Genomic DNA, 54,034 nt, shown 5'->3' with positions numbered 1-54,034 from the left:
AGACCCCCAATAATTGGTTGTCCAACTATTGGGGGGCAGTTCAGACCGCGACGGCTTTTGTTTTTCAGCAGCGTAGAGCCCCTGACTTAACGAGAAGCAACCGCTCTTTGATGCGGTGTTGCCACTTCCATTGCAGAGAGCTCAATAAGCACTTCATCTGCCCATGTTAACCATGCTTCTTTACGTAAAATATTGCGGCGCAATGTTAAACGTTCCAAACGACTTTCAGACGTTAGCAAGGATGAGTCTGAATACTTGCTGCGTTCCAAATCACGATATTGGCTGAGCTGCATACGTGATTCATCAATCAATGCATGCATGTGTTCAATCATGGGGGTTGGTTCGAAGATGCTACAGGTGAGGAGTTTAGCGGAGACTTCGTCACGATCAGTAGGGTGTTTTGCAGGAAGCAAAAACCACTCATAAAGACTTTGTCTGCCAATCTCAGTGATGGTGTAAACTTTTCTATCGGGTTTTCCATCTTGTGGTTCAAGCCGACAACTTACTGCGCCCATATCGGCGAGCTTATTGAGTTCACGGTAAACCTGCTGGTGGCTGGCTTTCCAGAAATGGCCGATGGCGTGAGAAAACTCTTTGGTTATATCGTAACCAGTTGCGTCACGATGGTTTAACACCGTGAGAATTACATGCGGTAATGACATCTCTTCTATCCAAAATCATAAAAGGCGATCCTTAGCCCTGGGATGTCGCTCTATGGCGAATTTTTATTTCCGCAACACGGGTGGATCGGTTCGTTATTAATGATATTCACTATCACCAAGCCAACGTATTTACCCCTAAAGTTACGAGGTGAAAAAGGCGAATAGATCACAACATTAAAAACGGTTAATTTTACGTCGGTGTTGGTTCATGCTTTGAGACCTAGAAAGGATTCGCGCAATCACCGAAACATATTAATAACATTATCAATCCGACGACAATCGAAAATGACTTATAGAAAAAGAAAAAGGCTGCAACTTGCAGCCTTTCTTATTTTTGATTCGCTTTCTCATTTATCCGGTATTGCGCATACCTGCAGCGATACCCGCGATGGTCACCATCAATGCCTCATCAAGCTCGATACTTTCTTCGTCGCAAGTACGCGTGCGGCTAAGGAGTTCTGCCTGAAGCATGTTGAGCGGCTCAACGTAGATATTACGCAGTCGGATAGCTTCGGCGCCCCAAGGGTTTTGTTCCATGAGGTGGTCACTGTTTTCGACCATTAGCACGGCTTTAATGTCTTGTGCCAAGCGAGCACGAAGTTGCTCACCCAGTGGCCACAACTCTGCATCTACCAACTTCTCGTCATAGTATTGAGAGATTGATGGACTTGTCTTAGTGAACACCATTTCAAGCATACCCAAACGGGTTGAGAAGAACGGCCATTCACGACACATTTCTTCCAGCTGCTTTAAGTGACCATTGTCGATAGAGTATTGAATCGCTTGTCCGGCACCCAACCAAGCAGGTAACAGAAGGCGGTTTTGGCTCCAAGCAAAAATCCATGGGATGGCACGTAAGCTTTCTACGCCACCGTTCGGGTTACGTTTTGCAGGACGTGATCCCAATGGCAGCTTGCCAAGCTCCAATTCTGGTGTGGTTGAACGGAAGTAAGGAACGAAATCTTTACTGCCACGTACAACATCACGGTACGCATCACAAGAAACGTCACTCAATGTTTCCATCAGATCGCGCCATTCTTGTTTTGGCTCTGGTGGTGGCAGCAAGTTGGCTTCAAGGATGGCACTGGCATACAGGTTTAGGCTGTTGGTTGCGACATCTGGCAACCCGAGTTTAAAGCGGATCATCTCGCCTTGCTCGGTCACGCGTAGGCCGCCTTTTAGGCTGCGTGGCGGCTGAGATAGAAGCGCTGCGTGCGCAGGCGCTCCGCCACGACCAATTGAACCACCGCGACCGTGGAACAATACGAGATCAACGCCAGATTTTTCACACAAGGTGACGAGTGATTCCATCGCCTTGTATTGTGCCCAGCCAGCGGCCATGACGCCCGCATCTTTGGCGGAGTCGGAATAGCCAATCATGACCATTTGGAAGTTTTGAATAAAGCCGCGATACCAATCGATATTCAGCAGTTGGCTGATCACAAGCTCGGCGTTGTTTAAATCTTCTAATGTTTCGAACAACGGACAAACGTCCATTCTAAACGGACAACCAGCTTCTTTGAGAAGAAGATGAACAGCGAGGACGTCAGACGCGGTACGTGCCATAGAGATGACGTAAGCACCTAATGCCTCACGCGGTTGCTGCGCGACGATACGACAGGTATCGAGTACTTCTTGCACTTCGTCAGACGGCTCCCAATCACGTGGCATGAGAGGGCGTTTGGAGCTTAATTCGCGAACCAAGAAGGCTTGTTTATCTTGCTCACTCCACTGGCTGTAGTCACCCATGCCGAGGCAGCGGGTGATTTCAGATAGGGCATCAGCATGGCGGGTGCTTTCTTGGCGAATATCGAGCTTGATCAAATTCACGCCGAAGCAGCGAATACGACGCAATGTGTCGAGAAGCAAGCCGTCTGCAATGATGCTCATGCCGCACTCATGCAGCGATTGGTAGCACGCGTGCAACGGCGTCCAAAGCTGGTCGACATGTGTGAGAATATCTTTCTCATCAATGTGCTGGCCTTTGATTTTTGCATCAAGGTAATCCAGCGTGTTGGTGAGCGTTTTACGCAGTGATTTCAAAATCGCACGGTACGGTTCGTGCTCGTCACCCGCCATGGCGCGAACGACATCGTTGCATCTAGTCATCGAGAGTTCGCTGACCAGCTCTTGAATGTCGCCTAGATAAAGGTCAGCGGCTTTCCAGCGTGAAAGCAACAGCACTTCATGAGTGACTTCAGCAGTGACGAACGGGTTACCGTCACGGTCACCACCCATCCAGCTTGAGATTTGAATCGGCGCTGCATCAACAGGTAGGCTTTTACCAAGGTGCCCTTGAAGTTTTTGGTCAAACTGACGCAAGAATTCAGGTACGGCTTGCCATAAACTGTTTTCGATAACCGCATAGCCCCATTTGGCTTCATCTAGCGGTGTTGGACGTTGCTGACGAATCACGTCTGAATGCCAAGCTTGCGCAATCAATTGCTCTAAACGTAACTCTGCTTTGCCACGCTCTGTGCTCGAAAGATCGTTCAGCTCTAACTGCGACAAGCATTTGTTAATTTGAACGAGTTTATGAATGGTAGTGCGACGCGCTATCTCTGTCGGGTGCGCAGTTAATACCAACTCAATTTTCAAATCCTCTACCGCTTTCTCTGCATCGGCAGTGGAGACATCATTGCCTTTCAGGCGCAGGAATAGGTCATCCAATGCATCTGGGCTGCAGATCAGCTCTTCGCAATTGCGAGAGATAGAATGGTATTGTTCTGCGATATTGGTGAGGTTAAGGAATTGGCTAAACGCTCGCGCGACAGGTAGCAATTGGTCGTTAGGCAGACTTTGCAGTACGTCAATGAGCTTGGCGTGGTCATCTTTATTGCCTGCGGATGCAGATTTCGAGAGTTTACGGATCTCTTCTACCTTGGCCAACAATTCATCACCATGTGCGCCCTTGATGGTATTACCCAGCAAGTGACCCAGCATGCTGACGTTGCTTTTTAACGCGTCATACTTGTCATTCATAAGTCATCCATTTCGTAACTTTGTTACATCCAAATTGCAATCGTAATGGCTCAATCTAGCCAATGAGAGCCCCTAAGGTCAATCTTATACGTATCTAAATTGATACTTTTTCCGTCACACCCCTTTGCTGATGGGGTGTGCGGGTAGATGTAACAAAATTACAATGAAGCTTAACGTCGTTCCGGATGTGCGAGCGAGAGAATAACTTGGTGTTTTTATTTTATGTATACTGTTGACATTAGTCACTTATCACGCTAAAAAGCACATATAAATTCATTTTAAATGAATAAACAATTATAAAGCTCATTGGATGTAGCGAAAGGTACGATACGAAATGGATAAGTTCTCAACCCCCCTTCTCCAGCGACGACGCCGACGTTAATTAAGACGTTGGGCGCGTGTGCCCCTCCCACAGCTGAGCGAGCTGATTGTTTCATCAGTCATGACTAGAAAGTAAAACGGATTTTTATGTTAAAGACAGTGATCGTCGGTGCCAGCGGTTATACCGGTGCCGAGCTAACCAAAATGGTTCATCTACACCCTCAACTTGAATTGACCGGCCTTTATGTGTCTGAAAACAGTGCAGATGCTGGCAAGCCAATCAGTGACCTCCACGGTACATTGAAAGGGTTGATTGATATGCCACTTTCGCCGCTTAGCGATGTGGATAGTGTGGCAAAAACTGCAGATGTGGTGTTACTGGCAACGGCGCACGAAGTCAGCCACGATATCGCTCCGGCTTTTTTGACTCAGGGGTGTAAGGTTTTCGATTTATCAGGGGCTTTTCGCGTTCAATCTGACAGCTTCTACACCACATTTTATGGTTTTGAGCACCAGCACTCTGACTGGCTTGATAAAGCGGTTTATGGTTTGGCGGAATGGAACCATGAAGCGATTGCTGCAGCTGATCTCGTGGCAGTGCCAGGTTGTTACCCTACCGCGGCGCAACTTGCGCTTAAGCCTCTGATTGATAATGGACTGCTGAATTTAGAACAGTGGCCTGTTATCAACGCTGTGAGTGGTGCATCGGGGGCGGGTCGTAAAGCGTCAATGGCGAATAGCTTCTGCGAAGTGAGCCTTCATGCTTACGGTATCTTTAGCCACCGTCATCAACCTGAAATTTCAACCCATCTTGGCTGTGATGTGATCTTTACACCGCATCTTGGCAATTTCAAACGCGGGATTCTCGCAACCATTACAGCAAAGCTTGTTGATGGTGTGACAGAATCCGCTGTGTCTTCAGCACTCGAGTCTGCTTATCAAGATATGCCATTGGTACGTCCACTAGGGGCGAATCAAAGCGCTAAGTTGCAATCGGTTCAAAACACGGGCTTTTGCGACATAGGTTGGTCGGTGAATGGTCAGCATGTGATCCTAACATCTGCCATCGACAATTTGCTTAAAGGCGCAGCAAGCCAAGCTATGCAGTGCATAAACATTCGTTTTGGTTTTGCGCCATTAACGGCGATTGTGTAGGAGAGTCACTATGAGTTTACGTCCTCTTGTCGTGAAATTAGGCGGTGCAGCACTTTCTTGTACTGAAACATTAGAGAAACTGTTCGACGCTATCGCGGCTTATAAAGCGTCGGCCCATCGCGATATTGTGATTGTTCACGGTGGCGGCTATTTGGTCGATGACCTGATGAAGGCATTGAACATTGACGTCGAGAAGAAGCAAGGCTTACGAGTGACACCAAGCGACCAGATCAATGTGGTAGCAGGTGCACTCGCGGGCACCGCGAACAAGTTGCTGCAAGGACAAGCGGTAAGAAGCGGTATTAACTCTGTCGGCCTTAGCTTGGCAGACGGTGGTCTGTGCAAAATGACACAGCTGGATCCTGAACTGGGTCATGTAGGGAAAGCCTCGCCGGGTGACTCTGCGTTATTGCAAGCCATTCTAGCTACGGGCTGTGTGCCGATTATTAGCTCCATCGGTATTGATGCTGAAGGTGAGTTGATGAATGTGAATGCCGATCAAGCAGCTGTTGCAGTCGCGGCAGCGTTAGATGCTGAGTTGGTTTTGCTTTCGGATGTGAGCGGTGTGCTCAATGGTAAAGGTAAGCTGATGCCTGCACTGGATGCGAAATTGGCGGATGAATTAATTGAAAGCGGTGTGATCACTGACGGCATGATCGTGAAAGTGAAAGCGGCGTTTGAAGCGGCAACGGCGTTAGGTCGTCCGATTGAAGTGGCGAGCTGGCGTTATCCTGAGAAGCTGGCTGATTTGTTCAGCGGCGGCAATATCGGTACCCGTTTCACTGTTTAACTGAATTTGTATTTATTAATGTCGTTCACCGCCTGTACTGACCGTCAGAGCGGTAACAAGGAGAAGTTACTATGAGCACTATTAAGAAGGTTGTACTTGCGTATTCTGGCGGTCTCGACACGTCGGCGATCATTCCATGGTTGAAAGAAAACTATGACTGTGAAGTTATCGCATTCGTTGCAGATGTAGGCCAAGGCGAAGAAGAGCTGGTTGGCATCGAAGAGAAAGCGATCGCGTCAGGTGCATCAGCGTGTTACATCGCTGACCTGAAAGAAGAAATGGTTGCTGACTACATCTACCCAAGTTTGAAAACCGGTGCAGTGTACGAAGGTAAGTATTTGCTAGGCACCTCAATGGCTCGTCCAATTATCGCCAAAGCACAAGTTGAGTGTGCATTGGAAGTGGGTGCAGATGCACTGTGTCATGGTTGTACGGGTAAAGGTAATGATCAGGTGCGTTTTGAAAGTGCATTTGCTGCATTGGCGCCGCACCTGAAAGTGATTGCACCTTGGCGTGAGTGGGACTTGCGTAGCCGCGAAGCACTGCTAGATTACCTTGCAGAGCGTAATATCCCTTGTACGGCGAGCCTAGAGAAAATCTATAGCCGTGATGCTAACGCATGGCATATTTCAACGGAAGGTGGCGTATTAGAAGATACGTGGAACCAGCCAAATGAGCTTTGCTGGGTTTGGACTGTCGATCCAGAACAAGCACAAGACCAATCAGAAACCGTGACGCTGCTAGTCGAAAAAGGCGAAGTGGTTGCTGTTGATGGTCAAGCTATGTCTCCATACCAAGTGCTGACAACCTTGAATGAAAAAGGTGCTCGTCACGGTGTAGGACGTATCGATATCGTTGAAAACCGTTTGGTGGGCATGAAGTCTCGCGGTTGTTATGAAACACCAGGTGGCACCATCATGATGGAAGCGCTACGCGGTGTTGAGCAACTGGTTCTGGATAAAGATTGCTTTGAATTCCGTGAAGAGTTGGGCTTGAAAGCATCTCACCTTATCTATGATGGTCGTTGGTTTACCCCTCTTTGTGAGTCTATTTTGGCAGCGTCGGATAAACTGGCTGAACCTGTAACAGGTGAAGTTGTGGTGAAACTGTATAAAGGACAGGCTACAGTAGTGCAAAAGCGCTCGATCAACAGCTTGTATTCAGAAGAATTTGCGACGTTTGGTGAAGATGATGTTTACGATCACAGCCATGCTGGTGGCTTCATCCGTCTCTACTCGCTATCAAGCCGCATCCGTGCGCTAAACGAAAAAAAACAAAAATAGATAGCTGGAAGCAATAAAGAGTTTAAGGAGAAGTAACTATGGCGTTATGGGGCGGAAGGTTTAGTCAGGCAGCCGACACACGTTTTAAGCAGTTTAATGATTCGTTGCGTTTTGACTATCGCCTCGCAGAGCAGGACATAGTGGGTTCTATCGCTTGGTCTAAAGCGTTGCGCTCTGTCGGTGTTTTGACAGAGCAGGAGCAACAGCGTTTAGAGCTAGCGCTTAACGAAATCAAGCTGGCTGTGATGGAAGATCCAGAACAGATCCTGCGCTCTGATGCCGAAGACATTCATAGCTGGGTCGAGCAACAGTTGATTGCCAAAGTCGGCGACTTGGGCAAAAAGCTTCACACGGGTCGTTCACGTAACGATCAGGTTGCAACCGATCTTAAGCTTTGGTGTCGTCAGCAAGGTCAGCAGCTTCTCCTTGCTCTTGATAAGCTACAAAACCAAATGGTTCAAGTTGCGGCAGTCAATCAAAGCACGGTATTGCCTGGCTACACGCACTTGCAACGCGCCCAACCGGTCACGTTTGCACACTGGTGTTTGGCCTATGTAGAAATGTTTGAGCGCGATTACTCTCGTTTGAGCGATGCACTCAACCGCCTTGATACCTGCCCATTGGGCTCTGGTGCGTTGGCGGGCACGGCTTACCCGATTGACCGTGAAGCGCTGGCACACAGCCTGGGTTTTCGTCGTGCGACGCGCAATAGCTTAGATTCGGTGTCTGACCGTGACCACGTGATGGAGCTGATGTCTGTGGCAACCGTCTCTATGCTTCACTTGTCACGTATGGCGGAAGACCTGATTTTCTATAACTCAGGTGAATCGAACTTTATTGAGTTGGCTGATACGGTCACTTCAGGTTCATCCCTGATGCCGCAAAAGAAAAACCCCGATGCGCTTGAGCTCATTCGTGGTAAGACAGGTCGTGTTTACGGTGCGATGTCGGCCATGATGATGACGGTAAAAGCATTGCCGTTGGCGTACAACAAGGACATGCAGGAAGACAAAGAAGGTCTTTTTGACGCATTAGACACTTGGTTTGATTGTATCGAAATGGCGGCGTTGTGTTTTGATGGTATCAAGATCAACAAAGAACGTACCTTGGAAGCGGCCATGCAAGGCTACTCCAATGCTACTGAACTTGCCGATTACTTGGTTGCCAAGGGAATTCCTTTCCGTGAAGCGCACCATATTGTGGGTGTTGCCGTAGTTGCTGCCATTGAAAAAGGCTGCGCACTGGAAGAGTTGAGTCTTGATGAGATGAAGCAATTCTCAACGGTCATCGATGAAGATGTTTACCCGATTCTGACCATTGAATCGTGCCTAGAAAAACGCAGTGCTTTAGGTGGTGTTGCACCAACGCAAGTCGAATATGCGATCAGCCAAGCTGAGAAGCGCCTTGATAAACGCTATTCACCGCGAGTGAAGGTACGCGGAGCAAGGTTGACTGACCTTGATGCGATTGAAGGCATGGTGGTGTACTGGGCAGGTCTCGGTGAGAACTTGCCGCGTGAGCGTAACGAATTAGTGCGTGATATTGGCTCGTTCTCTGTGGCTGAGCACCAAGGTGAAGTGACGGGTTGTGCCTCGCTATATGTGTATGACTCTGGTCTCGCTGAAGTGCGCTCTTTGGGTGTGGAAGCAGGTTGGCAGAATCAAGGCCAAGGTAGCGCCATCGTTCAACACTTGCTGAAAAAAGCCAAGAGTATGGCTATCAAGAAAGTGTTTGTGCTGACTCGTGTTCCCGAGTTTTTCATGGGGCAGGGCTTTATCCCGACATCAAAGTCCTTGTTGCCAGAGAAGGTAATGAAAGATTGTGAACGTTGCCCTCGCTTGCATGCATGTGATGAAGTGGCGCTTGAGTTTACTTTCGACCAGGACCGCCTTATCGCCAAAGCTAATGTGGCATAGCGCGAACTGACAGTGCGAATGCACAGTAAGAACGGATCATAAGATTTAAAAAACCGGCTGAGGCCGGTTTTTTTGTGTCTGCAATGTCATGGCTTCAATACTTCACTGCTTCGTTTCGGGGGCGCCTTTGCGAAAAGGCATCAGGATCAGGTGTAATGACAGCAAAAGGGCGCAGGCTCCGGCGGCAAACAATAGGGTGATCGACTCTATAGATTTAGGCGTGTCGCTAAACCACAGAAGCCAAATGGGCCAAAGCAGTATATTCATCACAGCAAGTTGGATCATGCAACGTTTGCAGCGACCCAGTTTGGCGCGTATAGAAAGTGAAGCATCCTGACAAAATCGGCAGCTCATTAATTCAGTCGGTGAGTGATTGGTTATTCGAAGCGTACAAACAAAAAAGCCCCCCGTAAAGGAGGGCAAATCATAAACCGAGTCGCGTTAAAAACGTGTCGGCATAAACGTGCGTTAACGCACTTTAGGGGAAACTTAACAACCGGGACCGCAGTCCAGGCAGTGTTTAATCATTTCAGGGCCAAGGTGCAGTTTAGCATTCAGGTCACGCAGCGCAGTTCGCACACCCTCTTCAATCACTGGATGGTAGAACGGCATATCCAGCATTTGTGAAATGGTCATTTGATTTTGGTGCGCCCAAGCCAATAAGTGAGCTAAGTGCTCTGCATTTGGCCCCATCATTTCAGCGCCAAGGAAACGACCTGTTCCTTGCTCACCGTAAACGTTGAGAACGCCTTTGTTTCTTAGCATGACGCGTGAGCGTCCTTGGCCTTCAAACGAAACAGTGCCAGTTTCAAAGCAGCCACAGGTACCGAGGCGAGTGGTAATTTCTCTGTAAGTTTCACCCACCATCGCGATTTGTGGATCAGTGAACACGGCTGAAATCTTACTGCGACGCAGTCCTGCTCGGATATCAGGGGAACGCCCTGCGTTATCACCTGCGATTCGGCCTTGGTCTGCTGCCTCGTGTAACAGCGGAAGCTGATTGCTGGCATCACCGGCAATGAAGATCGAAGGCTCGCTGGTTTGCATGGTGTAGTGATCCGCGACAGGTACACCACGAGCATCAAGTACCATTCCGGTATTTTCGATATCGAGTTTGTCGACATTCGGACGACGGCCCGTTGCTGCTAACACATAGTTAACTTCCATGTGTTGTTGTGTGCCTTGTTTGTCGAGGTAGCGGATATGGACTTTATCACCTTCACGTACCATCTCTTCAACCTTGGCATCGGCATCAAGATAAAACTCTTCATTGAAGGCTTTGTCTGCATATGCCATCACGGTTGGGTCAGTTAGCGGGCCAACTTGACCACCTACGCCAAATACTTTCACCTTCACACCAAGGCGGTGCAGTGCTTGACCAAGCTCCAAACCAATCACGCCGGGGCCAAACACAGCCACAGACTCTGGCAAGTCATCCCAATCGAATACGTCATCATTGATGATCAAGCGGTCACCCAGATCGTTCCAAGGAGCCGGCCACGTTGGACGAGAGCCGGTTGCGATGACCACGCGTTTCGCTTCAATGCGGGTGTGGTCATCGACAATTAGCATGTTGCTGTCAATGAATTTTGCGTAACCGGAGATTTTGTCTTCTGCAGGAATTTCATCAACGCCTTCCAAAACAAAGCCAACAAAGCGGTCACGTTCGCGTTTGACTCGATCCATCACTTCGCGACCGTCAATTTTGATTTCACCTTGAGGGTAAACACCAAAACCAGGGGCCTTCTCGATATTGTGAACCGCTTCCGCGGCGGCGATGAGCAGTTTTGAGGGCATACAGCCGACACGCGCACATGTCGTGCCGTAAGGGCCGCCTTCAATCATGACTACGTTGTTAGTGTGTGCTTTTGCAGCGCGGTAAGCGCCAAGCCCGGCGGTACCACCGCCAATGACTGCTACATCAACATTCAAGGTTTTCATTGTAATTCTCCAGATGAAACGACGTCCTGACGGCGCAATGAATCGAATACGTTTATGGGGCTTTGGATAGAGAGAGGGCAGCCAATGCTGCCCTCAAGGTTTACGTGTTGAGATTAAGCGAAGTACGCTTCAAGCTCTTCACTACCACCAATGTGCTTACCGCCGATGAAGACTTGCGGCACTGTTGCACGGCCGCTGATAGCACGAAGGCTGACGGTGGTGGCATCTTGACCCAGTACAATTTCTTCGAACTGTAGCTTGTTATCGATCAGTTGTTGTTTTGCTTTCGCACAGAACGGACAACCTGGTTTGCTGAATACCGTAATTGATTCTTGTAGTTTGTGATTTGGTGCAATGTGGCCCAGCATGGTGTCAGCATCAGAGACTTTGAACGGGTCACCTGGCTCGTTTGGCTCGATGAACATTTTTTCTACCACGCCATCTTTGACTAGCATGCTGTAACGCCATGAACGCTCACCAAATCCGATGTCATCTTTCGCCACTGCCATGCCCATGCCACGAGTGAACTCTGCGTTGCCGTCTGGAATGAACGTAATGTTTTCTGCTTCTTGATCCGCTTTCCAAGCGTTCATCACGAAGGTGTCATTCACGGATACACACAGAATGTCATCAACGCCGTGCTCTTTGAATACTGAATGCAGTTCATTGTAGCGTGGCAAGTGAGTTGATGAACACGTTGGTGTGAATGCGCCAGGTAGGCTGAACACCACCACTGTTTTACCTGCAAACAGTTCATCCGTTGTTACGTTAACCCATGCGTCGCCTTGACGAGTTGGGAAAGTAACGTTTGGGATTTTTTGACCTTCTTTGTTAATTAGTTCCATGGTGTACCCCTTAAAATAAATATTGTTTTCAGTTCTTTAATCCGGTGTTCCCGGTTGATGTGTTTATATTACGCCGACAGGGGTAGATAGTTCTAATTGATTAGGTTTATCATTTTAATAAGTGAAATCTATCAAAGGGTGTGTGAAGTGAATATTCGAGACCTCGAATACTTGGTGGCATTGTCAGAGCATCAACATTTTCGTAAGGCTGCGGAAGCATGCTTTGTTAGCCAGCCGACGTTGAGCGGTCAGATACGTAAACTCGAAGATGAACTAGGTGTGGTATTGCTTGAGCGTACCAGCCGAAAAGTCCTTTTTACGGATGCTGGCATGCAACTGGTTCGTCAGGCGCAAAAGGTGTTAATGGAAGTCAAAGTGTTGGAAGAGATGGCGAGTCAGCAAGGGGAAGAGATGTCCGGCCCATTGCACATTGGATTCATTCCCACCATTGGCCCGTACCTTTTGCCGCATATTGTCCCTGCCATTAAACAGACATTTCCTGAGCTAGAGTTGTTCTTGCATGAAGCGCAAACCCATCAACTGGTTCAACAGCTCGATGAGGGTAAACTCGACTGTATCATTGTGGCATCGGTCAAAGAGACCGAGCATTTCAAAGAGATCCCGCTTTATCTTGAACCGATGCTTCTGGCTGTACCTGAAAGCCATCGATGGGCGAGTGAGAGTGAAATTGGTATGCCAGAGCTGAATGGAGAGAATTTATTGATGCTGGCGGATGGACATTGCTTACGTGATCAGGCGATGGGTTTTTGCTTCGCGGCAGGTGCCAATGAAGACACGCGCTTTAGAGCGACAAGCTTAGAAACGCTGCGCAATATGGTCGCGGCAGAAACGGGCATTACGTTGTTGCCGAAACTCGCCGTGCCTAAGAGTATGCGCCGAGATGGCGTGGTGTATATCAATGCTGTTGACCCAGAGCCGCAACGGCTGGTGACATTGGATTACCGACCGGGTTCGCCGTTACGAGCGAGATATGAAAAGCTGTCTGTCACCATTGCCTCTGCTCTAAAAGACGTTTGTCATCCTGTAAAAAACTAGCATTTATAGAAGCTAGCGCGGCTACGTTTTGCGATGACACTGCGCTTAATTAAATGAGTCTAAAAAGAAAGGCGCCCTCGGGCGCCTTTCTTTTACGTGTTTTCGAATGCGGTATTTAACGTATCCGCATTATCTTGTCCGAATACAAGATTAAAAGAGCTCTTCGCCGTCGGACTCGTAAATGTTACCGCCGTTAGATGCTGCAGCTGATACATACTCTGTTGGTTCGGAGCCTTTTTCAAAGTACTCGAACATCGCACTGGCATCATTTTTACGGGTAAGTAAGCCGGTATCGCGGTCAATGCGGACTTTAACAATGTTCGACGGCAGCACTTTACGCTGCGCAGGAACATCCACGAGGGCATCCACCATAAAGTCTATCCATGCTGGCTGAGAGGTTTTTGCACCAGCTTCCGCGCCAGACGTTTGGGTGTTGTCTAGGTTGGCATTACGTGACGTTTTGCCAAGGTTACGAGAGTGGTCATCAAAACCGACCCAGACGGTTGCGACTAAACCGGGGGCGAAACCTGTGTACCATGCATCTTTCGAGTCGTTCGTTGTGCCCGTTTTACCGCCGATATCACGTCGGTTTAATGGTTTTTGCGCTCGCCAGCCTGTACCGTTCCAACCTGTACCTTGACGCCAATCACCGCCGCCCCAAATATTGGCTTCCAGCATTTCTCGAACCAAGAAGGCGTTTTGTTCGCTCAGAACTTTCGGGGCGAACTCGGGTTGATTTTCCATATCAGCCGTTTGCTCAAGCAGGTTCTCTTCTTCTAACAAGTTGGCGGAGTCACGTTTATTGGCTTGTTGCGAATCACAGTTTTCACGACAGATAGTCTGTGGTGTTGCGGTGTATTTCAACACACCAAATGCATCTTCGACTTTGACGATATAGAACGGCTTGAGGTAGTAACCCCCATTAGCAAAGACACCAAAACCCTGAGCCATTTCCATTGGCGTTAAACTGCCTGCGCCCAATGCCAATGCTTCAGCACGAGGGAGGTCGTCGCGTTTAAAGCCAAAGCGAGTGAGGAAATCGATAGTTTCATCAAGTCCAACACGGCGAAGAACACGGACAGCCATAACATTTTTAGACTGTGCTAAACCAATGCGTGCGCGAGTTGGGCCGTCGTATGTTGGTGGCGAGTTTTTTGGTCGCCATGCAACGCCTTGGCTTGAGTCCCAGCGATTGATTGGAGCGTCATTTACCAGTGTTGCCAAGGTCATGCCTTGATCAATGGCGGCAGAGTAGATGAACGGTTTGATGCTCGAACCTACCTGACGGATGGATTGAGTTGCGCGGTTGAACTTGCTATGCACGAAGTTGAAGCCGCCAACCAAGGCTTTTACCGCACCATTATCCGGTGAGATGGCGACCATGGCTGTGTTGGCATCTGGTACTTGGCTTAAGTGCCAAGCATCATCGATGTGTTGTACCCATATTTGCTCGCCAACGCTCAAGATATCTGCGGTCTGCTTTGGTGCAGAGCCTTGGCGGTTGTCAGTAATATAGCGGCGTGCCCACTTCATGCCATCCCAAGGTAGCGTAACAATATCGCCACTTTGAAGCTCTACGTTTGCGGTTTTATCTTCAACTTTGGTCACAACCGCTGGTTTGAGTTCGCCATAGCTAGGCTGTTTTTTCAAATGAGCGACAATCTCTTCGCTACTCCAAGGCTGCGCATTGTCACCCCAAAGAGTTGCTACCGCACCACGGTATCCATGACGTTGGTCATAAGCGAGCAAGTTGCTCACAGTGGCATGTTGCGCAGATTGTTGAAGGCGTGAATCAACCGTGGTGTAAACCTTCATGCCTGATTCGTAAACGCCTTCTCCGTATTTTTCGACCGCCCAAGCACGCGCTAACTCCGCTACATAAGGGGCGTTCAATTCAATTTCAGCACCGTGGTAGCGAGCGATAAGTGGCTCATTACGCGCCTGTTCATATTCTGAACGCGTGACATAGCCTTCATCTAGCATGCGTTTAAGTACCACATTTCTGCGATTTGTTGCGCGTTCGATGGAATAAATCGGGTTCATGGTTGACGGGGCTTTTGGCATGCCCGCTAACGTGGCGAGTTCACTCAAGGTCAGATCGTTTAAATCTTTACCAAAGTAAACGCGTGCTGCAGCACCAAACCCGTAAGAGCGGTAACCCAAGAAAATCTTGTTAGCGTACAACGCCATGATTTCTTCTTTTGTTAGCAGTTGCTCAATGTGAATGGCGATGAAAATCTCTTTGATTTTACGCATGATTTTCTTCTCGTTGGACAAGAAGAAGTTACGCGCTAGCTGCTGAGTAATGGTACTCGCGCCTTGTTTCGCTGAGCCGGACATTGCAACCACAATGGCCGCTCGCGTGATCCCGATCGGGTCGATCCCTGGATGCTCGTAAAAACGACTATCTTCGGTCGCGATTAACGCATCAATCAAGTCTTGAGGCAGCTGATCGAAGGTGACAGGAATGCGACGTTTCTCACCAAATTGGGAGATCAGTTTGCCATCAGAGCTGAATACCTGCATCGGCGTTTGCAGCTCTACATCTTTTAGAGTGGCAACGTCTGGTAATTCAGGTTTTACGTAAACATAAAACCCAAAAATTGTACCCACTCCAAGTAATATGCAAACTATTGCAAGGATGAGCAGTCGCTTAATGAACTTCACTTGATATTTCCCGTCACGTTTTTTGTCGAGCCGTCATATTGATTAGTGTGGGTAGTATAAAGACAACTGAACAAAAAATAACGGATCTGCAAAGAGAACTTTCAAAAAAGTTACTTGATGCTGACTTTTAAGAAGGTAGCACGGTAAATGTTTGGTGTAACAACGACTGTAGGCATTGATATTGGCACGAACACAGTGCGGGCGGCTTTACTTCAGCAACGCAATCAATCAGTCACGCTGAAAACGTTACTGGTTTCTCCTTATGACCCAGACACACTCGATAGCGTATTAAAAAGTGTGAAAAAGCGTATTGCTAAGGCGTGCTCATTACCATGGCATTGGCCAAAGCATCAGATTATGGGTGTGCCGCAAAGTAGTATCGCTGTGAAACGATTTCCAGTGCTAAAGGATGCTCCAGAGCATGAGCAGTTTGTGCAAGTTGGCTTGCAGCTATCTGAGAGTCTGGGGCTGCCATTTGATGAGCTCCTTTATGACTATCATACGCTTGCAGATAAAAGCGCCACTGAGGTATATGCCTGCCGAAAATCAATGTTGAATGACACATTAACGGGACTGGCTCAGGCTGGGTTCTCGTTGTCTGTGATTGAACTGCACACTCAGGCGTTAACGCGTTTATACAGAGAGCAATCAGACATTCAACTTGTGTCTGGGGTTGGGTTGCTGGTGGATGTTGGCCTAGAGAGATTACAGATTTGTATGGGCGGAGAGCAATCAGGCCCGTTCTACCGCGAACTGCCGGCACCTATGCTGACTCAAACCAGCGATCCTTCGACAGATCGACATCTGTATACTGAGCAACTAGCCGATATCATCAAGCGACATTATCAACTCGCGGCAACTCAGCTTTCTGGCGCCGAAGTCTCTCACGTGTGGTTGTCGGGCGAGTGTGCAAAGCATGTCGACATCTTGCAACTTGAATCCCTCTTATCTTGGCCGACTCAAGCGTTGAATCCATTACGTGGATTGACGTATTCCCCTGCTCTTATTGAACAACTTAATGAGCCTGTGAGTGCCTGGTCTACCGCGATTGGTCTCGCGTTGCGAGGAGTTAACCAATGATTGTCAGTATTAACCTACTTCCATGGCGAGAGATTAATAGACAAGCAATACGTCGGCAGTTTTTTCAAAAAGTGGCACTGCTACTTGTTTTGTTGATGGCACTCACTGGATTTGGGCGCTGGATGATGAGTCAACAACTCGAGGCGCAAGAGGCTCGTAATGCGCGTTTGCAAACTGAGATAGACAGTTTGAATACCACCTTACGTGCGTTTGCGAAGCGAGAAGTAGAGCGAGATACGCTTCAACGGCGTTTAACGTTGGTTAATGCGCTACAAAAGCAGCGAAATAACGCCACATTGTTGTTTAACCTTTTACCTCAAATCACCCCTGATGGTGTGGTACTCGATAAAGTCTCGATGACATCTGGGAAAGTGAACATTGAAGGGCGAAGTCGATCCAATGCGCAGTTGGCCACATTGCTGGCATTGTTAGAGGCCGATCCTGCCGCTAGCCAAGTTCAAATACATTCCATCATCAGTGACTCGTCACGATCAACCTTTGTCGAAAAGCGATTTAAGGCAACCTTTGAGTTGGTGGGTTACGTGGTTCCTAACTTACCGCAGGAGAACACAGATGGCCGCTGATTGGCGTGATTGGGATATTGATGAAATCCCTGAATGGCCCGCAGTGGCGCAAAATCTGCTGCTGGGTGTTATCGCCCTAGGGTTCTTGGGCGCTGCGATGTTCTTTGTTGTATTGCCTGTGCAAGACGATATAAACATGGCAAAGCAAGAGGAGACACTGCTTCGCACTCAGTTTCGAATCAAAGCGGAACAAGTCGCCGCCTTGCCAAATGTTGAAGAGCAAATGGTTGAGCTGCAACGCTACTATGCGCGCTTAACACAGCAACTTCCGGCCGAAGATGAACTCGCCCTTTTACTGGCTGGGATTAATGATACGGGTCTGCAATATGGTTTGAGCTTTGAGCGTCTTAATTGGCGCAATGGCAAACGTATGGGTTGGCTGTATCAAATACCACTAGAGATAGAGCTAAAGGGTGACTATCGAAATGTTGGTCAATTCTCTGCAGCGCTAGCGCGTTTGCCGAGGATTGTCGCGCTTCAAAATTTCTCGATATCACGGGAGGGCAAGCAGAGTGACCTGAGGTTTACAGTTACGGCGCATACCTATCGATATGAAAACGCCAATAAGGGGGTAGCGCAATGAAGTATCCCTTAACACTGATAGCACTCGTCGTGCTGACGGGCTGTGAGCAAAAGGACGCCTCGCAAGAACTCGATCGCTTTATCGTGCAGACGTACTCTGCCGCAGAAGTGACGGCCACTCCGCTACCACCCGAACCTGTCTATGCGGCATTGCCGTTTAACCCAGCGGTAGACACCGATCCCTTTGTTTTACCAGCGGCTGAAGAAGAAGACACCTTGGCAAAAGGTGATTGCTGGCAGCCGAGTGATTTACCGAGCAGAGACTCGTTGGAAGGATATGAACTCGCGTCGTTAGATTTTAAAGGGGTTATTGGCTTGCCAGGCAGTTACTGGGCATTGGTTGAGGCACCCGATAGCACTATTCACCGAGTAGGGATAGGACGCATGATGGGTAACAATCGAGGTCGCGTCGATAGCATTAGTCAACACACGCTTTCTATTACCGAACACCTTCCAGACGGCCTTGGCTGCTGGCAGGTACGTAACGTCAGATTGGCACTAAATAACAACAAATAAGGGTAAACAATGAAAAGCCTGAGGGAAGGATGCCAAGGCAAAATGCGCAGAGGGATGCATTGGGCTCTCGCTGCGATATGTTTGCTTGTGACACCACTGGTGTTCGCAAGCAACCAGCTGCAAAACGTCGAGTTTTCAAAAGGGGAAAGCGGTAAAACACTTATCGTTCTTACTTTTGCCGAAAAGTCCGTGGTAACGAATTTTGGCAAAGAAGACAAAGCACTAGTTATCAACGCCAAAGCGACACAGGTTGAAGACAATCTGATTGGTTCACGAAGTCTCGATCAGATTGACACAACGGCAAAGTCTCTCGATGTACAAGCCGTCGATGATGATACCCAAGTCACTTTGACAACTTCTGGGTACTTTGGTTACGACTATTATCAAACCGACAATGTACTGACAGTGGAAGTGTTCCCGTTTTCATCGTTGCCGAAGAGCCAATCTAACAAAGACAAAAAAGCCAAGAAGAACGCCAATATCTCTATCAATTTCCAAGACATTTCAGTGCGTTCTGTCTTGCAGATGGTGGCAGAGCACAACGGATTTAACCTTGTTGTGTCGGATTCGGTCAACGGCACGTTGACCTTGAGGCTCGATGATGTGCCTTGGCAAAAAGCGCTTGATACCATCTTGAATGTGAAAGGCTTAGACAAGCGTCAGATGGGCAATATCTTGCTGGTGGCTCCCAAAGCAGAGTTGGATGAGCAAGAGCGCTTGGTGTTGGAGAAGCGCCGTAACGAAAGAGAATTAGCATCGCTGCGTTCAGAAGTGTTGCACATAAAATATGCCAATGCTGTCGATCTGAAAGATATGCTTGATGGTGGGGAAGATGAAGGCATCAGCTTGCTTACTGAGCGTGGCAGTATTGCGGTTGACCCTCGAACTAACGCCTTGGTGATCCGTGATCTCGCAGACAATATCGATGTGGTGAAATCGCTGATCGCTTCATTAGATATTCCTGTCGATCAGGTTGAAATCGAAGCGCGTATTGTGACAGTGGATGAGGGGACACTTGAAGAGATAGGTGTGCGTTGGGGTGTTGCCAACACTAACGGAAGTTTCACCACTGGCGGCTCAATTGAGAGCAACGTAGGGTGGGACAACAATTTCATTTCAGATAGAGACAGTGGAGATTTTATTACGGGTGGTGGAGGCTCAACGCCATCACAAAATAATATCGATGACTTCTTGAACGTGAATCTAGGGGCTGTCAGCCCGAACGCAGCCAGTATTGCGTTTCAGGTGGCGAACCTCGGTAAAGATTTGCTGCTGGATCTTGAACTATCGGCTTTGCAAGCAGAGTCACGCGCCGAAATTATTTCTTCGCCACGTCTACTTACCACCAATAAAACTGCGGCCTATATTGAACAGGGTACCGAATTACCTTATCTCGAGGCATCCTCCAGTGGTGCAGCTGCTGTGTCGTTTAAGAAGGCGGTATTGAGCCTTTCTGTAACCCCTCAAATCACGCCAGATAATAAACTGGTGTTGGATTTGCAGGTCACCCAAGACAAGCCTGCTGGTACAGTTAAAGCCGGTACGGGTGAAGCAATGGCGATTAATACTCAGCGTATTGGCACTCAAGTTCTCGTTAATGACGGTGAAACGGTCGTGCTAGGGGGTATTTATCAACATGAAATGATGGAAGGTGTCGATAAAATCCCATTGCTTGGCGACATTCCTGGGATTGGTCAATTGTTCCGCCGAAATTATGAAACCATGGGCAAACGAGAGCTTCTTATCTTTGTTACACCAAGGATTATGGCGCAATAAAGTGATTTAACTCATTGTGTTATAGGTGCTTGTGGTAACAAATATCCTACACGGGCTGAAGTGAGCACCAAGTGCTTGTTTCAGCCTGTTTCCTCGATAAACATGCCGTGCCCGTAAATTTAAACTGCCATAAAGGCGTATTTTAAGTTGCCAAAGGGCTAGTTGACCTGAGATAATTTTTGGTCTGATCACGAATTATCTGTGAGGAAATTGGCGCCTCGGGCTTTCAAGTAGCGAGCCTGCGGGCGGTGTTGTTTTCATTAACCGCGCGTATATTGCTTAAAATGGCTGAAAAACGAAATATCTTTCTTGTAGGTCCAATGGGGGCTGGCAAAAGCACAATTGGTCGACACCTAGCACAACAACTACACATGGAATTTTTTGACTCGGACACCGTGATTGAAGAGCGCACTGGTGCTGATATCGCATGGGTGTTTGATGTTGAAGGTGAAGAGGGGTTCCGTGTTCGCGAAGAGAACGTCATCAACGACCTGACTGAAAAGCAAGGTATCGTACTGGCGACCGGTGGTGGTTCAATCTTGAGTAAAGAGAGCCGTAACCGTCTGTCCGCTCGTGGCATCGTTGTGTATCTTGAAACCACTATCGAAAAGCAGTTGGCACGAACTCAACGTGACAAGAAACGTCCATTGTTGCAAACCGATCAGCCTCGTGAAGTGCTGGAAGCGTTGGCACAAGAGCGTAACCCTCTTTACGAAGAAATTGCTGATTACGTAGTTCGTACTGATGATCAAAGTGCCAAAGTTGTGGCAAATCAAATCATCGAACTATTGGAAAATCACTAAGCACGAAAAAGGTATTCCATGGAAAGGATCGACGTAAACCTAGGCGACAGAAGTTACCCCATATCGATTGGTGAAGGATTGCTTTCCGATCCCACCTTCTTTTCTGATGCCAAAGGTCGTCAAGTGGTGGTTATCACAAACGATACCATTGCTCCGCTGTATGCGGATCGTCTCCTGAATACCTTGGAAAAAGCTGGTGGTACACCAGCTTTGCTTACCCTCCCTGATGGTGAGCAATACAAAACACTCGACACATTTAATACCATCAATACGTTTTTACTCGAGGGTAACTACGCTCGTGATGTATTGATTGTCGCCCTTGGCGGCGGTGTGATTGGTGATCTTGTAGGTTTTGCGGCTGCTTGTTATCAGCGTGGTGTGGACTTTATTCAAGTGCCTACCACTTTGTTGTCGCAAGTGGACTCCTCTGTGGGGGGGAAAACCGCGGTAAACCACCCTCTTGGCAAAAACATGATCGGCGCGTTTTACCAACCTAAAGCGGTCGTAATTGATATTGATGTTATGCAAACGCTACCTGCCCGTGAGTTCGCAGCAGGTATGGCAGAAGTTATCAAATACGGCATTATTGCTGACAGCGCATTCTTTACATGGTTGGATGACAACTATTCAGCGCTGAATCAGCTAGACTCCGCAGCTTTGGTTTATGCCATTAAACGTTGCTGTCAAATCAAAGCTGACGTCGTCGCTGAAGATGAAAAAGAGTCTGGTGTTCGTGCTTTGCTCAATCTTGGCCATACTTTTGGTCATGCGATTGAAGCAGAAATGGGCTATGGCAACTGGCTACATGGTGAAGCGGTTTCCGCAGGTACTGTGATGGCAGCTAAAACGGCTCAGTATCAACAATTGCTCTCGCAGGAAGATGTTAGCCGTATCACTTCCTTGCTAGAAAAATCGAATCTCCCCGTGAAAGCACCTGCCAGCATGGACTATGATGCCTTTATTAAGCACATGAAACGCGACAAAAAAGTGCTTTCAGGGCAACTTCGCTTTGTGCTGCCAACGTCTATTGGCACCGCTGAAGTAGTTGCAAACGTGACTCCCGAGACGCTTGCTGAGGTCATAAAGACACACTAAGCGGGTTTGTATATGACAGGCTCCCAAGACATGATCGCACTGGATTTAGATAGCCAAATCCAGTTGTTGTCGAGAATACAGTTTCTTACTCGATTCAGTTCTAACCTAGTCCAAGTCACCGGTGAACCCGGTGCAGGCAAGACGTGGCTAAGCGAACGCTACCTCGAGAATTGGGCCAATGAGCCTACTCAATCCCTTCTTATCTGCAATCCTAGCCAGCAAGATGCGCAGCACCGCGCCATTATTTTGCGTCAGATCGTCCGAGACGGTGTTTTCAATGAACAAGATTCGATGTTACAAAGCCTCGAATATATGCTCGAAGGTCGAAGTGTTCATGCGCTGGTTGTCATTGATGATGCGCAGCGTTTGAGTGCCAACATCATTGCTGAATTGTGGGCACTAGTGACCGAATCACAACAACGCGATGGTTGGCAAATCAATGTGTTACTGTTTAGTCTCAAAGGGAAACTAAATAAGTGGCTACATAAAGTATCTTATGGTCAGGGTGTTAAACCACTCGAACTAGAAGTCAGCCCTTTGGCTGACAATGAACGCGAAATGTTCATTGAAGTGATGATGGTTAGCCGTCAACTGGATGCTTCTCAGCGCAGAGCGCTAAAGCAAAAAGCAGCATCATTGCCTTCGTTACCCGGCGCTTTACGAGGGCTGGAACAGCAGGAGACCTCCTTAATGGAAGAGAAAAAACGCCGCTCCCCATTACCGTTACTCATTTTAGTACTGCTTTTACTGGCCATCGGTGGTGGTATTGTGTGGTGGTCAATGATGCCTCAAACTCATCAAGAAGAAGTGGTAGACATGCCAGATGGTGTGAAGGCTCTCGCTGATATTTTGGAAGAAAAAGAGCAAGAAATAGCGGCACAGACAAACGGTGATGCATCGATGTCGGGCGAGCTAAAAGACTCTTCAGTGGTGCTTGATGACACTATGGCTTTGCCTGATACCTTAGTCGTTGAAGGTATGACGGTTGGTCGTCGTGACCAAGACCGTCGTATTGTGGTGCCAGATAATGTGGTTGACGCCATCATGGATGATCAACAAATCGGTGGTGATGGAACCAATGCTGTGGCTGAACCGTTGATCCCTGAATTGGCTCAACCTGAAAGCGTGCCAATGTCTGAGTCTGCAGAAACGCCCCCTACAATGACGGATGCAGTGGTATCACAGGACGTTGTTACAGCTGTAAATAAGCCATCTACAACCCAGCCAACGACGCAAGCATCGACACAAGATAAGCCTGTTGCGACTGACGTTCCTATGGCTAACCAGTTACTACTGACCGTCCCGAAAGCGCGTTATGCGTTGCAGCTTGCAGCATTGCAATCAAAGACTGCCGTTAGCGAGTTTTTGGATCAATACGCTCTGCAAGGTAGAGCTTTGGTTTACGAAACTCGTCGAAATGGTGAGTCTTGGTACATGGTGTTGCTCGGCGACTACCCAACGGTGGCTGAAGCACGACGTGCTGAATTGGCTTTATCTGCCGATGTTCGAGGCTTAAATCCGTGGGCGAAATCCTTCACGCAGATTCATAAAGAGATAGGACTGGTTAATTAACCGCACTTGAGCGTCACGTCAGGTGCGAAATTACGCTGATTGATGGTTAAAAATGAGATACAATCCGCCACCTTTCGAGCATCTGTGGTAGTGGATACACATTAATGAAAAAGCATCGCGCCTTTCTTAAGTGGGCTGGGGGTAAATACTCTCTGGTTGACGATATCCGCAAACATTTGCCAGAAGGCAAAAAGCTGATTGAGCCATTCGTTGGCGCGGGTTCGGTGTTTTTGAATACCGACTTCGAACAATACCGTCTTGCTGACATTAATCCAGATTTGATTAATCTTTATAATCTGCTCAAACAAGAGCCGCATCGCTATATTGATGATGTGCGAACCTTGTTTACGCAAGAGTACAATCAAAAAGAAGCTTACCTTTCTATTCGCGAAGAGTTTAACGCCACCACTGACCCGTATTTGCGTTCGCTTTACTTCTTGTACATGAACCGCCATGGTTTTAATGGCCTTTGCCGTTACAATAAAAAAGGTGGCTTCAATGTGCCATTTGGCTCTTACAAGAAACCTTATTTCCCTCAGGCCGAACTGGAGTTTTTCTCAGAGAAATCCAAAAAGGCGACGTTTGTATGTGAAGGTTATGAGCAAAGTTTTAAGAGTGCGCGCCGTGGCAGTGTGATTTATTGCGATCCTCCTTATGCACCGCTTTCGTCAACGGCGAACTTCACCACCTATTCGAGTGGCGGATTTAGTCTCGATGACCAAGCGATTCTTGGCGATTTAGCCCGAAAAGCTGCGATGGATAAGAGTGTTCCTGTGCTGGTTTCAAACCACGATACACCGTTGACGCGCAGTCTATACCATGGTGCACACCTCAACGTGGTAAGAGTCAAGCGGACGATCAGTCGCAATGGCAGTGGCAGAAACAAAGTGAATGAGTTGCTGGCGCTATTTGCATGCGAAAGTCCGGAATCACCGTAGTCTGAGGATACCTGAGCATCTTCAAATCGCTGGGGTATCGTTTAATTTGGCGTGATTAACGCCACCACGCCAATCAATCCCAACACAAAGATCACGACAAATAAAATACCGACCAATAGATAGGGCGCCATACTGGCTTGCTTGAAATCTCGTTGTCGATTTTTGTCTGATTGCACGCCAAACATGGCGGCAAAAACACTTTTCACTACTTCCCAAATCCCGACTTTTTCGGGTTGTCGATCTGTGTCGTGCATGATGGCTCTCTTGTAGTATCTGATTGTTCTGACACCAGCTTAGCCCATTTGTACTGGCATCACTTGCACCATCTATAAAACGAACACGTTATGGTATCAATCAGAGGATCTGATAAGACAGACGGCCTTGGATCGGGTAGAATTGCGCCGACTTTTGGGCTTAGTGAGGCTATAGAATGAAGGATTTTCTGATTGCGCCGTCGATTCTTTCGGCGGATTTCGCACGTTTAGGTGAAGACGTCGAAAGAGTTCTGGCAGCGGGTGCTGATGTGGTGCATTTCGATGTCATGGACAATCACTATGTACCAAACCTCACGTTTGGTGCACCTATCTGTAAAGCTCTTCGTGACTATGGCATTACTGCGCCGATCGACGTTCATCTGATGGTGAAACCGGTAGATCGCATTATTCCTGATTTTGCGAAGGCTGGCGCGAGCATGATTACCTTCCACGTGGAAGCGAGTGATCATGTTGACCGCAGCTTGCAGCTGATCAAAGAGCATGGCTGCCAAGCAGGCGTGGTATTTAACCCTGCGACGCCATTGCATCACCTAGACCACATCATGGACAAGGTGGACTTAATCTTACTGATGTCGGTAAACCCTGGCTTTGGTGGTCAGTCATTTATTCCCGAAACGCTAAAAAAACTGCGTGAAGTACGTCGTCGTATTGATGAAAGCGGTCGTGATATCCGTCTTGAAATTGATGGTGGCGTAAAAGTCGATAATATCCGTGAAATTGCAGAAGCGGGTGCGGATATGTTTGTGGCGGGCTCCGCTATCTTCAGTCAGCCAGACTACAAAGCCGTGGTCGACGAAATGCGAGCTGAACTGAGTAAAGTAGGAAAATAATTCGTGACGGTAACTTTTGAATCGATCAAATACATCGCGTTTGATCTAGATGGCACCTTGGTAGATAGCGTGCCAGATTTGGCTGAAGGCATTCGTATGGCATTGGCAGATGTTAATCTGTATACAGTGACTGACGACGAAGTGCGTAATTGGATTGGTAACGGCGCTGAGATTATGCTCAAGCGCGCACTTAGCCAAAGTGTGACAATTCGTCCGGACATCGATGAATCTCTTTATCGCCAAGTGCGCGAACGTTTTGATTTTCACTATGCCAACAATGGGCATGGTAAAACCATCGTTTACCCAGGCGTAAGAGAAACCCTGAGTGCTTTGCTAGCCGCAGGCTACACACTAGGTATTGTCACTAACAAGCCGTATCAATTTGTGCCAGAAATTCTGGCTGACTTGGATCTCGCGCATTGTTTTACCGATGTGATTGGTGGGGACTCTTTGCCAACCAACAAGCCAGATCCTGAAGGTTTGTTTAGTCTTCGTGATAAGCATGGTCTAAGCAACGACCAAATGCTGATGGTCGGTGATTCTAAAAACGATATTCTTGCCGCAAAAAATGCAGGATTTGCCTCGGTTGGCCTGACTTACGGGTACAACTATGGAGAGCCTATCAGCGACAGCGCTCCAGAGTTTGTTGCTGAACACTTCAATCAGCTTTTAACGGTTCTCAGCACCGAAAAAACAGCGTAAATTAAAAACGATTAGAATTTTCTCGAACAGACAGCCAGCGTGTGGTCACGCTGGCTGAATTGACTGACAGGAACAGAAAGAACATGAGTAATCCTTCGACCAAACCCATTGTACTTAGCGGTGTTCAACCTTCCGGTGAACTTAGTATCGGCAACTACATCGGAGCTTTGCGTCAGTGGGAACAAATGCAAGATGACTTCGATTGCCAGTACTGCATCGTAGACTTGCATGCGATCACTGTTCGTCAGGAAGCAGAAAAGCTGCGTGAAGCAACACTGGACTCTCTCGCTTTATGCCTAGCGGTAGGCGTGAGTCCTGAAAAAAGTAACCTGTTCATTCAATCGCATGTGCCTGAACACGCACAATTGGGTTGGGTGCTGAACTGCTATACACAAATGGGTGAGCTTAACCGCATGACCCAGTTCAAAGACAAATCAGCACGTCACGCAGAAAACATTAACGCCGGCTTGTTCGGATACCCAGTATTGATGGCAGCAGACATTCTTCTGTATCAAGCCAATCAAGTGCCTGTGGGTAATGACCAGAAGCAACACTTGGAACTGGCGCGTGATGTCGCAACTCGTTTCAACAACGTGTACGGCGACGTATTCAGTGTGCCAGAACCGTATATCCCACAAGTGGGTGCACGAGTAATGAGTCTTCAAGATCCGACGAAGAAAATGTCGAAGTCTGATGATAACCGCAATAATGTGATTGGCCTGCTTGAAGATCCGAAAGCTATTGCGAAGAAAATTAAACGTGCAATGACTGACTCAGAAGAGCCACCACGCGTTCTTTTTGATATTCAAAATAAGCCGGGTGTGGCGAACTTAATGGGTTTGATGTCCGTTGCAACGGGCAAAACGTTTGCTGAGATTGAAGCAGACTACGCCGACAAAATGTATGGTCATTTGAAGACGGACACCGCAGAGGCCGTTGTCGCTATGCTTGAGCCTGTTCAGCAGCGTTATGCAGAATTCCGTCAAGATCGTGCTTACTTGGATCAAGTGATGAAAGCGGGTGCAGAAAAAGCCTCTGAGCGTGCAGCCGTTACCTTGAAGAAAGTGTACGAAGCCGTGGGTTTTGTGACTCGCCCTTAACGTGCACCGTTGAATACCAAAAAGCAGCGTTCGCGCTGCTTTTTTTGTTTCTAGTCTCGCCAATATCCCTTAACTTGCGACGAACTTAACGATTTCGTTTTGTGTTGAAGCTTGCATCAATATCCAATTTCCCGAACAAACGCCCTTCCTTCTTTCGGCGATCTGCGGTTTTCATCACGCAAATGAAATCTCAGGCTGTTAAATCATTTGTTGTGTTTATGACTTCGCACGCAAAAAAGGACAGCAAATGAAGATCTCAACATGGAGCTCCCTAGCTCTCGCATTAAGTGTGGCTTTGCCTGCCAGCGCAGACGTATTGATAACCGAGTATGTCGAAGGTTCATCAAATAATAAGGCAATTGAAATTTCCAACCTCGGTGCCTCTGCGGTAAACCTTGATAACTGGTCGCTTAAACTCGCGTTCAACAGTAACACCACTTTCTCATCGACCATTGCGTTATCGGGTTCATTGGCGGCGGGTGACAGCTTCGTTGTTGGACACAGTAGCGCTTCTGCAGATATTACAGATGTCAGTCAGATCACTACGGGTTCCTTAGGATTTAACGGCAATGATGTTGTGGCTTTGGTCGATGATGGCGATAACATTATTGATAGCTTAGGCGAACTCGCACTGGGTTCGAACTATGCGGTGAATACGACGCTGCGCCGTCAAGATGGCAGCACTGGTCGCACCGATATCACGACGGCGTTTGATTCGTCGATTGAATGGCAATCATACGCACAAGATACCTTTGATGGATTGGGGTGCAGCGGCCTTGATGCTTGTGATGGCGGCGGAGGTGGGGGAGGAAATACCTTCACATGTGATGACGAGACCTTGACGCCAACCTATGCGGTACAAGGCAGTGGTGCGCGCAGTCCTCTAGTACCTGATGGCAGCTTTGAAAGTGAAGATAGCTACTTTGTGTCCGGTGTCGTTACTGCGGTCACGACGAGCTTGTACAAGGGCTTTTGGATTCAAGATGCCAATGGTGACGGAGATTCAGCCACGTCTGATGGTTTATTTGTGTTTACAGGCCAAGCGCCAACCGACATCGAGCCCGGAATGCAGGTATGTGCTGGAGGCAAAGTTAAAGAATTCTTCAATCTCACCGAGCTTGATGCATCAGGCGATAAGTGGGAAGTCATCGAGACAGTTGGCGAATTGGCAGCGACCGAACTTGCGGTCAGCGAGGGCGAGTCTCTTGATGATGCACTGGAGCGTCATGAAGGGATGAAGGTACGTTTGACGCAAACCAGCGAGATGGTAGTGACACGTAACTTCGGCTTTGACTTTGATGCGTTCAGAAACAATATGGTGTTGTCCCATGAAGCACCATTATTCAAGCCAACGCAGCTTCATATTGCTGGCTCACAAGAAGCAGCAGATTTGGCGGCGGCGAACGATGCCAACCAACTGTTTATAGAGTCAGATGAAAAAGCGCCAGATGGCGTTGTCCCTTACTTCCCTGGACTAGATGCCGAGCAAGGTTATATCCGGGTCGGAGATACGGTCACTAATCTGGAAGGTGTGTTGGGCTATAGCTTTAGTGATTACCGTCTGGTGGTAACGAATGAGCTCACTGCAGGAGACTTTGTGCGTGAGCAAGACAGAACGGCTGCACCACAAACATTTGATAACACCAACCTGAAAGTCGCTAGCTTTAACGTACTGAACTATTTCACCAGCGCCAGTGCGATTGGTGGTGCTCTGAATGTGACGTGTGATGACCAAGCAGATGCGGATGCATCTCGTGGTTGTAACCGTGGCACGAAAGACGCGGCGGAATTTGCGTTGCAACAAGCAAAAATCGTGAATGCACTGACCGCAATGGATGCGGATATTGTTGGCTTGATGGAAATCGAAAATAACGGATTTGCGGATACGGGCGCATTGGCTAATTTGGTGGCGGAATTAAACAGTCGCTTTGCCGATGAAGCGGAGCATTATTCGTATATTACTCCTGCTGCTGCCGATCTGACTGAAGGAGCATTCCTAGGAGGGGATGCCATTCAAGTTGCCGTGATTTACCGTGATGCAGTTGTGTCTCTATCGGGTGATGCAGTGGTTGTACGTATGCCTGAACAGCATATTTCGGGTGAAAATCCTGATGGCGAAACGCGTCAATTGGACAAGTTCCAACGTGATAGCTTGCTACAAACGTTCAATGTGGTTGAAGGTGAAACACTTTCTGTGGCGGTGAGCCATTTCAAATCGAAAGGCTCAGGTTGCTATGAAGACTGGATTGCGGGTGAGTTCAGTGACGACCCTGCCGATCTTCAAGGTCGCTGTAATGAATTCCGTGTTTCTGCGGCAGAAACACTGGGCAATGCGCTCAGCGACATTCAAGGTGATGTGATTGCATTGGGTGATTTTAATGCCTACGGGCGAGAAGATCCGATGCGTGTCTTTACTGACTACGATTCAGCGAGTGCCGAACGCAAGATTGTAACCGCTGCGGGGACATCCATTGCTGGCGTCACGCTCGACGACGTTGCGCGAGAAGTTGGAGATGGTTTTGGCTACGTGAATTTGGCAATGTATGCGCTTGGTGATGATGCGTTCTCTTACACCTTTGATGGTGAACTGGGCAGCTTAGATCATGCTGTTGGTAATGCCAGTGTGGTGGAGAAAGTCACAGGGGTTGAAGATTGGCACATTAACTCGGTAGAGAGTTCATTATTTGAGTACTCCGGACGTTTCACTGGCGATTTGGTTAAATCAGATAACGCCTATTCTTCGTCCGACCACGACCCCGTTGTGATTAGCCTGCAGTATGCAGTAGCACCGCAGAAGTTCACTCTGAGATTTAAGAACAAGAGCTTTTTCTGGGTGCAACCTACGATCAATGGACAAGTGGATTCATCACGCCCTTGGTTACGTTGGAAAAGTAATCGTAAGTACAACCAAGATAGTCAATTCCTCGCTGATCAAGGGATTGGCTTTGGTGATTCAGTCTCGCTAGGCATGCGCCTGTGGGGATTCATTGATATCCCATGTGGCCAAGCCACGCTTGACGAGAAAACCAAGGCGGTGTTCCGTCGCTTTAGCTGCAATATTAAGTAACAGCATCTTTGCCAAACAATAGGCTCCTTCGGGAGCCTTTTTTTCATCCATCTTTTAAAGGGTTGCACGCCAATTCTTGACGACGCTTGCCGATTCTTGACTACGCTTATAGGTGTCTCATTAAAGAGGTGAAAATCTCTTTATTGAGCAAGATCCCTGCGTATCACTTTGAGTTAAATCGGTAGCATGCATGTCAATTATTGAATCATTGTCATTATTTTTCCTGCCTTCCGTGACGTTTCAGCCTTTGCCACACAGCTTCACAGGGCCGTGGGTATTGCTGACAGCATCGGTGGCAACGTTCGCGACGGTGACGTTTGCTTTCTTGCATAGGCCTTTGCAGGAAAAAAGATCCTCTCTGTTTCAATTTTCCCCAATTTTAGTGAATGCGGTTGCGTTGACTGTAGGCATGGCACTGATGCCCATTGCGACCGTGCTATCGGTGTCATCGTTTCAAAATGAAGGCTTTTTGCCTGCCATGTTTGCTATGCCAACGGTTATCACTTTCTATTTTAATTTGGTTGCATTGAGGCTGGTTGCTTATCAATCGAATCCACCGATTAAAATATTCATGGCCGCAGGGATGCTATCTGTGTCAATGGTTGTGCAAAATATCTTGGTGTATGCCGGTATTAATGGTGTCGCGATTGCACATTTTGATATGGCTGTTTTCACCATGGCTTCGGCGGTAGGGGGAGCGTTAATCACGTTTGCATTGTGGTCACGTTTTTCCAAACAGAGGAGCGTGACGCAGGAACGGGATATCTCTGGGGCGTTAACCAGTGGTTTGTGTTTTGCGCTGGCGTTGCTCCTATGCGCAATACTCTCGTGCGAAGCGATTTCACTGTCTTCGCAGCCCAACCGCATTGACTTGCGTCCCTATGAGGTGCGGGATGTTTTGATGATCCTGACATTTATTGTCAGCTTTGTATTGTTGTTTAGCCTGTTGGCGAATGCTTACTTCAGCGTAAAAGCGCAAGCGATTCGACTCGGGCAGAGAGAGGAAAAGCTAGATTCAATTCTAGAGACAGCAACCGAAGCGGTTATTTCTATCGATAGCAAAGGCAAGATTACCTTCTTTAACCCTGCAGCAGAAAAAGTGTTTGGCTGGTATGCATCAGACGCTGTGGGTAAAAACATCCGTATCTTGGTTACTGATGAGCATCAGCATCGACACGACATGTACATTCATAATTTTCTCGATAATCGAGAGTCAGGGGTAGTGAATAGTGTCCGTGAGGTGATGGCAAAGCACAAAGATGGTTCTGTGTTTCCAGTGAGGTTGGCCATTGGATATCAGCAGAAGGGCGATGAACATTGTTTTGTTGGCATTATTTCTGACATCTCAGAGCAGCGACACCTTGCGTGGGCGTTGAGAGAGAATGCAAAACAATACCGATCCTTAGTGGCCAATCTCCCGTGTATGGCCTTTCGAGAAATGACTGGTGCGACGCGTCATATGGTGTATATCAGCGAAGCCGCGAAGTCGATGACGGGGTATAGCGCATCCATACTGACTGGTGAGAATGGCGTTTCTCACTTTGTTGATAGGATTCACGTTGAAGATACTGCGAATTATCGTAAAACGAGGGAAGTCGCATCAAGGCGGAACGGAAAATATGACTGTGAGTATCGGTTCATGAGCCGAGACGACGAGGAAAAATGGTTTTGGGAAATTGGTCATAGTTATCGTGCCGAGGATGGCAGTGCGTGGATTGACGGCATCATTGTCGACATTACCGACAAGCGAGAAGAAGAAAAAGAGATCGAAGAGAAAATACGCTTAGCAGATAAGGCATCACAGTCGAAAGCTTCATTTCTGGCAAACATGAGTTATGAGTTTCGTTCTCCAATGAACTCGATATTGGGGTTAACGGAAGTGTTGATCGACGAACAAAATAATCCCATTCATCGTCATCATTTGGAAGTCATCCGAGAATCGGGTAACAGCTTATTGAAGCTCATCAATGACATTCTTGATACCTCGAAACTAGAAAGCCAATCTTTGCCGCTCGACATCAATGATTTCTCGTTAGTTCAGCTTTGCCGTCAAATAGAGTTTATTGCTAGAGAAACGGTACAAGCCCGAGAGTTGCAGGTGTCTCTTCATTACAGCCACCATCTCAGAGAGCATTACGTGGGTGATTCTCGCCGCATTAAGCAGTTACTCCAAAACATGATGCGAAGTGCGTTAACGAAAACCGACAAAGGTAACGTCGCGCTTCACGTCCTCCCGACAGGCGATATGGTGCGTTTTGCGGTGGCGAGTTACTCCTTTGAAAACGATAAAGCGTTGACTGCAGATGCGGAAAAATCAGGCCAAACCTTATCTGCCACTTTAGTGACACAGCTTATTGAGCTGATGAATGGCAGTTTATGGTTTGATGGCGAATCCATACATGGTTCTGTGGTCTATGCCGACTTACCGATCATTTTGGCTCAACACAGCGCTCAGCTTAGCGGTGAAACTGTTCGCTACGCACTGCCACCATTAGAAGTGTTAGTGATTGATGATGTGCAACGAAACCAACAAGAATTGAGAGACATGCTGTTGCGCCAAGGTGTGAAAGTGTTGACCTTCACGGACATTGAGGCGGCAGAAGACGTGATTAAAACGCAGCAGGTGGATGTTGTCTTATTCGATGCGTATTTGGATGAGCAACGTTATCCCTCTCCTGAAACGTTGCGCCAATGGTCTGAGCAAAGTGGGTCAGATTCGCTGAGGGTCATTGCGATGAAACTGTCCGTTGATCCAACACCTGATGAAGAATGGGCCAAGAATGGTTTTGATGGTGTGATTGAAAAACCATTTTTCAGTGATGCCGTACTAGAAGTATTGAAGCAGTGCTGTGGTTGTGCCGATGAAAATGTCACAACTATCAACTTGGCACATCAGGAAAAAGAGAGGGAATACTTCAATGATGCATGGGCATTCCAGCACTGGCCAACATCAGAGATTTTGTTAGGTGTCGTAGCAGAATACCGGACTAACTATTTTGGTCTTTCGCTTCATGTGAGAGAGATTTTAAGCGAGCAACCCGAAGCAGTAGAACGATTGCTCTCTGAAGCCATTGATGGTGCTCATCACATAGGATTTCAGCGGCTTGAACAAGACATGACACGATTGCTTTCTTACATAGAGGGTGGAGACATTGCAAAAGCTGAATCCAAACTCGATGGGCTGGAGGCCTGCATGACTAACACATTTGACATGGCTCTGGCCTATCTTGGAATACGTTCTGATGAATTAGACAGCGACCTAGCGTTAGTCAAACTATCGCAAGAAGCGTTTGCTCGTAAAACCGAAGTGTTTATTAGTAAGTTGTCAGAAGGTCAATTTGACGACACGTTATATAAAGAGCTCGTCCCCACGATGGCCAGCTTTGTCGCGCCTTCACTACTTTCAAAGTTTGTCGCGTCGATAGAAAGTTTTGAACTTGATGAGGCATACAGTTTGATCTTAACCATGATGGATAAGATGCCAAACTCGCAGCGCAATGGAGTCCAAAGTTATGGCATATAAAATTCTTGTTGTTGATGATGAACCCAGCAACCTGCACGTCATGAGAACAATATTGCAAGACCAATACACGCTCATTTTTGCCAAAAGTGGAGAGCGTGCGATAGAACTCACGATGCAACAAAAGCCCGACTTAATCTTGCTCGATATTATGATGCCGGGTATGAACGGCTATGAAGTGTGTCGCCAGCTAAAAAGTGAACGGACGGTTTGCCATATTCCTGTGGTGATAGTTTCGGCACTGGATGAATATCAGAGCGAGGTGGAAGGGCTTAAAAGTGGAGCTGCTGATTTTTTGATTAAACCCGTTTCCCCTGAATTGGTCAGAAGTCGTGTCGCGAATTTGCTCGGGGAATCCCGAGCGAAAAACATGCGCGAAAACTACCAATTGGTCATGAATCAAATTGCCGCTGTGGCAGCGCTTCATAATAACTTAGTGGAGATTTCGGCGCCTCGAATAGCGCAATTGTGCGAGTGGTTAGCCTTGCAATATGGGCTCACGAAATCAAAAGCGGAAGACATTTCATTGGCGTATCCGTTATGTGCCATTGGTGAGCTTTGGGATGATGGGGGCAATAACACATCTGCAGAAAGCCGAAGCATGTTACTTCTTTCGGAGGCCACCAAAGGGTTTGCGTGTTTGTCGGTTACGCTACTGACTTATAAAAACACACGTTGGGACGGTGCCGGTTTTCCTGAAATTGAAGGGGAGAAAATCCCCGAAGAGTGCCGTGTTGTCAGTGCTGCTGAGTTGTTGGATGCAGAAATCGAACGGCAGGAAGGCAGCGTTGAGCAGCGAGTGCTTGGAGCGCTTCAGGCTATTTCGCAGCAGGCGGGCACCTTGGTGGACCCTAGACTTATCCATATCCTCGACACGCAGAGTGATATGCTCATTAAACATTATGCACTTTGGCTTTCTACGCCATGGCCAACGCCTATTCTTCCTATCAATGAGTTCTAGCGTTGCAGCTGATGCAGTGCGCAGATGCCTGTGGTAGCATTTGCGCCCAGTTCCGCTGACGAAGTGCGGAAAGGCTTTGGCGGGATCAACTGTGCTGTTAATCATTGATAATTACGACTCTTTTACTTACAACCTGTATCAGTATTTTTGTCAATTGGGTGTCGAGGTAGAAGTGCATCGCAACGACGCGATCACACTTGCTGATATCGATGCAATGGCACCGAGTCATCTTGTCATTTCTCCTGGGCCATGCACCCCTGATGACGCAGGTATCTCTCTCAATGCTATCGAATACTTCTCGGGAAAACTGCCAATACTCGGCGTGTGTCTCGGGCATCAAGCCATGGCACAAGTATTTGGCGCTAAGGTCATACGCGCAAGGCAAGTGATGCACGGTAAAACCAGTCCCGTCATGCATAATAATCTCGGCGTGTTTGAAGGGTTGAACAATCCGCTCACGGTGACTCGCTACCATTCACTTGTGGTTGAGACGGCATCCCTCCCTGATTGTTTTGAGATCACCGCTTGGACACAGCGTGATGATGAGTTTGATGAAATCATGGGGATTCGCCATAAAACGCTCGCATTGGAAGGCGTTCAATTTCACCCGGAAAGTATTTTGACCGAGCAAGGCCATCAGTTACTGGCGAACTTTCTTTCCTCATCTTGCGACTAATTCTTCCTGTTCATCGCCACTGACGTGTGGGGTGAAGACGATCTGTATCACCAATTTTACATTTTAATCCCACTGTTTTCGGCCTGTTAACAGTGAAACCTTATTCACTCCGATACTCTCTCTGTCTCTTTGTTTCCCATGAGGAAAGACACTCTTACCTGTCGTGGTATTAATCATTTCGGCGCAATTGCGCATAACTATGACATTGTGATGAATTTCCCCATCTTTACACCCTAAGGGTTTGATATTTTCTGCTATTGATATGGTTAATGAAATGTAAATACTATGCTTATAGCAGAATCGACAGAAGGATATGAGCGATGACAGCCGGACATAAAGTAGAACGTAAATTGTTCGATGAAGTAATGGTGCCATGTTATGCACCTATGACAATGATCCCTGATAGAGGCCAAGGTTCTCGTATCTGGGATCAAGACGATCGTGAGTATATTGATTTCGCGGGTGGGATAGCAGTGAGCTGTCTTGGCCATTGTCACCCCGTGATGGTGAATGCGCTGAAAGAGCAAGCCGACAAGCTGTGGCATCTGAGCAATGTGATGACCAACGCCCCCGCTCTGCGTTTGGCGAAGAAACTAACAGAAGTGAGCTTTGCTGAGCGTGTGTTTTTTGCTAACTCAGGGGCTGAAGCCAACGAAGCGGCACTAAAACTCGCACGTCGTTGGGCAGTTGACGTTCACGGCCCAGAGAAGAGCGAAATCATTGCCTTCGCACAAGGTTTCCATGGTCGTACGTTCTTTACGGTGACGGTCGGTGGGCAGGCTGCTTACTCGGATGGCTTTGGCCCGAAACCGGGCAATGTTACCCATCTTCCTTACAACGATCTTGACGCACTCGCTTCGGCAATGTCGGACAAAACCTGTGCCATTATGATGGAGCCACTTCAAGGTGAAGGTGGCATTGTGTCTGCGGACGCTGCATTTTTGCAAGGCGTACGAGAGTTGTGTGATAAGCACAATGCATTGCTGATTTTCGATGAAGTCCAAACCGGTAACGGCCGTACCGGCACATTCTATGCGTATGAGCCAACAGGTGTCGTTCCAGACATTCTGAGTACCGCTAAATCTCTTGGCGGTGGTTTCCCAATTGGTGCCATGTTGACGACTGAAGCACTTGCGGCACACATGAAAGTTGGCACGCATGGCTCAACCTATGGGGGCAACCCATTGGCATGTGCCGTGGCTGAGGCTGTGGTTGAAGAAGTCAGCAAGCCAGAAGTACTGGCTGGTGTGCAAGAGCGTGAAGGCTGGTTCCGTGATGGCCTCAAAGCACTGAATGACAAATACAATATGTTTAGCGAAATTCGTGGCAAAGGCCTTTTGGTGGGTGCTGCATTGAATGAAAAATGGCAGGGACGCGCACGTGACGTTTTGCTAGCAGCAGGCGATGAAGGCTTACTTCTGCTGGTGGCTGGAACCAACGTAGTGCGTATGACGCCATCACTGGTTATCACGAAAGAAGAATTCGAAGAAGGTATGGCGCGCTTGGATCGTGCACTGGCAAAACTGACAGCGGCTTAATTGCTGCGTGGTTTTGACCATCCACTGCATCAGGAGGAAGTAAGATGCTGGTAATTCGTCCCATCAGGGAATCAGATTTTGATGCGTTGATGCTGTGTGCCGAAGAATCGGGACACGGTTTTACGTCACTGCCGGTCAATGATGAATTGATCCAAGGCCGTATCGATCACTCGGTCGATAGTTTCTCCCGTAACGCACAAGCACCGGGCACTGAAGGCTATCTCATGGTAGCGGAAGATACGGAAACCGGTGAAATTGCTGGGACGACGGGCATAGAAGCTGCCATCGGGCTGGATAATCCTTTTTATAGTTATCACATCAGCAAAGTGGTGCATCACTCTCGCCGACTCAACGTGCATAACGTGGTTGAAGTGCTGACATTCGGAAACAATTACACAGGTGCGACCGAAATCTGCACCCTGTTTTTGCGACCTGAATTTCGTGGTGGGCTCAATGGTAAATTGCTGTCTAAATGTCGATTCTTGATGCTGGCGCAGTTTCCTGAAAAGTTCTCGGACATTATTTTCGCTGAGATGCGTGGCGTGTCTGATGAGGACGGAAACTCGCCGTTCTGGAAATGGCTCAAAGAACACTTTTTCTCGATTGACTTTACCCTCGCAGATTACTTAACAGGTATTGGCCAAAAAGGCTTTATTGCGGATTTGATGCCTAAGCTTCCGATTTACGTGAATTTGCTCAGTGATGAAGCGCGTGAGGTGATTGGGCAAGTGCATGAGAAAACGCGCCCAGCGTTACGTTTGCTTGAAAAAGAAGGTTTTACCTGCCGTGGCTACGTCGACATTTTCGACGCGGGTCCTACCGTGGAGTGCTTGCTTCAGAATATTGATTCAATTCGTCGCTCGTTTACCGCAAGGGTCAAAGTAGCGGAGCACAGCAGTGCGCAGGATTACCTGATTTGTAACAGCGACTTCCAAAACTTCCGTGCCACATCGGCCAAGATTGGCGTTGACGAAGAACGAAATGAAGCATTGATCAGTCAAGCCGTTGCCGACGCGCTCAACGTGAGTAACGGTGACATGGTGCGACTCGTGTCTGTGTAGGAGTAAATAATGACACAATGGATTGATAACCAGCCAGTCGAAGGCAAAGGTGACACGTTTGAATCGCTAAACCCGTTTAATAGCGAATCGATTTGGCAAGGACGAGCAGCTACGCCTGATCAGGTTGGATCTGCTGTGAGCGCGGCGCGAAATGCCTTTATGACGTGGAAGCATACGTCGTTGGCTGAGCGTCAGGCTCTGGTCGAACGATTTGCTGATGCAATCAAAGCGAACAGCGAGCACATTGCGCAAGTGATTGCGGAAGAGACAGGTAAACCGCTTTGGGAAACGCGCACTGAAGCCGCTGCCATGGTGGGTAAAATTGCGCTTTCACTGCGAGCGTATCAAGAACGTACGGGTGAACGCAGCAAAGATGTGGCGGGAACGCAGGCAGTATTGCGTCATCGTCCGCTGGGTGTGATGGCGGTATTCGGGCCATATAATTTCCCAGGGCATTTGCCAAACGGACATATTGTCCCTGCGCTGTTAGCGGGTAACACCGTCGTCTTTAAACCGTCTGATCTGACACCTAAAACCGCCGAAGAAACCATGAAGCTGTGGATTGACGCAGGCTTACCAGCAGGTGTGATCAATATGGTACAGGGTGGTCGTGAAACCGGTGAAGCTTTGGCGCAATCAAAAGGCATTGATGGCTTACTCTTTACCGGAAGCGCGAATACTGGCCATATTCTTCACCGTCAATTTGCAGGTGAGCCCGGTAAGATGCTGGCATTAGAAATGGGCGGCAATAACCCAATGGTGATTTCCGAGCATTATGGCGAACTGGATGCGACGGCATACACCATTATTCAATCGGCCTTTATTAGTGCAGGACAGCGCTGTACATGTGCACGTCGCCTGTATGTGCCCAAAGGTGAACGAGGAGACGCGCTGTTGTCGCGCCTTGTTGAGATGACCAAGAACATCAAAGTTGGCGGTCAGTTTGACGAACCCGCATCTTTCATGGGCGCACAAATCTCTGTACGCGCCGCTGAGGGCATTTTAGCTGCGCAGGCTAACCTAGAGTCACTTGGCGGTGTGCCGCTGCTGAAGGCGGAACTACTGCATGATGCCGTGGTATCGCCAGGCATCATAGAAGCCACGGCGATTGCACAATTACCTGATGAAGAATACTTCGGCCCACTGCTTCAAGTGGTGCGTTATGAATCGCTTGAGCAAGCCGTCATGTTGGCCAATGACACGCGTTACGGACTGTCTGCGGGACTCATCTCTACCGACGATAGCGAATGGGAATATTTCTTAGATCATATTCGCGCCGGTATCGTAAATCGAAACCGCCAATTGACGGGTGCCAGTGGCGATGCACCATTTGGCGGGCCAGGCGCTTCAGGAAATTTACGTCCGAGTGCTTACTATGCAGCGGATTACTGTGCGTATCCGATGGCATCAATGGAAGGCGATGATGTTTCTATGCCCGCACAACTGAGCCCAGGACTGTCGCTGTAGCGACGAAGGTCAAACAAGAACACGCAATGTAGGAGGATGTGATGGAACGCGTACAGGCTTTATTTGATGGACTGTGGAAAGACTACACGCAACGGTTGTGCCCGTCGGCAGCGAAAGTACATGGGTTGTTGGAGGAAGGAACACCTCTTCTCAACGATCATATCGCGCTACGCACGTTTGCGCTTCCCAAGGTAGGACTTGATCGCTTGGCTGCGCCGTTTATCGCTATCGGTTATGTCCCTAAAGGGGAGTACCATTTTAAGGCTAAAAAGCTGTTCGCGCGCCATTTTGAACATCCTAATCCTGAGGCCCCTAAGGTGTTTATTAGTGAGCTCTTGGTTGGGCAGTGCTCTTTCGAATTGCAACAAGCCGTTCGAGCCTTGGTCGAACAAGTCGATGACGCAGCACTTAACGATCCTGCGTTTTTGTACGGTGGACGCCTATGGGATATTGATACGGCAACCTATGAATTACTTTCTGGTGAAAGCGAGTATGCAGGTTGGTTATCCGCACATGGCTTTGGTGCCAACCATTTTACGGTGAGTGTGAACCAGTTGAGTTCACTCGACGAAGTGGCGGATGTCAACCAAGTGCTGCGTCAGTCAGGCTTTGCTATTAATGAATCTGGTGGTGAAGTAAAAGGCGACCCTGAAGTGCGCTTGGAGCAATCAGCCACCATGGCTGACAAGGTGACAGTGAAATTTAGTGATGGTGAGAGGCAGGTTTCAGGAGGGTTTTATGAATTCGCGAAGCGTTATCCTTTGCCTGATGGTTCTCTGTATCAAGGTTTTGTCGAGGCGTCTGCCGATAAGATTTTTGAAAGCACTGACCAATAGAACATCACCATCGCTAGGTGGCGAGAGTGCACTGAGTCACGGTCACTAGATTCTTAGCGACTGTCACTATCGCTGCTGAAAAATGACGTAACAAGACCGAGCTTCAATACCCAGCTTCTATGGATGATCGGTTGAATGGGATGGCCATTCCGTATGAGTGGGCGGCGTAGAGCGTCGCTCATCATCACCAAGCATGCGTTGTAGTTGGTAGTGAGACATTCCAGTAAAACCTGTCAATTCAGTGCTTGCTTGCCCCCACGGTCCGATGGTTGATGGGGGAGGGTTGCTTCCAAACGCATGACGTTCCATGTCCATATCGGGACTCCAGCTTGTCCATATTGTGCACGTATATTCATACACACCTTGCACTGAAACTTAGCACCAAATTGGGAACTCTGTGATGAAATTCGTGTGACAACTATCACGCAGAAACAAAAAACACGCGGAAACAAAAAAGCCACCTAAAGAGGTGGCTTTCACTTCAAAGCAAAACGGTTTAGCGAGTGCCGTATACCACGATAGTTTTACCGTGTGCAGAAATTAGGTTCTGCTCTTCAAGCATTTTCAGAATACGACCAACGGTTTCACGTGAACAACCCACGATTTGACCGATTTCCTGACGGGTAATCTTAATTTGCATACCGTCTGGGTGAGTCATTGCATCTGGTTGTTTCGCCAAGTTCAGCAATGTTTGCGCGATACGACCTGTCACATCTAGGAATGCCAAGTCACCTACTTTCTGGCTAGTCACTTGTAGGCGACGAGCCATTTGAGAAGAAAGGCGCATTAGAATGTCTGGATTCACTTGAATCAGCTGACGGAACTTCTTGAATGAGATTTCAGCGACTTCGCATGGAGATTTAGCGCGAACCCAAGCTGTACGCTCCTGATCTTCCTCGAATAGGCCCAGTTCGCCAATGAAGTCGCCCTGGTTGAGGTAAGAAAGGATCATCTCTTTGCCTTCTTCATCCTTGATCAGTACAGCCACAGAACCTTTCACGATGTAGTACAGCGTTTCTGCTTTCTCACCAGCATGGATCAGCGTACTTTTAGAAGGGTACTTATGAATGTGGCAGTGTGAAAGGAACCACTCTAGTGTTGGGTCTGTTTGAGGTTTTCCTGGAACCATATCTCTCATTTCCTCTGCAGTTGTTGCCTGATGAGTCTTCCTTAGCCCACCGTCCTGCGGCACAAGTCCGTCGGATAGCATAAAGTGTCAACCGTCAGGCTACAAGCTCTCTGTTTGAGTCATTGAGTTTATCCTTTTTCCAGCACGATTTCTTGATTTTGATATGGACTTAGTGCCCTATTAAAGGCTAAAAACGTGGACAAGATCACGACACTGAAAGTAAATGGAGGAAAGAGATGCGAGCAAGCGTCAAGTGGTGCGGAAATAAGACTTTTCTAGGCCAATCAAATTCGGGTCATAGCGTTGTCATGGATGGTGATGGGGGTGAAAAAGCACCAAGCCCCATGGAAATGGTATTGATGGGAGCGGGAGGATGCAGCTCGGTTGACGTCGTCGCGGCCTTAGAATCGGCCAATCAAGCCATCTCACATTGTGAAGCTGTATTAACGGCTGAACGAAGAGAGCAAGCCCCTCGTTTGTTTACGGGCATACACTTTCACTTTGTCGTGACAGGGTCGGCATTGGAAGATTCACTAGTAGCCAGAGCGGTGAAAGACAGTTTAGAAAAATATTGCTCTGTGTGTTTGATGCTAGGTGCGGGCATGGAAATGACGCATTCCTATGAAGTGCGAGATATCGCCTAGCTGCACTGTTTGAATGTAGCGAAGAGACATAGGGCATTTGCATGTTTGTCGGTTGATAAAACAAAGATATGGAGGGCATTGCCCTTCATATCTCGTGCTTTAGGCGATGAGCTGGCAAGGTCTTAGGTTGTGATGTTGCCAAGACTTTCAGACAGATAGCGTTCTTTCTTTCTTTCTTTCTTTCTTTCTTTCTTTCTGGCTTAGCTAATCTTGCCTGTTTCAATCAATTGTTGAATAAGAGGTTGAATAATCAATTCAACCGCAAAGCTCATTTTCCCACCGGGGACGACTAACGTATCGTGCCTCGACATGAAAGAGCCTTGAATCATGGCCAGTAAGTAGGGGAAGTCCACCTTTTTAATACCGCGGAAGCGGATAACGACAAAACTCTCATCAAGACTCGGTATGCCTTTGGCATTCAGCGGGTTTGAAGTATCCACGGTCGGGACGCGCTGAAAGTTAATGTGTGTCCGGCTGAACTGCGGTGTGATGTAGTTGAGATAATCATCCATGGAGCGCACGATCGAGTCCATGACGGCTTCACGCGAATGCCCGCGGTCACGCGTATCGCGCACGAATTTCTGAATCCACTCTAAATTCACAATGGGCACCATGCCTATGAGCAGGTCGACGTGCTGTGCGACGTTGATGTCACCGTCTACAATGCCACCATGAAGTCCTTCGTAAAACATCACGTCATTGTTTTCTGGCAAATCTTGCCATGCGGTAAAGGTGCCCGGCATTTGGTTGTAGGGAACCGCTTCATCAAAAGTATGTAGATACCGACGAAATTGCCCAGTGCCGTGTTTGCCGTATTCGTCGAAAAAAGATTCAAGCCTAGGGAAGTCATTGGCCTGCGGGCCAAAGTAACTGATATGGCGGCCTTGATCTCTTGCTTTACGGATTTCCACGTCCATTTCTGGACGGGTAAAACGGTGGAAACTGTCACCTTCGACCCACGCGGCACGAATGTCCATCATGTTGAAGATCTTCCGAAATGCATCAGATGTAGTGGTGGTTCCTGCGCCGGATGAACCGGTGACTGCAATAATAGGATGTTTTGCAGACATGACAAACCCTGTCAATTTTAAAAAGATGTCAAACAATTAACAGGGTGTTGCGATTGGGTCAAGTAGACGTTAGGCGGTGAGTGATCGCGCAGGTTTGATATCGACGGTTTCGTGCAACTCGGAATAGACCACCATTGCCTCTTTGTTTTTGAGCAGGATATAGACCTGTTCGACCTTTTCGTCGAAGCTCGCTTCTTGCTCGCCGTAGTCCGTGCCTTCACGTAGCACGAAGTGTTCAACTAAATTTCTAAGCGTTTCTTCTGGGATTTCTTGCCAAGGGATGATCATCGCGATACCTACAACATGAGACGGTGGCGGAATGTGGCAGTAAACACGATATCGGTACTGTTATCGTGATTAAACATATTTTCCAAGGCCACCAATTCTAGCGCACTGGCATCAAAAAGGTAGCGATAACCCAGAGCAAACTCATGAACGGGTGCGTTCAACTCCCCCAAACTCTCCGTGTCGGTTTTTGCCTGCGAGAGCAGGTATTCGCCAATGAATTCGTGATTTTTGCGCCATTGGTACTGGTAACTGATGCCGCCGCTCATGCTTGTCGATTTCACGCTTACGAAGTGCTGAGGCTTGTCTGGGCGATACACGATTGCCAAAGAGGCGGTGACGTGATGTTTGTTGCGTTGATAGCCGTAGTTTATTTGCAAACCTTGCTCAAAAGAGGTGTTGGCAAACGTGCCACGACTCACTCGATTAAAAAACAGCGTTGCTCCCACACTGACGGCATGATGTGCCGAACGATAGACGGTGTGCTCCCCATAGAGATTGATGGCGCTGAGCAAGGGGTCACCGACAAAGTCTTCTCTTGGTGCAGAATTGTCATTCGGTAAGTCGATAAAAAAGCGGTCTTCGTCGACCTCAGTTCGCCCATTTTGGTCTATGCCGAACATGCTATGAAATTTCTCGGTCAGGCCATCCAAACGGTTATTGGCCGCATAGCGATATTGATACCAGACTCCTATTTTATTGGCATCACTCGGGGCATGTAAGAAGCCGACCATGAATTGATTGTGGTAGTAATCGAATTGATATTCTGGCGTGTTAGCCCAAACACTGGCAATAGCCGCCGAGGCGAACACATCGGTTTCACCATTTTTTAAGAGTGTGGGGTCGTGCAGCAAGGGCGTCAAACCCGTGATTTGCAGAGGCGCTTGGCTTTGTACAATGAGCGGGCCTAGTCGGGAAGAATGAGCTTTCGTTAACTCATCTTTTGATTCGTCAGCGTAAGTGGGCTGCAGAGTGAAAGGCAGCGCAATTAAGGAGTAAGCAGTGCGAGATAATGTCATTGTTCACCTCTCTCGCCCTGCTTGGTTAAATTACTTTATGTGCAGGGCTAACCAACGAGGCACTTCTTTCTCAAGCCAAAACTCTGGCTTTTTGAGTGTGCCTGACACAAAACCAACATGACCACCGTACTGCGTTAAGTGGTAATCAATATTTTCGGGCAATGGGACTGTCGGTATCACTGCCTGTGTCATAAATGGGTCATCTTTAGCATGGATCACTTTTAGCGGTGTCGCAATGTCTTGCAGCACGGATAAACCGCTGCATCGTTGGTAATAATCTTCCGCACTATCAAATGCATTGAGCGGAGCTGTCACCGTTTCGTCAAATTGGTACAAGGTGGAGATCTTCACTTTTTGACCCGACGTCCAGTGACCAATTTTAGGGTGGCGCTGAAGTTTGTTGGTGAGCGTTCGGTTCATTGAGCGCAGCAAATACGCCTGATAGACCTTTGAAAAACCCTGTTGGATACGTGACGAGCAGGCGCCTAAATCGAGGGGAGGGCTGATCACACAGCCCGCTTTTATCAACGGGTCGTGATTAAACTCCGCTAAATACCGAACTAACATGTTTCCACCCAGTGATACGCCCGTTGCCAGTCTTGGCACATCCGGAAAGCGCTGTTGAATGTATTCCAGCATCAAGCGGGCATCGCTTGTTTCTCCTGAGTGGTAGCTGCGAGCTTGACGGTTTATCAAACCACTACAACCTCGAAAGTGCATCATGACGCCCAGCCAGCCTTGTTGTTTAAAGGCGTTGAGTAGTCCGTTGGCGTAGGGGCTATAAAAACAGCCGGCAAGGCCATGAAACAGTACCACCACGGGTTTTCCATGTGCTTGCTCTGGATCTTCGGTCCAACAAATGTCGAGGAAGTCTTTATCCGGCGTATCAATGCGTTGCCAAACAGGTTCAAACACGGCTTTTCTTCTAACAAATCGGGGTAGCAGTGTTTGTACGTGAGGGTTGCTCCCCCATTTCATTGGGACAAAGGTTTCTTTCATTGTGCGTGTGCTCATATCGCAAATTCAGACAACGGTGGATTCGCCAGTAATTTCGCCAGTTGTTGGCAGCCAAATTCCAATGCATCGCGGGTCGGTGGGGCGCTAACGGCAAGTCGCACGCATGGAGGGGCAGAATAGCCAGCAGGGACAAACAACTCTGAAGATTTAATTTCAAGACCTTGCTCTTTGCAAGCGGATAAGAATTCACTCAGTGACCATTCCTCAGGTAAACGCAGCCAGCCATGAAAGCCGTTCGGATGAAAGCGTAGATGGGCGTCCCCAAGATAGTGTGTCACCATTTCCCATCGTTGCTCCATCTCTTGGCGAATGGTATGCAACACCTGATTTGCGCCCCCATTTTCCAGCAAAATCGCAGCCATAGCCGTCAATAAGGGGCTGATCATCCAACTGTGGTTTTGTAGCGCGTTAACAAATTGCGGATAGTAGCGTTCCGGTAAGTTTAGAAAACCCAGCCGTAAACCCGGCGCCAATGTCTTCGCGAATCCGCCAATGTAAATCACGGTATCGGGAGCGAGATTCACCATGGGCTGTGGGCGTTCGATAGGCAAGAGTCCGTTGACATCATCTTCCACAATCACCAGATTCTGGGCTTGGCAAACCGCGATAAGTGCATGGCGCCGAGACTCGCTCATGATGGCAGTGGTGGGGTTTTGCAGTGTAGGCGTTAAATACACCAAACGAGGCTGATATTGCTGACAGGCTGAGTTCAAGGACTCCGGCAGCATGCCCTCATCGTCCATATCAACAGGTTTGACGGTGAGCTGAAGTTGACGCGCCAGGCTCATTAATCCGGGATACGTGAATTTATCTGCCAAAATGGTATCGCCAGCGCGACAGAGCGTGAGTAAACACAGTTGCATCGCATTTTGTGCCCCAGAGCAAAACAACAGTCGATTAGGGTCGGTAGCGATATCATGCTGCGCAAGCCACTGCGACAGGATTTCACGATGGCGAATAATGCCAGACGGCGGCTGATACAACATCAGGTTGTTCAATTCATTGGGATGAGCGGCGAGTTGCTGCAAGGCGCCAGAAAACAGATCTGCGCGATTAATCGCTGGTGGCACATTGTAACCAAAGCTGGTTATTCCTGGGCGCTCTGGACCCGCAAACGTCCACCGTGGCTTGTCGCTTTGACACACATAAGTACCCGCGCCCACCTTGGCTTCCACAATACCGCGTCGCTCTGCCTCCGCGTAGGCCCGCGTAATGGTTCCGACTGTCACTGACAAAGCATCGGCGAGAGCACGATGAGTTGGCAGTTTGCTACCCGCAGCAAGCTCATTACTTTGTGCCTTTGCGGCAATGGCGTCTGCGATTTGACGATAAATCGGCGTGCCGTTTTTCTCTAATACAACATTCATGATTGTCATGGTGACAATAAACCTTTTGATCCGTATTTCGATCCCTGTTAGCGTGAATTTTGAACAATGAATGCGGTCATTTCAACTTTTTGTGTGAATTGTATCGGTACAATGTGAGCAAGGAGGCAATTCATGATGGAACTATCTTTTCTGGTAACACTGGCACTGTTCGCCGCTACGATGACGGGCACGCCAGGCCCTAATAACATGATGCTGACAGCATCTGGGGCAAATTTTGGCTATCGTCGTACGGTGCCACATTTGGTGGGTATCACGCTAGGTGTTGCCTCGCTAATCGCTGTGGTAGCAGCAGGACTGGGCGTGGTATTTAAAACCTACCCTATGGTGCAAGAAGGGATGAAATTGGTTGCCAGCGGGTACTTACTCTATCTTGCATGGCGCATTGCAAACGCAGGGGCACCGTCCGAATCTGCATCGTCTGAACGTCGTCCAATGACGTTGATGGAAGCTGCATTGTTCCAGTATGTGAACCCCAAAGCGTGGGCAATGGCAGTGAGTGCCGTGGGGACATTTACTTTGTCAGGGGGCGATTATTGGTGGTCGGCGTTGGTTATTGTGATGGCATTCATCGCGGTTGGTTTTCCACTCACCTCTTTATGGGCTGCATTCGGGGTCTGGGTGGGTAAAGCACTCTCAACGGAAAGAAGTTGGGTGATCTTCAATCGCCTTATGGGCACGTTAACCGCATCGTGCTTGCTGTTTATTTGGATGTGAGTGGACGACGAAAGAACCTGATAACGGTTGATTTAACGCGTACTGAGCCCTTTCATCAGTGTGGGGTATAAATAGCGGGCTGCGATATCAAGTTGCTCGCAATACAGCTCTACCGCAGAAGGGCCAGTGTCTAGCCAAGGCTGTTGATTGATACACGTAAGTAATTCTTGTTGTTGGAATTTCTCGAGGGTGAGTTCGTAGTTCAGCATCTTTTGATATGCGCCACGTGATAGCTGAGGTTTGAGTTCTCGGCGCATTAAGCGGTAGCGTGTTAGTAAGGTTTCAGAGTGGGTCAATGATTGGCGAAGCGCAGCAAGCGAATGCGCAGACAGCATAAAGCCTGCGTCTTCTAGCCACGCAAGCAATAAGACCAAGTTGACGTTGCCCTTAAACGTATCTTGCAGTTTAAGGCTGGCGTGTTTGACCTCTTGCTTGCCGTAATGATGCAGGCAAAATTGCCACAGCCCATTGGCCGTGGCATTGTTTTTTATCGGTTTTGGAACGCCACTTCCATCGCTTCCAGTTGTTCTTGAAGATCCATCCATTCCATTTCCACCTCTTCCAGCGATGATTTCGCATCCGCTTGCTTGCGCAGCAACTCAGTCAGCATATCTTTGTTAGATGCTTCATAGATAGAAGGTTCCGACAAGGCTGATTCTACGTCAGCGATTGTGGCAGAGAAGGTTTCGAGTTTTGTGTCCAATACGTCAATTTTCTTACGAATTGGTGCCGTTTCTTTGCGAAATTCTGCCTCGAGGCGTTTTTGCTCTTTACGGGAGACCTGCGAACTAGCCCCCGTCGCTTTGGCATTGTCTGCTTGATCTTGTCGACGCTCCGCACGCTGCTGTTCGGTCAACCATTGATGGTAGTCATTCAGGTCACCATTGAACTGAGACACTTGACGATCATGCACCAAATATAAGTCATCGGTTGTCGCACGTAGTAAGTAACGGTCGTGACTGACAATGACCATTGCCCCTTCAAAGGACTGTAGAGCCAAAGTCAGCGCTGACCGCATATCCAAGTCTAAGTGGTTGGTCGGTTCATCGAGTAAAAGCAGGTTAGGCTTTTGCCAAACAATGAGTGCCAGTACGAGACGTGCTTTCTCACCGCCGGAGAAGGGACCGATGATATCTAGCGCTTTTTCACCAACAAAACCAAAGCTGCCAAGGTAGTCGCGAAGTTGTTGCTCTGTGGATTTTGGCGCAAGGCGCATCATGTGCTGTAACGGCGTTTCATCCGTACGCAGTGTTTCCAGTTGGTGCTGGGCGAAGTAACCAATCTTCACACCTTGCGAATATTGGAGTTCACCGGCTTGTGCTTGCAAATCCCCAGACAGCAATTTGATCAGTGTTGATTTACCCGCGCCATTGCGTCCCAGTAAGCCGATACGACTGCCGGGCACCAAGTTAAGGTGAATTTTTTCTAAGATCAGTTTATTGGGATAGCCCGCAGCCACATCTTTCATCATCAGGATCGGGTTAGGCAATGCACTAGGCTCGCGAAATTCGAAGCTGAATGGGTTGTCGAACTGGGCTGGCAGCACTTTTTCCATGCGTTCTAGCGCTTTAATACGGCTTTGAGCCTGACGAGCTTTACTGGCCTTATAGCGAAAACGGTCGATGTATGACTGCATGTGCGTCATTTGCTTTTGTTGTTTCTGGTACATCGATTGTTGCAGCATGAGCTTTTCAGCGCGCATGGATTCAAAGGCTGAATAGTTACCGGTGTATTCGTTTAATAGCTGATTTTCGACATGTACGATGCGACTGACCACAGGGTCAAGGAAATCACGGTCATGGGAAATCAACAGTAAGGTGCCACGGTAATTTTGTAGCCATTTCTCAAGCCACATAACGGCATCTAAATCTAAGTGGTTGGTTGGTTCATCGAGCAGCAAGAGATCAGAGCGACAAAGCAGCGCTTGAGCAAGGTTAAGGCGCATACGCCAACCGCCCGAGAATTGGGTTAGGCTCCATTGCATTTGCTCTTGGCTAAAGCCAAGACCATCAAGCAATTCGGCGGCACGAGCACGAATACTGTAGCCACCGACGGCATCAATTTTATCGTGGATTTCGGCGACTTTATGCCCATCGTCGATGGTTTCCGCGTGGCGGAGGGACTTCTCCAAGGCACGGTATTCGCGATCGCCGTCGATAACGTATTCAATGGCTTCACGTTCTAGCGCAGGGGTTTCTTGTGCCACCCAAGCTAATTCCCAACCGCTTGGGAAATTGCAGCTTCCGGCATCTAGCGATAATTCGCCTTTCAGCAGGGCAAATAAGGTTGATTTTCCACAGCCATTTTTTCCCACAAGACCGACTTTATCGCCAGGGTGAATAGTGGCAGATGCTTGATTGAGTAACGGTTTTCCGCCGCGAAGAAGCTGAATATCAGAAAGTGTGATCATGACTACTGGCGGCCCCGGCCGCATGCCTTGGAGGTGAAAATTCTGGCGCAGTTATACCACAGGCCACCGGTTTACTTAAGAAGCGATATATTGCAGAGCCGCAAAATCGAGAGTCGTTGGCCGCTTTTAATCGTTTTGTCATAGCGGCAGACCGTGAAAAGTCGAGGTATTTACCGTATGGTGGAAACAATAATGAGAGTCACTCATCATCGTATGATTTGTGTCATCATAAAAAGACAATAAAAAATATTATGTTATACCTAGGCAATATCGAGACGTTTTTGCTTGTTAGATGCTGAAGCTTCACAGTGATAAAGGAATTTGCTGCAAAATGGAAAACAAGACGACGTCGCTTTTTCGGTCAAAAGTATTAATCATCTTTGCTCATCCTGATCCATATGAATCGGTGGCGAATAAGCGCATGATCGGGGCAGCGAGTCAGCACGATCATGTCACCATTCACGACCTCTACGCGACCTATCCCGATTTTATTATTGATGTTCATTATGAACGTGAACTCTTGCTCGCCCATGATGTGATTGTTTTTCAACACCCGCTGCAAATGTATTCCTGCCCATCTTTATTGAAAGAGTGGATTGATGTGGTATTAGGTAAGGGCTTTGCCCACGGTGGTGGTAACGCACTGGCAGGGAAAACGTGTCGCTTTGTAGTTACGACGGGGGGCGCGTCAGAAGCCTTTAGTCAAACGGGCTATAACAAATACAGCATGGAAGAGTTGTTGCAGCCCTTTGAGTTGACGGCGCTGCTATGCCAAATGCGTTGGGTTGAACCATTGATCCTACACTGGGCGCGTCGAATTACTGACGATGATAGAAACGCCCACGCTGAATTGTATGCGGATTGGTTGTGCCACCCCGTTTCGGAGGTGGTGTGATGGAGCATAGCTTTCTTCTCGACGCCCTCATTTTTCTCGCCGCGGCTGTTATTGCGGTGCCTCTCGCTCAGCGTCTTGGAATTGGTTCTGTATTAGGTTATCTGATTGCGGGTGTGGTGATTGGCCCATGGGGCTTAGGGCTTATCAGTGATGTTGAAGCCACTCTTCACTTTGCTGAACTGGGTGTTGTACTGCTGTTGTTCTTAATCGGTCTTGAGCTAAATCCTAAGAAGTTGCTGCAAATGCGCAAACCCATTCTGGGTTTGGGGGGCAGTCAGGTATTGATCAGTGCGGTGGTCATTGGTGTCACTGTCATGCTATTTGGTGCTTCCAGAGTAGATGCTCTTGTTGTTGGAATGGGGCTGGCGTTGTCTTCAACCGCCATTGCGATGCGGATTATCGAAGAGCAACGTTTAATGCGCAGTGAAGCAGGACAATCTGCCTTTGCCGTGTTGTTGTTTCAGGATATCGCCGTGATCCCTATGTTGGCAGTATTGCCCGCACTGGCTGGCGGAGCTGGTGGAAGCTGGTTAGACGTCGCCATCATGTTAGGCGCGGTCATTTTACTTCTGGTTGGCGGTCATTATCTTTTGCGTCCATTGCTTCGTTGGGTGGTGATGAGTCGCGTCAAAGAGATGTTCACGGTTGCAGCGTTGTTATTGGTTATCGGTATTGCACTTGGTATGCAGGCGTTAGGCTTGTCGATGGCATTGGGAACATTCCTTGCGGGCGTGTTACTCGCAGAAAGTGAATATCGCCATGAGCTAGAAATTGCCATTGAACCTTTCAAAGGGCTATTACTGGGCCTGTTTTTCATTGCTGTGGGTATGGCGGTAGATTTGGGGCTGTTACTCGACTATCCACTCGAGATTTTAAGTGCGGTTTTTGCTTTGATCAGCGTGAAAGCCGCCATCATATATGGGTTAGTTAGATCCTTCGGTGGAAGCGCTAAATCGCGCAGCCAAGTGGCGTTACTGCTTAGTCAAGGCGGTGAGTTTGCGTTTGTTTTATTCACTGCAGCGCGTGGTGAAGGGCTTCTCGACCCTGATTTGAATGCATTCTTATTAGTGGTTGTGAGTCTGTCGATGATGACGACCCCCATACTGCTGATGCTGCAAACTAAGTGGTTTGCTCGCACGATCAATGCTGATGCCTCTTTGCCTGAAAACGAGCAATTTGACCATGACGGTGGTCGCGTGATCATCACTGGCTTCGGTCGATTTGGTCAGGTGGTGGGACGCTTACTGTTTGCCAATAAAATAAAACTGACGATTTTGGAGCGAGACCCTTCGCAAATCGCGCTGCTGCGTCAGTTTGGTTATAAGGTTTACTACGGTGACGCGACGCAACTGGACTTATTGCGAGCGGCTGGCGCAGCCACGGCAGAGGCAATTATCGTGTGTGCTGACTCGCCAGAAGAAGTGATGGAAATTGTGTCGCTTTGTCAGCACCATTTCCCGAATATCAAGGTATTGGCGCGAGCACGTAGCCGTGTTGAAGCCAACCAACTGTTAGGCCACAATGTTGACGGGTTCTCCCGAGAAACATTTTTAAGTGCTCTAGATTTAGGTAAACAAACACTGATCGCTTTAGGGATGCACCCGTACAAAGCGAAACGGGCGGAAGCTTTTTTCCGCAAGTTAGATGAGATGCGCTTGCATGAAATGCAGCCTCACCACAGTGAGGATGTGTCGGCAGCATCAAGAACAAAAGAAGCCCGCTTGGAGTTGGAAGAGCTGTTTGACCTCGAAATGAAAGGGGACACAGAGCGACATAAAAGCTGGAATCGGGAGTAATATCAATCGCTCGATATGGCGGGACGAACGTGGATATCGGGCGTTGTGGTTGATGGATAGGTACAAGGACTGACATGGCTAAGAAACGTTTTATTGCTGGTGCAACCTGCCCTTCATGCAATGAAGGTGACACAATGCGCTGGTGGCAAGAGCACCATGTAGAAGTGGTGGAGTGTGTGAAATGTGGTCATACTGACCGCCGTTCACCCGTGGCATCGGAAGATTCTGAGTCCGCACCCAAACAGCAGGATGCGCAAGTGATAGGGATATTTAAACCGCAGTGATAGTCGTAGCGAAAAGATTTATGTATTATCGGCGCCGAAATAAGCAGGTGGCCATGATGCAAACTCGCGATGGCAGCACCCAGACTTAAATAACCGCTTCCGGAGTAAAGATGAAAGTCACTAAAGACGTGGTAGTAAGCATTGCTTACCAAGTAAAAAATGAAGATGGTATCGTGGTTGACGAGTCAACCCAAGCGAACCCATTGCAGTACCTTCAAGGTCACGACAACCTGATCATTGGCCTAGAAAACGCGCTGGAAGGCCGTGAAGTTGGCGAAGTATTTGAAGTGACAGTTGCACCGGAAGATGCATACGGCGAACACATGGACGAAATGGTTCAACGTGTTCCTGCTGACGTATTCCAAGGCGTTGACGAAATTACTGTAGGTATGCGCTTCCTTGCGGATACTGACCAAGGTCCAATCCCAGTTGAAGTGACTGAAGTTGACGGCGACGAAGTGGTTGTTGACGGTAACCACATGCTGGCTGGCCAAACCCTAACGTTTAACGTTGAAGTGGTTGAGCTTCGCGAAGCGACCGAAGAAGAGATCGAACACGGTCACATCCACCAAGCGGGCGGTTGTGGCGGTCATCACGACCATGACCACGAAGGCGGTTGTTGTGGTGGCGAAGACAAAGGCGACGACCACGAATGTTGTGGCGGCGGCGGTTGCGGCTCTCACTAATCGTGCTCTGCTAGACGCTTTATGCGTCTGACTGATAAAGCGCTGTTCGAGAAATCGAGCGGCGCTTTTTGTTTTTTAATATGGGCGTAGAACCTAGGTT

The 54,034-nt window shown here is 48.3% G+C and carries 47 protein-coding genes; 31 read left to right on the top strand and 16 right to left on the bottom strand.

Annotated elements, in window-relative coordinates; genetic code table 11:
• Nucleotides 1-86: 86 nt before the first annotated feature.
• Together LRP50_RS22725 and ppc are read right to left on the bottom strand one after the other, a co-directional pair.
• Entirely contained in the window at nucleotides 87-662 is a 576-nt protein-coding gene (locus LRP50_RS22725; RefSeq protein ID WP_274166704.1) for a PadR family transcriptional regulator, read from the bottom strand.
• A gap of 351 nt (nucleotides 663-1,013) precedes the next feature.
• The gene (gene ppc, locus LRP50_RS22720) at nucleotides 1,014-3,644 is read right to left on the bottom strand and encodes a phosphoenolpyruvate carboxylase (RefSeq protein ID WP_274166703.1); all 2,631 of its coding nucleotides are present in this window, start codon (nucleotides 3,642-3,644) and stop codon (nucleotides 1,014-1,016) included.
• A 468-nt stretch (nucleotides 3,645-4,112) separates the two neighbouring features.
• On the opposite strand from ppc, the gene argC reads away from it, so the two are divergent.
• The 4 genes from argC (at nucleotide 4,113) to argH (ending at nucleotide 9,109) form a co-directional block, all read left to right on the top strand.
• Nucleotides 4,113-5,120 (top strand): N-acetyl-gamma-glutamyl-phosphate reductase, encoded by a 1,008-nt coding sequence (argC, locus tag LRP50_RS22715; protein WP_274166702.1) that lies wholly within the window; start codon nucleotides 4,113-4,115, stop codon nucleotides 5,118-5,120.
• Between the two features lie 10 nt (nucleotides 5,121-5,130).
• Nucleotides 5,131-5,910, top strand: coding sequence for an acetylglutamate kinase (gene argB / locus LRP50_RS22710; RefSeq protein ID WP_274166701.1), 780 nt, complete (start codon nucleotides 5,131-5,133; stop codon nucleotides 5,908-5,910).
• 71 nt (nucleotides 5,911-5,981) lie between these two features.
• Nucleotides 5,982-7,193, top strand: a complete 1,212-nt coding sequence (locus tag LRP50_RS22705; RefSeq protein ID WP_274166700.1) for an argininosuccinate synthase — start codon at nucleotides 5,982-5,984, stop codon at nucleotides 7,191-7,193.
• A 38-nt stretch (nucleotides 7,194-7,231) separates the two neighbouring features.
• Nucleotides 7,232-9,109, top strand: a complete 1,878-nt coding sequence (gene argH / locus LRP50_RS22700; protein WP_274166699.1) for an argininosuccinate lyase — start codon at nucleotides 7,232-7,234, stop codon at nucleotides 9,107-9,109.
• Nucleotides 9,110-9,211: 102 nt separating this feature from the next.
• On the opposite strand, the gene LRP50_RS22695 is transcribed toward argH, so the two are convergent.
• From LRP50_RS22695 to LRP50_RS22685, 3 genes are all read right to left on the bottom strand, one after another.
• Nucleotides 9,212-9,463, bottom strand: a complete 252-nt coding sequence (locus LRP50_RS22695; protein WP_274166698.1) for a DUF3624 domain-containing protein — start codon at nucleotides 9,461-9,463, stop codon at nucleotides 9,212-9,214.
• A gap of 135 nt (nucleotides 9,464-9,598) precedes the next feature.
• Nucleotides 9,599-11,050: a dihydrolipoyl dehydrogenase gene (locus LRP50_RS22690; protein ID WP_274166697.1), complete on the bottom strand. Its 1,452-nt coding sequence runs from the start codon at nucleotides 11,048-11,050 to the stop codon at nucleotides 9,599-9,601.
• A 113-nt stretch (nucleotides 11,051-11,163) separates the two neighbouring features.
• Nucleotides 11,164-11,895 (bottom strand): glutathione peroxidase, encoded by a 732-nt coding sequence (locus LRP50_RS22685; RefSeq protein WP_274166696.1) that lies wholly within the window; start codon nucleotides 11,893-11,895, stop codon nucleotides 11,164-11,166.
• Between the two features lie 147 nt (nucleotides 11,896-12,042).
• On the opposite strand from LRP50_RS22685, the gene oxyR reads away from it, so the two are divergent.
• Nucleotides 12,043-12,951, top strand: a complete 909-nt coding sequence (gene oxyR, locus LRP50_RS22680) for a DNA-binding transcriptional regulator OxyR (protein WP_274166695.1) — start codon at nucleotides 12,043-12,045, stop codon at nucleotides 12,949-12,951.
• Between the two features lie 150 nt (nucleotides 12,952-13,101).
• Here oxyR and LRP50_RS22675 read toward each other — a convergent pair whose 3' ends face one another.
• Nucleotides 13,102-15,618, bottom strand: a complete 2,517-nt coding sequence (locus LRP50_RS22675; protein ID WP_274166694.1) for a penicillin-binding protein 1A — start codon at nucleotides 15,616-15,618, stop codon at nucleotides 13,102-13,104.
• Nucleotides 15,619-15,765: 147 nt separating this feature from the next.
• Between LRP50_RS22675 and pilM the strand changes: the two genes are divergently transcribed.
• The 9 genes from pilM (at nucleotide 15,766) to LRP50_RS22630 (ending at nucleotide 24,564) form a co-directional block, all read left to right on the top strand.
• On the top strand, nucleotides 15,766-16,698 hold the full coding sequence (gene pilM / locus LRP50_RS22670) for a type IV pilus biogenesis protein PilM (protein ID WP_274166693.1): 933 nt from the start codon (nucleotides 15,766-15,768) through the stop codon (nucleotides 16,696-16,698).
• A complete protein-coding gene (locus tag LRP50_RS22665) occupies nucleotides 16,695-17,282 on the top strand; it encodes a PilN domain-containing protein (RefSeq protein WP_274166692.1) in 588 nt (195 codons plus the stop codon). Before pilM ends, LRP50_RS22665 begins: the two co-directional genes overlap by 4 nt.
• A complete protein-coding gene (locus tag LRP50_RS22660) occupies nucleotides 17,272-17,865 on the top strand; it encodes a type IV pilus inner membrane component PilO (protein ID WP_274166691.1) in 594 nt (197 codons plus the stop codon). The genes LRP50_RS22665 and LRP50_RS22660 overlap by 11 nt, the downstream gene beginning before the upstream one ends.
• Nucleotides 17,862-18,380, top strand: coding sequence for a pilus assembly protein PilP (locus tag LRP50_RS22655; protein WP_274166690.1), 519 nt, complete (start codon nucleotides 17,862-17,864; stop codon nucleotides 18,378-18,380). The genes LRP50_RS22660 and LRP50_RS22655 overlap by 4 nt, the downstream gene beginning before the upstream one ends.
• A gap of 54 nt (nucleotides 18,381-18,434) precedes the next feature.
• Nucleotides 18,435-20,156: a type IV pilus secretin PilQ gene (locus LRP50_RS22650; RefSeq protein ID WP_274166706.1), complete on the top strand. Its 1,722-nt coding sequence runs from the start codon at nucleotides 18,435-18,437 to the stop codon at nucleotides 20,154-20,156.
• A 284-nt stretch (nucleotides 20,157-20,440) separates the two neighbouring features.
• Complete coding sequence (gene aroK, locus LRP50_RS22645) at nucleotides 20,441-20,959, top strand: shikimate kinase AroK (protein WP_028025902.1); 519 nt, start codon at nucleotides 20,441-20,443, stop codon at nucleotides 20,957-20,959.
• A gap of 18 nt (nucleotides 20,960-20,977) precedes the next feature.
• Nucleotides 20,978-22,054 (top strand): 3-dehydroquinate synthase, encoded by a 1,077-nt coding sequence (aroB, locus tag LRP50_RS22640; protein WP_274166689.1) that lies wholly within the window; start codon nucleotides 20,978-20,980, stop codon nucleotides 22,052-22,054.
• A 30-nt stretch (nucleotides 22,055-22,084) separates the two neighbouring features.
• Nucleotides 22,085-23,626 (top strand): AAA family ATPase, encoded by a 1,542-nt coding sequence (locus LRP50_RS22635; RefSeq protein ID WP_337992929.1) that lies wholly within the window; start codon nucleotides 22,085-22,087, stop codon nucleotides 23,624-23,626.
• A 104-nt stretch (nucleotides 23,627-23,730) separates the two neighbouring features.
• Nucleotides 23,731-24,564: a Dam family site-specific DNA-(adenine-N6)-methyltransferase gene (locus LRP50_RS22630; RefSeq protein WP_274166687.1), complete on the top strand. Its 834-nt coding sequence runs from the start codon at nucleotides 23,731-23,733 to the stop codon at nucleotides 24,562-24,564.
• A 41-nt stretch (nucleotides 24,565-24,605) separates the two neighbouring features.
• Here the strand turns inward: LRP50_RS22630 and LRP50_RS22625 are convergent, their stop codons facing one another.
• On the bottom strand, nucleotides 24,606-24,818 hold the full coding sequence (locus LRP50_RS22625) for a DUF2970 domain-containing protein (RefSeq protein WP_274166686.1): 213 nt from the start codon (nucleotides 24,816-24,818) through the stop codon (nucleotides 24,606-24,608).
• A 176-nt stretch (nucleotides 24,819-24,994) separates the two neighbouring features.
• Between LRP50_RS22625 and rpe the strand changes: the two genes are divergently transcribed.
• From rpe to LRP50_RS22570, 11 genes are all read left to right on the top strand, one after another.
• Nucleotides 24,995-25,669 carry a ribulose-phosphate 3-epimerase gene (gene rpe / locus LRP50_RS22620; protein ID WP_274166685.1) on the top strand — a complete coding sequence of 225 codons (675 nt, stop codon included), beginning with the start codon at nucleotides 24,995-24,997 and terminating at the stop codon, nucleotides 25,667-25,669.
• A 3-nt stretch (nucleotides 25,670-25,672) separates the two neighbouring features.
• Nucleotides 25,673-26,371: a phosphoglycolate phosphatase gene (locus LRP50_RS22615; RefSeq protein WP_274166684.1), complete on the top strand. Its 699-nt coding sequence runs from the start codon at nucleotides 25,673-25,675 to the stop codon at nucleotides 26,369-26,371.
• Nucleotides 26,372-26,454: 83 nt separating this feature from the next.
• Nucleotides 26,455-27,471: a tryptophan--tRNA ligase gene (gene trpS / locus LRP50_RS22610; protein WP_274166683.1), complete on the top strand. Its 1,017-nt coding sequence runs from the start codon at nucleotides 26,455-26,457 to the stop codon at nucleotides 27,469-27,471.
• A gap of 247 nt (nucleotides 27,472-27,718) precedes the next feature.
• Nucleotides 27,719-30,538 carry an ExeM/NucH family extracellular endonuclease gene (locus LRP50_RS22605; protein WP_274166682.1) on the top strand — a complete coding sequence of 940 codons (2,820 nt, stop codon included), beginning with the start codon at nucleotides 27,719-27,721 and terminating at the stop codon, nucleotides 30,536-30,538.
• Nucleotides 30,539-30,728: 190 nt separating this feature from the next.
• The gene (locus LRP50_RS22600) at nucleotides 30,729-34,061 is read left to right on the top strand and encodes a PAS domain S-box protein (protein WP_274166681.1); all 3,333 of its coding nucleotides are present in this window, start codon (nucleotides 30,729-30,731) and stop codon (nucleotides 34,059-34,061) included.
• Nucleotides 34,051-35,019 (top strand): response regulator, encoded by a 969-nt coding sequence (locus LRP50_RS22595; protein WP_274166680.1) that lies wholly within the window; start codon nucleotides 34,051-34,053, stop codon nucleotides 35,017-35,019. The genes LRP50_RS22600 and LRP50_RS22595 overlap by 11 nt, the downstream gene beginning before the upstream one ends.
• 91 nt (nucleotides 35,020-35,110) lie before the next feature.
• Nucleotides 35,111-35,695, top strand: a complete 585-nt coding sequence (locus LRP50_RS22590; protein ID WP_274166679.1) for an aminodeoxychorismate/anthranilate synthase component II — start codon at nucleotides 35,111-35,113, stop codon at nucleotides 35,693-35,695.
• Nucleotides 35,696-36,015: 320 nt separating this feature from the next.
• A complete protein-coding gene (locus tag LRP50_RS22585; RefSeq protein WP_274166678.1) occupies nucleotides 36,016-37,233 on the top strand; it encodes an aspartate aminotransferase family protein in 1,218 nt (405 codons plus the stop codon).
• 44 nt (nucleotides 37,234-37,277) lie between these two features.
• Nucleotides 37,278-38,294, top strand: coding sequence for an arginine N-succinyltransferase (gene astA / locus LRP50_RS22580; RefSeq protein WP_274166677.1), 1,017 nt, complete (start codon nucleotides 37,278-37,280; stop codon nucleotides 38,292-38,294).
• Nucleotides 38,295-38,303: 9 nt separating this feature from the next.
• A complete protein-coding gene (gene astD, locus LRP50_RS22575) occupies nucleotides 38,304-39,761 on the top strand; it encodes a succinylglutamate-semialdehyde dehydrogenase (protein WP_274166676.1) in 1,458 nt (485 codons plus the stop codon).
• A 41-nt stretch (nucleotides 39,762-39,802) separates the two neighbouring features.
• On the top strand, nucleotides 39,803-40,597 hold the full coding sequence (locus LRP50_RS22570; protein WP_274166675.1) for a DUF1338 domain-containing protein: 795 nt from the start codon (nucleotides 39,803-39,805) through the stop codon (nucleotides 40,595-40,597).
• A 117-nt stretch (nucleotides 40,598-40,714) separates the two neighbouring features.
• Here the strand turns inward: LRP50_RS22570 and LRP50_RS22565 are convergent, their stop codons facing one another.
• A complete protein-coding gene (locus tag LRP50_RS22565; RefSeq protein WP_274166674.1) occupies nucleotides 40,715-40,912 on the bottom strand; it encodes a hypothetical protein in 198 nt (65 codons plus the stop codon).
• Between the two features lie 181 nt (nucleotides 40,913-41,093).
• A complete protein-coding gene (gene crp / locus LRP50_RS22560; protein ID WP_002535199.1) occupies nucleotides 41,094-41,726 on the bottom strand; it encodes a cAMP-activated global transcriptional regulator CRP in 633 nt (210 codons plus the stop codon).
• Nucleotides 41,727-41,962: 236 nt separating this feature from the next.
• Between crp and LRP50_RS22555 the strand changes: the two genes are divergently transcribed.
• On the top strand, nucleotides 41,963-42,370 hold the full coding sequence (locus LRP50_RS22555; RefSeq protein ID WP_274166673.1) for an OsmC family protein: 408 nt from the start codon (nucleotides 41,963-41,965) through the stop codon (nucleotides 42,368-42,370).
• Nucleotides 42,371-42,570: 200 nt separating this feature from the next.
• Here the strand turns inward: LRP50_RS22555 and LRP50_RS22550 are convergent, their stop codons facing one another.
• The 5 genes from LRP50_RS22550 to LRP50_RS22530 all read right to left on the bottom strand — a co-directional run bounded on the left by LRP50_RS22550 (nucleotide 42,571) and on the right by LRP50_RS22530 (nucleotide 47,137).
• On the bottom strand, nucleotides 42,571-43,440 hold the full coding sequence (locus LRP50_RS22550; protein WP_274166672.1) for a phosphoribulokinase: 870 nt from the start codon (nucleotides 43,438-43,440) through the stop codon (nucleotides 42,571-42,573).
• A 69-nt stretch (nucleotides 43,441-43,509) separates the two neighbouring features.
• The gene (locus tag LRP50_RS22545; protein ID WP_274166671.1) at nucleotides 43,510-43,728 is read right to left on the bottom strand and encodes a YheU family protein; all 219 of its coding nucleotides are present in this window, start codon (nucleotides 43,726-43,728) and stop codon (nucleotides 43,510-43,512) included.
• A gap of 8 nt (nucleotides 43,729-43,736) precedes the next feature.
• On the bottom strand, nucleotides 43,737-44,744 hold the full coding sequence (locus LRP50_RS22540; protein ID WP_274166670.1) for a DUF3187 family protein: 1,008 nt from the start codon (nucleotides 44,742-44,744) through the stop codon (nucleotides 43,737-43,739).
• A gap of 30 nt (nucleotides 44,745-44,774) precedes the next feature.
• The gene (locus tag LRP50_RS22535; RefSeq protein ID WP_274166705.1) at nucleotides 44,775-45,743 is read right to left on the bottom strand and encodes a hydrolase; all 969 of its coding nucleotides are present in this window, start codon (nucleotides 45,741-45,743) and stop codon (nucleotides 44,775-44,777) included.
• An 11-nt stretch (nucleotides 45,744-45,754) separates the two neighbouring features.
• Nucleotides 45,755-47,137 carry an aminotransferase-like domain-containing protein gene (locus LRP50_RS22530; RefSeq protein ID WP_274166669.1) on the bottom strand — a complete coding sequence of 461 codons (1,383 nt, stop codon included), beginning with the start codon at nucleotides 47,135-47,137 and terminating at the stop codon, nucleotides 45,755-45,757.
• Between the two features lie 123 nt (nucleotides 47,138-47,260).
• Between LRP50_RS22530 and LRP50_RS22525 the strand changes: the two genes are divergently transcribed.
• Entirely contained in the window at nucleotides 47,261-47,863 is a 603-nt protein-coding gene (locus LRP50_RS22525; protein ID WP_274166668.1) for a LysE family translocator, read from the top strand.
• Nucleotides 47,864-47,895: 32 nt separating this feature from the next.
• Here the strand turns inward: LRP50_RS22525 and LRP50_RS22520 are convergent, their stop codons facing one another.
• The gene (locus LRP50_RS22520) at nucleotides 47,896-48,408 is read right to left on the bottom strand and encodes a TIGR02444 family protein (RefSeq protein WP_274166667.1); all 513 of its coding nucleotides are present in this window, start codon (nucleotides 48,406-48,408) and stop codon (nucleotides 47,896-47,898) included.
• A complete protein-coding gene (locus tag LRP50_RS22515; RefSeq protein WP_274166666.1) occupies nucleotides 48,351-50,273 on the bottom strand; it encodes an ABC transporter ATP-binding protein in 1,923 nt (640 codons plus the stop codon). Before LRP50_RS22515 ends, LRP50_RS22520 begins: the two co-directional genes overlap by 58 nt.
• 331 nt (nucleotides 50,274-50,604) lie before the next feature.
• On the opposite strand from LRP50_RS22515, the gene kefG reads away from it, so the two are divergent.
• The 4 genes from kefG (at nucleotide 50,605) to slyD (ending at nucleotide 53,934) form a co-directional block, all read left to right on the top strand.
• Nucleotides 50,605-51,168, top strand: a complete 564-nt coding sequence (kefG, locus tag LRP50_RS22510) for a glutathione-regulated potassium-efflux system ancillary protein KefG (protein WP_274166665.1) — start codon at nucleotides 50,605-50,607, stop codon at nucleotides 51,166-51,168.
• Nucleotides 51,168-52,964 (top strand): glutathione-regulated potassium-efflux system protein KefB, encoded by a 1,797-nt coding sequence (kefB, locus tag LRP50_RS22505; protein ID WP_274166664.1) that lies wholly within the window; start codon nucleotides 51,168-51,170, stop codon nucleotides 52,962-52,964. The genes kefG and kefB overlap by 1 nt, the downstream gene beginning before the upstream one ends.
• Before the next feature lie 74 nt (nucleotides 52,965-53,038).
• A complete protein-coding gene (locus LRP50_RS22500; protein WP_274166663.1) occupies nucleotides 53,039-53,248 on the top strand; it encodes a YheV family putative zinc ribbon protein in 210 nt (69 codons plus the stop codon).
• A 110-nt stretch (nucleotides 53,249-53,358) separates the two neighbouring features.
• Nucleotides 53,359-53,934 (top strand): peptidylprolyl isomerase, encoded by a 576-nt coding sequence (gene slyD, locus LRP50_RS22495; protein ID WP_274166662.1) that lies wholly within the window; start codon nucleotides 53,359-53,361, stop codon nucleotides 53,932-53,934.
• Nucleotides 53,935-54,034: the final 100 nt, after the last annotated feature.

This window comes from Enterovibrio gelatinilyticus, assembly GCF_028683095.1.
Classification (GTDB): domain Bacteria; phylum Pseudomonadota; class Gammaproteobacteria; order Enterobacterales; family Vibrionaceae; genus Enterovibrio; species Enterovibrio gelatinilyticus.
This window is presented reverse-complemented; position numbering and strand designations above follow the sequence as displayed.

Excerpts from the sequence above, each read along its gene's own strand:
- LRP50_RS22725 (WP_274166704.1), bottom strand. The coding sequence starts at position 662 with ATGTCATTACCGCATGTAATTCTCACGGTGTTAAACCATCGTGACGCA.
- ppc (WP_274166703.1), bottom strand. The coding sequence starts at position 3,644 with ATGAATGACAAGTATGACGCGTTAAAAAGCAACGTCAGCATGCTGGGT.
- argC (WP_274166702.1), top strand. The coding sequence starts at position 4,113 with ATGTTAAAGACAGTGATCGTCGGTGCCAGCGGTTATACCGGTGCCGAG.
- argB (WP_274166701.1), top strand. The coding sequence starts at position 5,131 with ATGAGTTTACGTCCTCTTGTCGTGAAATTAGGCGGTGCAGCACTTTCT.
- LRP50_RS22705 (WP_274166700.1), top strand. The coding sequence starts at position 5,982 with ATGAGCACTATTAAGAAGGTTGTACTTGCGTATTCTGGCGGTCTCGAC.
- argH (WP_274166699.1), top strand. The coding sequence starts at position 7,232 with ATGGCGTTATGGGGCGGAAGGTTTAGTCAGGCAGCCGACACACGTTTT.
- LRP50_RS22695 (WP_274166698.1), bottom strand. The coding sequence starts at position 9,463 with ATGAGCTGCCGATTTTGTCAGGATGCTTCACTTTCTATACGCGCCAAA.
- LRP50_RS22690 (WP_274166697.1), bottom strand. The coding sequence starts at position 11,050 with ATGAAAACCTTGAATGTTGATGTAGCAGTCATTGGCGGTGGTACCGCC.
- LRP50_RS22685 (WP_274166696.1), bottom strand. The coding sequence starts at position 11,895 with ATGGAACTAATTAACAAAGAAGGTCAAAAAATCCCAAACGTTACTTTC.
- pilM (WP_274166693.1), top strand. The coding sequence starts at position 15,766 with ATGTTTGGTGTAACAACGACTGTAGGCATTGATATTGGCACGAACACA.
- LRP50_RS22665 (WP_274166692.1), top strand. The coding sequence starts at position 16,695 with ATGATTGTCAGTATTAACCTACTTCCATGGCGAGAGATTAATAGACAA.
- LRP50_RS22660 (WP_274166691.1), top strand. The coding sequence starts at position 17,272 with ATGGCCGCTGATTGGCGTGATTGGGATATTGATGAAATCCCTGAATGG.
- LRP50_RS22655 (WP_274166690.1), top strand. The coding sequence starts at position 17,862 with ATGAAGTATCCCTTAACACTGATAGCACTCGTCGTGCTGACGGGCTGT.
- LRP50_RS22650 (WP_274166706.1), top strand. The coding sequence starts at position 18,435 with ATGCATTGGGCTCTCGCTGCGATATGTTTGCTTGTGACACCACTGGTG.
- aroK (WP_028025902.1), top strand. The coding sequence starts at position 20,441 with ATGGCTGAAAAACGAAATATCTTTCTTGTAGGTCCAATGGGGGCTGGC.
- aroB (WP_274166689.1), top strand. The coding sequence starts at position 20,978 with ATGGAAAGGATCGACGTAAACCTAGGCGACAGAAGTTACCCCATATCG.
- LRP50_RS22635 (WP_337992929.1), top strand. The coding sequence starts at position 22,085 with ATGATCGCACTGGATTTAGATAGCCAAATCCAGTTGTTGTCGAGAATA.
- LRP50_RS22630 (WP_274166687.1), top strand. The coding sequence starts at position 23,731 with ATGAAAAAGCATCGCGCCTTTCTTAAGTGGGCTGGGGGTAAATACTCT.
- LRP50_RS22625 (WP_274166686.1), bottom strand. The coding sequence starts at position 24,818 with ATGCACGACACAGATCGACAACCCGAAAAAGTCGGGATTTGGGAAGTA.
- rpe (WP_274166685.1), top strand. The coding sequence starts at position 24,995 with ATGAAGGATTTTCTGATTGCGCCGTCGATTCTTTCGGCGGATTTCGCA.
- trpS (WP_274166683.1), top strand. The coding sequence starts at position 26,455 with ATGAGTAATCCTTCGACCAAACCCATTGTACTTAGCGGTGTTCAACCT.
- LRP50_RS22605 (WP_274166682.1), top strand. The coding sequence starts at position 27,719 with ATGAAGATCTCAACATGGAGCTCCCTAGCTCTCGCATTAAGTGTGGCT.
- LRP50_RS22600 (WP_274166681.1), top strand. The coding sequence starts at position 30,729 with ATGTCAATTATTGAATCATTGTCATTATTTTTCCTGCCTTCCGTGACG.
- LRP50_RS22595 (WP_274166680.1), top strand. The coding sequence starts at position 34,051 with ATGGCATATAAAATTCTTGTTGTTGATGATGAACCCAGCAACCTGCAC.
- LRP50_RS22585 (WP_274166678.1), top strand. The coding sequence starts at position 36,016 with ATGACAGCCGGACATAAAGTAGAACGTAAATTGTTCGATGAAGTAATG.
- astA (WP_274166677.1), top strand. The coding sequence starts at position 37,278 with ATGCTGGTAATTCGTCCCATCAGGGAATCAGATTTTGATGCGTTGATG.
- astD (WP_274166676.1), top strand. The coding sequence starts at position 38,304 with ATGACACAATGGATTGATAACCAGCCAGTCGAAGGCAAAGGTGACACG.
- LRP50_RS22570 (WP_274166675.1), top strand. The coding sequence starts at position 39,803 with ATGGAACGCGTACAGGCTTTATTTGATGGACTGTGGAAAGACTACACG.
- LRP50_RS22565 (WP_274166674.1), bottom strand. The coding sequence starts at position 40,912 with ATGGACATGGAACGTCATGCGTTTGGAAGCAACCCTCCCCCATCAACC.
- crp (WP_002535199.1), bottom strand. The coding sequence starts at position 41,726 with ATGGTTCCAGGAAAACCTCAAACAGACCCAACACTAGAGTGGTTCCTT.
- LRP50_RS22555 (WP_274166673.1), top strand. The coding sequence starts at position 41,963 with ATGCGAGCAAGCGTCAAGTGGTGCGGAAATAAGACTTTTCTAGGCCAA.
- LRP50_RS22550 (WP_274166672.1), bottom strand. The coding sequence starts at position 43,440 with ATGTCTGCAAAACATCCTATTATTGCAGTCACCGGTTCATCCGGCGCA.
- LRP50_RS22545 (WP_274166671.1), bottom strand. The coding sequence starts at position 43,728 with ATGATCATCCCTTGGCAAGAAATCCCAGAAGAAACGCTTAGAAATTTA.
- LRP50_RS22540 (WP_274166670.1), bottom strand. The coding sequence starts at position 44,744 with ATGACATTATCTCGCACTGCTTACTCCTTAATTGCGCTGCCTTTCACT.
- LRP50_RS22535 (WP_274166705.1), bottom strand. The coding sequence starts at position 45,743 with ATGAAAGAAACCTTTGTCCCAATGAAATGGGGGAGCAACCCTCACGTA.
- LRP50_RS22530 (WP_274166669.1), bottom strand. The coding sequence starts at position 47,137 with ATGACAATCATGAATGTTGTATTAGAGAAAAACGGCACGCCGATTTAT.
- LRP50_RS22525 (WP_274166668.1), top strand. The coding sequence starts at position 47,261 with ATGATGGAACTATCTTTTCTGGTAACACTGGCACTGTTCGCCGCTACG.
- LRP50_RS22520 (WP_274166667.1), bottom strand. The coding sequence starts at position 48,408 with ATGGATGGATCTTCAAGAACAACTGGAAGCGATGGAAGTGGCGTTCCA.
- LRP50_RS22515 (WP_274166666.1), bottom strand. The coding sequence starts at position 50,273 with ATGATCACACTTTCTGATATTCAGCTTCTTCGCGGCGGAAAACCGTTA.
- kefG (WP_274166665.1), top strand. The coding sequence starts at position 50,605 with ATGGAAAACAAGACGACGTCGCTTTTTCGGTCAAAAGTATTAATCATC.
- kefB (WP_274166664.1), top strand. The coding sequence starts at position 51,168 with ATGGAGCATAGCTTTCTTCTCGACGCCCTCATTTTTCTCGCCGCGGCT.
- LRP50_RS22500 (WP_274166663.1), top strand. The coding sequence starts at position 53,039 with ATGGCTAAGAAACGTTTTATTGCTGGTGCAACCTGCCCTTCATGCAAT.
- slyD (WP_274166662.1), top strand. The coding sequence starts at position 53,359 with ATGAAAGTCACTAAAGACGTGGTAGTAAGCATTGCTTACCAAGTAAAA.